The following is a 57,671-nucleotide window of genomic DNA, read 5'->3' as shown; positions in this document are numbered from 1 at the left end:
TACGGCCTCCTTGCTGAACTGCCACGCCTGACTGCGGTTGCCGGTGGCGGCCGACCAGCACGCCAACTGGCCGTAGACGCGGGCCGCGCCCGGCTTGCAGCCGCTGATCTCGGGGTGCCGTTGCATCATCCAGCGCAGTGAGCTGATCTTGGTGGCGTACTCGTACGCGTAGTGCGAGGTGCGGCCCCACAGCACCCGCACGAGCGGCTCGTCCAGGTGCACGATCGGCGTCCGGCGGGCGGCCCGCAGCAGCAGGTCCCAGTCCTCGTTCTGGCTGCCCGGGGCGTCCTCGGCGACCAGGCCGATGGCGTCGTTGTCGAGCGCCGCACGGCGGATCAGGAACGACGACGAGTGCAACATGGACATTCGCGACGCGGCCAGCTCGTCGACGGTCACGCGCGGGCGCCCGGCCAGCCGGGGGGTGCACTTGCCCTCGTACTCGACCTCGATCGCACACGTCGCGAACTCGGCATCCGGCTCGGCCATGAGCGCGGCCACCTGGCGGCGGAGCTTGTCCGGCTGCCACTGGTCGTCGTCGTCGCAGAACGCCACGAACTCGGTGTCCAGGGCCAGGATGCCGGTGTTGCGGGCGCCGGCCAGACCCGAGGTGCGCCAGTTCGTGAGCACCAGCACCGGCACGCCCTCGGTCGAGGCGAGCAGGTAGTCGGGCTCGGTCTGGTCATAGACCACCAGCACCCTGACCTCGCCCGGGTAACGCTGGTCGCGGACCGCGGCGATCGCCTTGCGGACCAGTTCGGGCCGGTTGCGGGTGGGGATGACGACGCCGACGGACGGCCAGTTCATCGTGACTCCTCTACTGAGAGCGGGTATCCGTAGGCCCGCAGCATGGGAGCGCAGACCGTGCCGACAAGGCGCCGCTGGTTGCGGGGCAGGGAACGCTTCCAGGCGTCGTCGCGGCGCAACGGCAGCCGGCCGACGGTGAAGCGCATGGGGTTGCCGGCCGCGCTGTGCCCGACCTTGAGGTCGGCGTAGCCGTCGCCCAGGAAGTTCAGGTCTTCGGGCATCAGCCGCAGCCCGGCGAAGTCGCCGACCGACAACAGGGCCGCGCGCGGGTGGGCCAGGAACTCCTCGTAGCGCAGCCGGTGCACGGCCACGCCGCGCTTGGCGAGCAGTCCGAAAGCGGCGTTGTGAGCGTTCCACAACAGTGCCGAGCGCCCGGGGGAGTAACGGGTCATCTCCTCGGCGCCGTCGGTCTCGGGCCGGGCCACCGTTTTGGTCCACGAGTACGCCACCCCGCGCGCGTCCCGCACCACGTGCACCACGCGCAGGTCGATGTCGGGGGCCCAGCGCAGCACGTGGGCCAGCGCCGAGTGCTTGGACGAGTCGACCACCACCCGGGCCCCGGCGATCTCGGCCGCGGCCGCGTAGACCCGTGCGTAGAAATGCGCGTATTCGTGCACCTCGTCGGGCGCCTCGACCGCGGTGGCCAGGCGGGGGATGTGCCGGGTCCGCTCGACGGCGTCGCGCAGCGCGTGCACCCGGTCGACGTCGACGTTCTGCCAGCCGCCGAACGCGTACTGCCCCACCCGGTGCCAGAACGTGCAGGCCGAGAAGCGGGAGCCGCAGCCGCAGCGCTCGTCGTCGCGGATGTCGCGCTGCCACAGATGGACGATCTCGCCGAGTGCGCACACCCCGGGCAGTTCGCCTAGCAGGCGTTCGACGAGCGTTGTGCCGCTTCGTCCTAATCCACCCAGAAATAGCACTCGTGCCACTTTGGCCCACCTTCGCTCGTTTCGCTCCTATAACGAGTCAACAACCAAGGAGGCGTCGCCGTGCCAGTCGAGGCATTCGACCGAGTTCAGCTCGACGGAACCGGCATCGACCGGATCACTGAAGCCGAGGTGGTGGCCGTGGTCCGGGACGCGCTCGCCCACGGCCGGGGCGGGCGCATCCTCACCCCGAACATCGACATCCTGCGCCGGGCCCAGCGCGACGACGAGTGCCGCCGCCACCTGGCCGACGCCGACCTGATCGTGGCCGACGGCATGCCGCTGGTCTGGGCCAGCAGGCTGAGCGGATCACCCCTGCCGGAACGGGTGGCGGGCAGCAGCCTGATCCACTCGCTGTCGGCCGGCCTGGGCCTGGACGGCCGCTCGATCTTCGTGCTGGGCGGCACCCCGGCCACCGACGACTCCACTCCGGACGGCGCCGCCCGGGCCGCCGCCAGGCTGCTGGAGACCTGCCCCGGCCTGCGACTGGCCGGCACCGCCTGCCCGCCGTTCGGGTTCGACGAGGACCCGCTCGTCCACGACGACCTCTGCGCGAAGGTGATCGACGCCGGCCCCGATCTGGTGTTCGTGGGGCTGGGCTATCCGAAGCAGGAACGCATGATCACCCGCCTGCGGGCCGGCCTGCCCCAGTCCTGGTTCCTGGGCTGCGGCGCCGCGGTCAACTTCGTGGCCGGTGACATCGAACGGGCGCCGCGCTGGATGCAACGCACCGGCCTCGAGTGGGCCCACCGCCTCGGCACCGAACCACGCCGCCTGGCCGGCCGCTACCTGCGCCACGACGCCCCGTACGCCCTGCGCCTGCTGGCCCAGGCCCCCGCCCAGCGCGCCCGAGTGCGGGGCTAGCTAGCAAACCGTACGTACGGTTTAATAAGGCTCATGTTCGAGCGACTGCATCACGTTCAGGTGCTGTGCCCGCCGGGCGGGGAAGAGGCGGCCCGTGCCTTCTACGGCGGGGTGCTGGGGATGGCCGAGTTGCCCAAGCCGGCCGAGCTGGCCCGGCGGGGCGGGTGCTGGTTCCGGGGTGGGGGCTGGGAGGTGCACGTCAGCCCGGTCGAGGGCTTCGTGCCACAAAGTCGCGCCCATCCCGGCGTACTGGTGAAGGGTCTTGACCTTCTGGCCGAGATGTTGGAAACCGCCGGTCGCCCGGTGCAGTGGGATCCCCACTTCCCGGGCCACCGGCGGTTCTATTCGCGGGACGACCACGGCAATCGGCTCGAGTTCCTGGAGCCGGTCACGGATTGAAGTACGGGTCCTTCACCATCGACTCGAACTCCTTGAAGGCCGGCGGGTCGCCGGTCAGCTGGAACTGCTTCTTCGGGCCGTTGCCCTCGGGGTTCGACTCGAAATAGGTGATCGCCTTGATCTGCGGGTTCACCTTGAACGTGCGTCGAGCGTCCCTGAGCCAGGCCGCCCGGCCGGCCGAACCCCAGGCCCGGGCCACCCCGAACTCGCCGATGACGATCGGTTTGGGGCGTTGCGCGGCCCAGGTCAGGAACGGGCCCATCAGGGTGCCGATGGGCTCGAAGCGTTCGCCGGCGTAGACGTCCACGCACGTCCAGTCGACCTGGTCGTCGCCGGGATAGAAGCCGGGCGCGTCGCCGCGGATGAACCCCTCGGCGGTCGGGCACCACACCCACGAGACGTTGTTCGCCCGTTCCTGGCGGAAGATTTCCCGTACGTACTTCCAGGCCGCGATGTAGTCGGGCCCCGACCACATCGTCGCGCGCAGGTTGGGCCGATCCATCTCCCAGCGCATCCGCAGCATCACCGGAACTTTGGTCTTGCGGATGGCCCGGGCCTGCTTACGAATGAGGTCGTCGTGGTTACCGTCCAGGATGGATCGGTTGTCGCCGGTGGCCCAGCTGACCATCAGGGTGGCTCCCCGGGCCAGGAACTCCTTGTCCGACGGGGTGCCCACCATCTGCTCGAACCGGCGGTACGTGTTGACGATGGTCAGTGATCGGCCGAGGTCGGCCTGCAGGCTGTCGACCGCGGCCAGCCGGCCGACGTGGGTCAGCTCGTCCGGTTTGATCCAGGCCCCGAACAGCGCCCCGCGTTTGGGCGCCTTGACCGGGCCCGCCTTGAACGGGCCCTTCTTGACGGCCACCGCCCCGGGCGCCCGGGTCAGGTCGGGCGCGGGCGGTGGCGCCGGCTTCTCGTCGTCCTTGCCGAACGAGCAGCCGGCCAGCAGCAGCACGGAGGCGACCAGCGCGGCCGCGAGGCGCTTACGCGTGGACACGACGCGCGGTGTAGAGAACGTTGACGGCGTAGGCGTCGCTGCCCGGCATCCGCCGCATGGCCGCGTCGGCCGCGCGGGCGACCGGGTTGCCGTGCAGCGACGGGGTGATCATCGAGAAGCCGCGGCGCTCGACGATCACGAAGCCGTGCCGGTCGAGCAGGGTGGCCACCTCCTCGTGGGAGAGCTCCGCGAACCAGCGCTCGCCCTTGTGCTTGCGGGCCCGCAGGTGGCGTACGGATCCGGCGTTGCCGTGGTTCTCGACGACCAGGATGCCGGAGTCGGCCGTGGGCAGCGCGCGGGCGGCGAAGGCCAGCGCCCGGTCCCGTACGGTCTCGTCCACGTTGAGCAGCAGGCGGAACATCGTCACGATGGCCGGGAAGCCGGCCGGCTCCGGGTGCGGCACCGGCCCGTCCGCGGCCACCTGGTGCCAGTTGGCCCGGGATCCGACCTCGGCCGCCTTGGCCATCATCTCGGCCGACGTGTCGTAGCCGTGGGCCTCGCGCACCAGGCCGTGCAGGGTGCGGATGGCCCGCCCGGTGCCGCAGGCGAAGTCGTGCTGCACCGGGGCCAGCGGCCCGAACTCGCGCCGGACCAGCGTCCGCAGGTAGTCCTGCTGCCGTTCGTTGATCTGCGAGGCGTAGCTGTCCGGGGCGTACGTGATGGTCTCGTACTTCTCCACGGCGTCGCTGTCCTGGAACACCTTGGTGTAGTCGGTGGTCAACTCGTCCTCCTCTTCGGTTTGAACGCGCCCAGTGCGAGCGGAACGCGCAACAGCCAGGCGCCGGCCAGAAAGGCGGGCACGGCGGCGAACATGGCGAAAGTGCGGCCGGTGACGGGCATGACAGCCCAGGGGAGTACGCCGAAACAGACGACCGACAGCAGCGCGGCGGCCCGGGTGCCGGGCCCGAACGGGTGCAGCCCGGCCGACCGCCCGACCTGGATCAGCGGCAGCAAGTTGTTGACGACCATCGAGCAGGCCAGCCCGATCGCCGCGCCGAGCGCCCCGTAGGCGGGGATGAGCAGCAGGTCGAGAACCACGGTTACGGTCAGCGCGACCAGCACGTTGACCAGGTTCCAGCTGGTGCGCCCGGCCATCGCCAGCACCATGTCGACCATGCCGCAGCCGGTGGCGACCAGCATCGCGGCGGCCAGCACGGCCACGACGGGCACGCCCTCGGCCGCGTACCGCTCGCCGAACAGCCGCAGCCAGACCGGCGCGAAGAAGATCACCAGCAGGTTGACCGGCCAGGTCACGAGCACGAGCCAGCCGGTCGCGGTCCGGTAGAGGTGGTTGGCCGCGGCCCGCTCGCCGACCGCCAGGGCCTCGGCCAGCCGCGGCTGCACCGACTGCGAGATGCCCTGGTTGGCGAACTGGATCAGGATGACGAACCGGCCCGCCACGGCATAGACGGCAGCCGGCACGAGACCGCCGAGCGCGGCCACCAGCAGCACGTCGATCCGCTGCAGGGCGAGCTGGGCGACACTGGCCAGGGCGCGCGGACCGGTGAACCGCCAGAACTCGCGTCGCATCTCGTGGCGTTCGGCCCGATGCGTCCGCACGCCGCGTGGCTTGGTCTCGCGATAGACCTTGCGCAGCGCGTACGCCGACAGCACCGTCACCGGCAGGTAGGGCACCGCCCAGGCGAACGCGAACTCGGGCAGCGAGGCGGTCGTCCACAGTGCCCCGACCACCAGCAGCACTTGCAGAGCACTGCGCAGGATCCGGTCGAACATCACTGTCGGCCGCATTGCCCGGTAGCCGCGAGTAGCGGTCAGCAGCGCGTCGGTCATCGCCTGCAACGGCAGGAAGACGGCCAGCACCCGCAACCCCGCGGTGTGGGCGTCGACCACGTGGGCCGCCTCGCGGGCGGTGACGTGGGCGATGGCCGGCGCCGCGAACCACATCACGACGGCCAGCACCACCGACAGCACGGCGACCGGGCCCAGCCCGGTCCGCAGGCAGGCGCCGAGCAGGTGTTCGCGGCCGGTGGCGCGCAGCCGGGCCGGCCAGTAGACCAGCCCGGTCTGGGTGCCCAGCTTGGCCAGCCCGCCGGCCAGCACGAAGGCCGCGGTGGCGGCGAAGAACGCGCCCGCCTGCTCGGCCCCCAGCGAGCGGGCCACGACCCAGGTGACCACCACCCCGGCCCCGCCGGCCAGGACCGACCCGGCCATGTTGGCCAGCCCGCCCCGGGCCGCGCCGCGGGTGCCGGCGACGGGCTTTTCTAGGAGCGCCATACCGGCATGCGGCTCAGCCAGGGCGCGAGCGCCTCGTCGTGCGGCAGGTAGTAATCGGTCAGGTCGCGGCGCAGGCCGGGATCCATGTCGCTCTGCCGGGGGCGGGCGTTGTGCCGCTCGAACGCGGGCCGTTCCAGATAGCTGGGCAGGCCGAGGAACTCGCAGATCTCGTCGTAGACCGGCTCGGGGTCGCTGAAGAACCGCTCACTCTCGACCACGTGGATGCGCTCGCGGCCGACGTGCTGGGCCATCACGCTCAGGTAGCGCGCGTACTCGCCACGGGCCCGGTAGGCGTGGTGCTGGTGGCTGAAGCTGTAGTACTCCGGGTTCTCGGCCAGCTTGTCCTCCTGCTTGTGCAGGCGGGCCGGTTCGAGGGCCAGCGCGGCCCCGAAGTCGCGCTCGGTCTCGAAGCCGCGGGCGACCTCGTGGTGGTGCTGCGAGTAGGCCCGCTCGACCGGGTCGCGCACGAGCACGACCAGCTTGGCCTCGGGCAGGTCGCGGGCGATCCGGGCCGCGGCCTGCGGGTGGTACATGTAGTAGGGCGCCGACTCGAACGTCTGGGGGGTCACCCCGTACCGCTCGCCGACCTTCTCGGCGCTGCGCACCAGCGGGAAGTGGCCCTTGTACCAGGCCATCCCGCGCTGGTAGTTCGTGTCGAAATAGTGCACGCCCTTGTGCAGCACGGCCTTGAGCACGACCGGATGCCCGGCCATCGCGCGGTAGAGCGACGTGGTGCCGCAGCGCTGACCGCCGCAGATCAGGAAGGCCGGCGTCATCCGGCCCGGCGCGGTCAGCCGGCCGTAGGAGCGGGAACCCAGGTGCACGACGCGTTTCATCGGCGCCGGCAGCTTGCGTACGTCCATGGTTGGTCTCCTCAGAGCTCCTCGACCCGCCGGATCAGCACCGGCAGCAGCCAGGTGCCGAGCACGCCCAGGCGGGCGCCCGCCTCGGCCTGGCGGTCGGTCAGGTATCGGGTGGCCAGATCGACCAGGTAGAGCAGGGCGGTCACCTCGCGGCCGGCCACCGGTACGCCGAACGGGGCCAGCAGCTCGGCCGCGCCCCGCACGGTCGCCTCGACCGCCTCCTTGGCGTCGGCCGTCTCCTGGATGCGCCGCTGCAGCTCGTGGTGCACGGCGTCGAAGCCCAGCGGCACCCCGCTCGAGAAGCGCTCCCAGTCCCAGACCAGCAGCGCGTCGGTCAGGTTGGCCATGTTCCAGGGGGCCCAGTCGCCGTGCCACGAGCCGTACCGGAAGACGATGTCGCCGGCCCGGCGGACCAGCAGCTCGGCCGCGGCGGCGAGCCCGGCCCCCTCGGCCCGGTCGGTGACCGCGGACAGCCGGCTCTGCAACTCTTGCCAGTACGTGCTGCCGGCCAGCGAGCCCGTGCGGTAGCCGCAGCAGCCGGCGACGTCGAGCATCGCGGCCACCAGCCGGCGCCGGTTCAGGGGCGCCCGGGGCAGCCAGACCGGCAGGGCCGACTGCACCAGCACCTCGAGCCCGCGCCACTGGCCGGAGTACAGCACCCGGGGCACGGTCAGCTTGGTCAGCCCGCTGCCGGCCAGCGAGACCAGCGCCGCCGTCTCGGCCCGCACGAGCTGGCGGGTCAGCGGCCCGGTGCCGAGCTTGCCGAAGCCGAACGTGTCCCCGTCCGGCCCGATCAGCTGCAGCACCGGCTTGCGGTTGGCCCGGGCCGGTCCGATGTGGACGCTGATCGACAGCTCGCGGCCCAGCGCCTCGCTCAGGTACCCGTCGATGCTCTGCGAGAACGGGCCGGTGACGCGGACCCGGTCGCGCAGCAGCACGCCGGCGGCGCCGGTGCGGACGGCGGCCACCACGGCCTCGCGCTTGAGCTTGGCCGACAGGGACTGGGGTTCGGCATACCGGCGGACGGCGGCCGCGGCCACCCGGCGTGAGCCCGACGGCACCAGCAGGCGGGGCCGGCGCGCGTCCGGCACCACCAGGTATTCGGCGATGGGGGTGCCGGCCGAACCGTCGGTGCGGCACGGCGCGGGATAGAGCAGCTCGAGCACCTCGGTCAGGTACCGCGTGCGCAGTTCGGCGTCCTTCGCGGTCAGTTCGGCGGGCGCTGTCCGCACCGGACTCATGTCGTTTCCCCCTCGGTTGAGTTGCGCCAGAGCAGCGCAAACGCCAGAACCATGAAGGCCAGGGGGGTGACCAGCGAGTTGTACCAGAGCATGGCCGAGAACGAGGTGACGATCGCTCCCGACGCGGCCACCCCGATGGCGCTCCGGTCACGGCGGAACCGCCACAGGCCGTACGCGAAGAAGCCCAGATATCCGGCCGTGCCCACCGTGCCGTGGGCGAAGAGCAGCTGCCACAACTGGCCGTTGCCCCCGACGGTGAAGTTGCCGCAGCGCTCGCAGCCCGCGCTCTCACCCACCGTGATCGAGTTGCGGCCGCCCAGCGTGTTGCGGGTGCCGCCGTAGCCGATCACCGGTGAGCCCTGGAAGCCGTCCAGGGCGCGCTCGATCAGGAACGAGCGCACACCGTTGGACTTGCCGTTGTCGAGCCGGGCGCCGACCACCGTGCCGAGCGGCGTGGCCACCAGCGACACGGCCAGCATGGCCCCGGCCAGCACGACCGCGCCCAGGATCCACAGCTTGCCGGCCAGCACGTAGCGGACGGCGACGTAGACGACGAGCACGCCGACGCCGATCCACAGGCCGCGGTTGAGCGAGAACACCGCGGGCGCGATCGAGACGACGAGGCAGACGACGGCCCAGAACCTGGCCTTGCCCCCGCCGTATTGCCAGGCGGCCACGACGAGCCAGCCCGCGAGCAGGCAGAAGTTGTTGCCCCAGGTGTTCGTGTAACCCCAGGGCGCGGCCGGGCGGGGCTGGCTGTCGCCGACGATGTCCATGATCTGGGCGGCGTACGGGTGGACCAGCGACTGGACGAAGCCCTTGTTCCGGATGCTGCCGGGCAGCAGCCACTCGACCGGCGAGGTGAACTCGAAGTTACCGGCCACCATGCCCAGCAGGCCGCCGAGGACGGTCACCACGAACAGCCAGCCGAGCAACTTGACCAGGCGGCGCTTGGGCAGCTCGGCCTCGGTCAGGTTGCCGGCATAGACCAGCAGCACGGTCAGGGCGGCGTACATCAGGGCCTTGTAACCGGCCGGCAGCAGGCGGCCCGTGGCGTGCCCGGCCACCGTGCCGGCCGGGTCGGCCCCGAGCGCGCCGATGCTGACCACGACGGCCACCAGGAAGATCACCCACCACGCGAAACCGGGTGGGAGGCGCAGAGGGCGACCGGCGGCGCGCCGGCGGATCAGCAGGAACAGCATCGGCACGGCCATCAGCGCGAAGATCAGCACGCCCAGGCCGAGCGCCCACCAGATCGGATAGAAGGCCAGGATGCTCGCCACCGGCCAGGCCGGCAGGCTCACGTTCCGATGGGCGCCGTGTGCCGGGCCGCCAGCCACGGGGGCTGGGGCCTGAGGCACGGCCGTCACTTCGTGTCGCCGTCCTGCGTCCGGGTCACCTCGGAGCTGTCCACGGCCGACATGTCGATCACCGCGGTGATCTCCTCGGCGCTGTCGGCGACCCGCTGGCGCACCTGCTGGGCCGACTTGTCACCGGTCGAGATGGTGTTGGTCGGGAAGCGCTGGGGCTGCATCAGGTCGCGGTCGAGCACAGCGGTCTCGTCCGGCCGCGGCCCGGGCGACGGGGTCCGGGCCGGCGCCGGCGGGCTCAGCGTCACGGCCGGGCCCATCGGTTCGGCCACGCGCAGGTTCGACAGCCGCGGCAGCACGACCGCGCCCAGCAGCGGGGTGCCGACCCGGCGCAGCTGCTCGGCCGCGTCGAGCAGGGCGGGGCGGCGGGCCCGGCGCAGCTCGACGGCGAGGATGGCCGCGTCGGCCAGGCTGGCCAGGCTCTGCGCGTCGGCGCTGCTGGCCGTGGACGGCGCCTCGATCACGACGTAGCCGCCCTGCCGGCGCAGCGCGTCGAGCGTGTCCCGCAGCCGCTGCGACTGCATCAGCCCGGCCGCGGTGGCGGCGCCGCCGGTGGTGATGACCCGCAGCGACGGGATGCGCGGGGTCCGCTGCAACGCCCGGGCCAGGCCGACCCGGCCCGCCAGCAGGTCGGACAGGCCCGGCACGGCCGACACGCCGAGCATGCGGGCCAGCGGCGCGGCGTCCACGACGCTGTCCGGCAGGTGAGCGCCGATGAGCACGACGTCGCTTCCGGTACGGGCCAGGGCCGCGGCCAGGTTGGCCGCGACCAGCGTGCTGGCCGAGCCCCGGCTGGCTCCGGTGACCACGATGACCTGATCGCCCTGGGGCAGGGTGGCCAGCACCTCGTTGCGGAGCCGGTTGAAGATCCGGCCGCCGGCGCCGTAGGGCTGCAGCACGTCGTCGAAGTGCGGGGTGGTGCGCTCGTCGAGGGCGGCCAGCACGTGCATGCGGCCGCGGTCGCGCACGTCGGCGGCCGAGCGCAGGCGGCGGTCGTACCGTTCCCGCACGAAGGCCAGGCCGAGACCGAGCAGCAGGCCGAGCATGCCGCCGGTGGCCAGGTTGATCATCGGGTTCGGGCTGACCGGCTGGTCGGGCAGGCGGGCGTCGTCGATGATGCTGCCCGCGCCGATCGTGGTCGTGGTCAGCTCGTTGAGCTTGCCGGTCATGCCGTTGAGCTGGTTCTGCGAGTTCTGCCGCAGGCTCATCAGGTTGCTCTCGTCCGAGCTGCCCCGGGTCGCGCGGGCCAGCCGGGCGTTGATCCCGCCGAGCGTCGTGGTCAGCTGGCGGATCTTGGCCGACAGCGTCCTGATCTGCTGGTTCAGGCCGTTCTGGGCGGTCTCCTCGCGGTTGCGCAGGTACGCCTCGGCGAACGCGTGCGAACCGGCCTGGGCCTCCGCGGGCACCCCGGCCTTGAACGTGACCATGAGGACCGTGGTGTTGGCCGGCACCTCGACCGATACGTCGCGGGCCAGCTCGACCGGCGAGCGCGAGCTGCGCAGCAGAGCTGCCGCCTTGGCCGCGACCGTGCCCGAGCCGACCAGCTGGGCCTCGGTGTCCAGGTTGACCATGCCCTTGGTGCGACCACCCTGGGCGTTGGTGTCCTGGTCGACGGCCGACACGAGCACGGCCGTGGAGGACTGGTAGACCTTCGGCATGGCCGAGGTCAGGCCGGCGCCCGCCCCCAGCCCGGCGCCCGTCGCGAGCAGCGCGATCCACCAGTGGCGGCGGAACACGCCGAGATAGTGCGTGACATCGGCCGGGCGAGACGCTTCCATCGGTTGGCGGCCCTTTCGGGGGTGGAGTGAGAACGTGCTTCTTATCGGGCGTTTCGCCCCCGAGGGGGTAAACGGCTCACTCCCGCCGACGTGATGGCTTACTGCATTTTCGGCTCCACCCATCCGTGCTCGATCAGATAGGCGACGACGATTTCGATGGCCTCGGGCACCGTGATGGTCGTGGTGTCGATGGCCAGTTCGGCGTCGGCCGGCTCCTCGTACGGGTCGTCGATGCCGGTCATGCCGCGCAGCTGACCGGCCCGGGCGCGGGCGTAGAGGCCCTTGCGGTCGCGCTGCTCGCACACCTCGAGCGGCGTGTTGACGTGCACCAGCACGAAGCCGGCCCCGGCCTCGACGGCCATGGCCCGGACGGCCGCCCGGGCGCTCTCGTAGGGGGCGATCGGGCAGGCCACGGCCATGCCCCGGTGCCGGCCGACCTCGGCCGCGACCCAGCCGATCCGGCGGACGTTGGCGTCCCGGTCGGCCTTGCTGAAGCCGAGCCCGGCCGAGAGCTCGCGCCGCACCACGTCGCCGTCGAGCAGCGTGATCGTGCGCTCGCCGGACTCGCGCAGGGAGTCGGCCAGCCCGCGGGCGATCGTCGACTTGCCCGAGCCCGAGAAGCCGGTGAAGAAGACGACCAGGCCGCGGTGGCGGCGCGGCGGTCGGGCCCGGACCAGCTCTTTGGCCACGGCCGGGGGAGTGTGCCACTCGGGCAGCGGGAAGCCGCGGTCGAGCAGGTCGTCGATCTCGGCCGGGGTCATGGCCAGGCGGCGGTTGCGGTGCGGGATGTCGTCGCGCCCGCGCCACTGACCGTCACGGTTGTCGTACGCGAGATCGCGCGGCACGAGCACGCGGACGTTCCCGCCCGACAGCATGTCGCCCGTGGACAGCACGTGGGTGACGCCGTAGGAGCCGGCGACCCGGGCCCGCAGCAGGGCGTCGCGCATCTCGTCGCCCCGGGTCAGCAGCGGGACGGCGACGATCGTGGCCGGGGGCATCCGGTCGCGGGCCGCGAAGACCGCCCGCACCAGCGCCTCGGGCGGCAGGCCGTCGGGGCCGGGACCGCTGACCGGAATCATGATCAGCAGGTGGGCGCCCAGGGTGCGGGCCGCGTGCGCGATCTGGGCCAGCTGCGGGCGGTGCAGCGGGCGGTCGGCGATCACCCCGAGCACCCGGCCCGGGGGCAGCAGGGCCCGGACCTCTTCGGGCGTACGGCGAAGGCGCTGGAACGGGCCGTGCCCGCCGTCGCCCATCCGGCGCACCGTGCCGCCCACGCCGTAGCGGCGCTCGGCCGTGGGCCAGGCGTCGGTGACCTCGAGCGCGGCCACCGGCGCGCCCTCGGGGTCGGTCAGGATGATCGTGCGGTGCAGCGGGTCCGCCAGGACCAGCCGCGTGGCGATGTCGTCGGGAATCTCCAAGGTGACCGCGACCGGCCACGGAGTGCCGTCGGCGAGTCGTCCCCGTCGCCGCAGCGCATGCAGATCGTCGCGGCCCAGGAATCCGGTCAGCGGCGCGTAGGCGCCGGAGAGCAGGAGTTCCAGATCCGCCAGCTCATGCGGGTGCGGGGTGTACGACGGAGCGTCGCGCAGCACGTCCTCGGGCAGCACCGAACCATTCACTTCCGTATCCCCCTGCGGCCGATTAGGGGACAGTTTCTCAGCCCCGCTGATCGTGGTCGAGACGGGTCTCCCTCGCCAATTCCCATCAGGTATTAGACAAAACGGACCTTTGTCACAATACTGGCTGATCGTGAGTCGTCGTCCCCGCCGTAACCGGCTAGTTTCCCTGGCGGCCGTCCCCACGGCCCTCGCCCTTTTTGTCGCCGCCACGCTCGCCTGGGCCTGGACCGGCGGCGTGAGTCAGATCGCTCAGCCGGTCGATACATCCGGCGACCCGACTGTCTCTCTGCCCTTCCTGACGCCGGCGGCCGAGCAGCCCGGTGTCCCCGGCGCCCTCGCCCCGGGGCAGCCGCCCTCGGCGGCCGGCTCCTCCGCGGCGCCCGGCTCGTCGGCGTCGTCCGCAGCGACCTCGGCCTCGGCCGCAGCGTCGTCGGCGGCGGCCGCTGCGCGGGCCGGCGGGGTCGCGTTGCCGCCCACGGCGACCTCGGCCGGGCCGAACGATCCGGCGGCCCTGGCCCGCCGGGCGCCGGTCGCCCAATTGCCTGACCTGGCGGTCGCGCCGCCGCACCGGGGCGGGCGGTGCCACACCGGCCACAACCTGGTGCCCACCTGCGGCATCCTGTGGGGAGTGGCCCCGGGCGCGCACACCGAGAGCCGTGGCGCCTCGGCCCTGGCCCGGTTCGAGCGCAAGACCGGCCGGCACCAGGCGATCTACCACGCGTACCACGGCGGCACGCGTCAGCTCTTCCCGACCGAGCAAGAGATCAAGATCGCGCACCAGCCCGGTCAGCGGCGCATCCTGTTCCTCAACTGGAAGCCCGAGTCGGCCTCGTGGGCCAAGATCGCCCGCGGCGACCGGCGGACCGACGCCTTCATCGACCGGCTGGCCGTGCACATCAAGAAGAACTTCCCCGAGCAGTTCTTCTTCGCCGTCCACCACGAGGGTGAGAACGACGTCCGCGAGAAGGCCGGCTCCGGCTACACCGCGCGCGACTACGCCGCCATGTACCGGCACGTCATCAAGCGGCTGCGGGCCAAGGGCGCCGACAACGTGGTGAGCGTGCTGGTGCACATGACCTACGTGCCGCACGCCCAGAAGAGCTGGTTCACCCAGATGTACCCGGGCGACGACGTGGTCGACTGGATCGGCCTCGACACGTACGCCTACAGCGACCCCGGGTACGGCCACGGCCGGTTCTCCGAGGTCTTCAACCGGCGGCTCGAGGGCAAGCGGGCCTGGCCCGGCTTCTACAACTGGGCCACCGCCCGGCACCCGCGCAAGCCGTTGATGCTGGCCGAGTGGGGCGTCTGGTCGTCCAAGCGCAACCCGAGGTACAAGGCCGAGTTCTACCGCCGGCTGGGCACCGACATCCGGCAGTTCCCGCGGATCAAGGCGATGGTGCAGTTCGAGACGCCGAGCAACCAGAAGGGGCAGGACTCGTCGGTCGACAGCACGCCGGCCGCCCTGCACGCCTACCGCCAGCTCGGCCGGCTGCCCATCTTCCAGGTGGCGGTCACGCCGCGGCGCTAGCGCACCGCGATCCGGGCGCCGGGCGAGGAGAACGACTCGTGCAGCACCACCGACACGAGACTGGTCGTCGCCGGCACGTCGAAGACCAGCGTTCCCTTGACCTGGCGGCCCGGATTGATCTGATCGAGGAAGTTCTGGGCGTCGGTGTTGACGAAGACCTCGGCCTGCATGTCCGTGCCGAACTCGGCCCCCGCCGCGTCGTACGCCTTCTGGGACGTGCTGTCGAAGTACTCGGGCGTCGTCCCGCCGTTCTTCACCAGTACGTCGACCAGGCAGTAGGAGCCCTGCGGCTCGAGGTCGACGAACTCGTCGCCGACCCGGGGCAGGCCGCAGCGCACGGCCGAGACGGTGAAGACGAACTCGCCGTCCTCGACCGCCTGGTTGAGCTGGCCGCCCGAGGTCGTCACGGTCTGCGGGACGCCGGCGTCGTCGCGCAGCACGAACCAGTAGACCCCCGCCCCGGCCAGCAGGACGACAAGAACGCCGGCCACCCACGGCCATCGACTGGGCCGTGCGGGGACCGGCGTTTCGTCGATCGGGGCCTGCGCGGGCTGCGTCATGAAGTGATCCAAGCCACCCCGGTCACTGTCCGCAGCAGGCCGATCGGCCAGAAGTGACTGGGCCCGTCAGCTGGTTTCCCCGGCCACGCTGAACGAGCCCAGCCGGTTGATCGCGTAGATCGTCCCGCCGAGGGCGAAGAGCACGCTCATGACCACGGCGACCGGCACCGAGACCTTGCCGTCGAGCATGCCGGTCGGCGCGATCTTGTCGGCGATCGTGATGACGTACTGCTCGATCGAGAGCACCCGGGTGCCGCTGACGAACCGGCCCAGCAGACCCTCCCAGACCAGGATGTACGCCAGCCCGAGCAGCACCGGGCGCCGGGAGACCAGGCTCAGCAGCAGGAACAGGGCCGAGTAGGCGATGGCGCCGGCCACCGCGCCGACCACGAGGGCCAGGCCGAAGCGTACGGAATTGGCCAGGGCCCCGACGATGAACAGCGGCACCGCGGCCGTGACCGCGCTGACCCCGGCCGCCACCAGCAGTTTGGCCAGGATGATGTCGCGGCGGGCCAGCGGCTTGGTCAGGATGTGCACGATCGTGCCGTCGTCGACCTCGGAGCCGAGCACGCCGGTGCCGACGATCAGCGAGATGACCGGCAGCACGACGGCCAGGCCGAGCCCGACGACGACCGGCTGGCCCCACTGGTCGGGACTGACGTCGTACGCCTTGCAGATCGCGGCCAGGCCGATCAGCAGCAACGGCAGCGGCAGCAGCAGGAGCACCCGCCGGCGGCCGAACAGGCCACGCGCGGTGATGTAGGCGACCGTGGACATCATGCCTCCAGCAGGTAGGAGAAGACGCTCTCCAGGGACTCGTCGGACGGCAGCAGCTTGCGCAGCCGGATGCCCTCGCCGAGGGCGATGCGCGGCAGCACACGGGTGAAACTGCCGTAGTCGGACGCGCGTACGGTCAATCCGTCGGCCTCGACCTCGATGCCGCTCACCGACTTCTCGCCGATCAGCGCGACCGCGAGCCGGCGGTCGTCCGAGCTCTGCACGGCGAACACGTGCGGCCGGTTGGTCATCAGCCGCCGAATGCGCCGGTAGTCGCCCGAGGCGGCCAGCCGACCGGCCACGATCACCTGGACCAGACCGGACAGCTGCTCGACCTCTTCGAGGATGTGCGAGCTGAACAGGATCGTGTGGCCCTCGTCGCCGAGGCGGTGCAGCAGCTCCATCATGTGCACGCGCTGTCGCGGGTCCATGCCGTTGAACGGCTCGTCGAGCAGCAGCACCTGCGGCTCGTGGACCAGCGAGGCGGCGACCCGGGTGCGCTGGCGCATGCCCTTGCTGAAGGTGTCGATCCGCCTGTCCTGCGCGCTGGTCATCTCGACCAGCTCGAGGGCCCGCTTCGTGGCGGCGGCCGGGTCGGGCAGCTTCTGCATCTTGGCGCAGGCCAGCACGAACTCTTTCGCGGTGAGGAAGCCGTGCACCGCCTCGCGTTCGGCGACCAGGCCCAGACTGCGATAGATGCCCGGGTTGCGCCAGGTCGGCGCGTTGTCGATGGTGACCGTGCCCTTGGACGGGGCCAGGAAGCCGGCCATCATGTGCAGCACCGTGGTCTTGCCGGCGCCGTTCGGGCCGAGCAGGCCGGTCACGCCCGGCTGCAGGGTCATGCTGATGTCGTTGACGGCGACGACGTTGCCGTACCAGCGGGAGACGTTCTCGAGTTGGACGACGCTCACAGCGAAGCCACCTTCCGGTAGCGGGCCAGCAACAGCAGCATGGCCGCGGCGACCAGGCAGAACAGCTCGATCCCGTAGATCACGCCGAAGTCGCCGATGTCGAGGTCCATGCTGTTCTGGCCGCGCAGCCACCCCTGCACGCCGGCCAGTAGCGACATCGGGCTGGCCAGGCCGGCCAGGTGCTGGGAGGTGGACGACGGCAGGATGCTCAGCACGCCGACGACCGGCGTGGTCATCAGGAAGACGGCCACGATGCCGCCCGCCGCGAACGCGCGCTTGCCGGTGATCGAGGCGACCAGCAGACTGATCGACGCGAACAACACCGCCCAGAGCACGCTGTAACCCCAGCCGGGGAGCAGGTCGAGGAACTCGTTCCAGACCCCCGAGGCGCCCTTCTTGGTGGTGAACGCCCCGCCCAGGAACATGATCAGCTGCGGCACGCCGAGCAGCAGAAACACCGCCGTGGCCAGCGCGGCGAACTTGGCCCCGATGTAGTCGAAGGCGCGCAACGGCCGGCTGAAGTACAGCGGCAGGACACCCGAGCGCATGTCCCGCGAGACCAGTTCCGGCGCCACGATGGCGACGAAGAAGATCACCAGCCAGCTCATCGTGTCGTCGAACGAGAAGTAGTCGAACAGTACGATGTTGGCCTGGGCCTTGACCGCGGCGTTGATCACCGCGACCAGCAGGACGATGCCCGCCACCAGCCACGGGAAGATCTTGGCCTTGGCCGAGCGGCCCAGCCCGAACGAGGCCCGCAGACCGTGCTGGTAGATCGCGCCGAACACCGCGGTGCGCCCCAGCCGGGGCCCCTCGTACCGCTGGTATCCGATGTCATGGATGACGCCGGCGTCAGACATCGGCCTTCTCCTTCGCGGTGAAGAGCTCGGCCACCCGGTGGCGTCGCTGGTCGAGGCGGTGCAGGGGCAGATCGAGCTCGGCCACGGCCCGCACGACCGCGTCGTAGTCGGACTCCGCGGACAGCGGCACCAGCAGCAGCCGGCCCTCACGGCTCACCGTGAGCTGGAGCTGGGCCAGCGCCTCGGCCAGCTCGTCCGTCCCCTCGCTGACCTCGACCGCCAGCACGTCGGAGGCAGCGGTCATGGCCGAGATCCGGTCGGCCCGCAGCAGGCGGCCGCCCTCGATCGCGATCAGCGAATCGCAGATCCGCTCGACCTCGCCGAGCAGGTGGGAGCAGACGACCACGGAGATGCCGAACTCGTTGCCGATGCGGTGCACCAGGTTGAGCATGGCGTCGCGGCCGGCCGGGTCGAGGCCGTTGGTCGGCTCGTCCAGCAGCAGCAGGTCGGGGTCGTGCACCAGGGCCTGAGCGAGCTTCACACGCTGTTTCATGCCGGTCGAGTAGCCGCCGATCTGGCGGTAGCGCTCCTCGTAGAGGCCGACGTGGCGCAGGGCCTCGGAGGCCCGCTCGCGCGCGGCCGTCCTGGGCAGCCCGCTGAGCCGGCCCAGGTGGGTCACGAACTCGGCGGCCGACACGTCCGGCGGCAGGCAGTCGTTCTCGGGCATGTAGCCCACCCGCGCCCGCACCTGGTCCGTCTCGGTCACCGGGTCGAGGCCGAACACCCGCACGTCGCCGCTGGTGGGCGCCGTCAACCCCAGCATGATCTTGATAAACGTGCTCTTGCCGGCCCCATTGGCGCCGACCAGCCCGATCACGCCCGCTTCGACGTCGACGGTGAGCTCGCTGAGAGCGGTCACCCCGCCGCCGTACGTCTTCGTGAGCGACTGTGTCGCGATGATGGTCACGGCAGTCAGCCTAGGAAACCGACGCACCTGACCGGATCCGGCAAAACCCTGAGACCCTCTCGGGCCCTCTCAGCTCTCTCTCAGATTTCTGTGTGGGAATTTCTCCAACCTCTGTTGGAAATAGCGGCGCTCTGTGGCAATCTCTGTGGGAACTGGGATCCGACAGAGGGTGGCGCGGGTGGATTCAGGCGAGCTGTCACAACTGATCGAAGCGCTTCGTGCCCACGGCGCCGACCACTTCACCTGTGAAGTGAAGAAGTCCAAGGGCGGCATGCCGGTGACCCTCTGGGAGTCGATCAGCGCCTTTTCCAACGCCGCTGGCGGCACCCTTCTTCTCGGAGTCGACGAGAAGAGCGATTTTGCGGTGACGGGTGTGGACGATCCAGCGGCGATGGAGTCGCACATCGGGGCGGTCTGCTCCGAGATGGAGCCTCCGGTGCGGGCGGAGATCCAGACCTTTTCGATCGAGGGCCAGCAAGTCGTCTGCTGTACGGTGCCGCCGGTGCCACGCGAGCAGCGACCTTGTCACCGGCGAGCGCTGGGCCCGTGGGCCGGGTCAAGAGTCCGGGTCGCTGACGGCGACCGGAAGTTGACCGACTACGAAGTGGCCGTCCTTCTGGCCAACCGGACGGAGCCGCGTTGCGATGTCTCCCCCGTGCGGGAGGCGCGATTCGAAGACCTGGATGCCGAGCTGATCAGCGCGTTCCTACGGAGAATCCGAGAGACCAGGGGCGACATCTTTCAGCGTGTCGACGATCAGCGGGCGCTCATGATGCTCAACGTGCTGACAACGCATGAGGAGCACGTGGTGCCGACCCTGGCCGGATTGCTGGTCTTCGGCATCTATCCACAGACCTTCCAGCCGCAACTCGACGTCACGATCGTCGCGTACCCCACCACCGAGGCTGGAGTGCCGGGCCGCTTCGGTGAGCGCTTCATCGAGAATCGATCGATCGACGGCCCGATTCCGCTGATCGTGGCCGAGAGCATTCGCGTGCTCAAGCGCAACATGCGACGGCGCAGCATCATTTCGGGCATCTACCGGGTAGACGAGTGGGAGTACCCCGAAGAGGTACTTCGCGAGGCCTTGGTCAACGCCCTCGTTCACCGCGACTACTCCGAATTCGCGCGAGGGACGCAGGTGCAGGTCGAGATGTACCCGGATCGACTGGTGATCCGCAATCCCGGTGGTCTGTACGGGCCGGTGGAGGTCGGCTCGCTCGGGGCGAACACGGGTTCCTCGTCTCGGAACAAGGCCTTGCTCAAAATTCTCGAGGACACACCGTTCGGCGACGGGCACATGGTCTGCGAGAACCGCGGAACCGGCATCGCGCGGATGCTCGTCGCGCTCACCGAAGCGGGCATGGAGCCGCCCCGATTCACCGACGACATAGCGCTGTTCACTGTCGAGTTCCCGAACCATGCCCTGCTGGACGAGGAGACACTGGTCTGGCTGACCTCCTTGCCGGTACCTCCGTTGTCGCGCTCTCAGATGACAGCCCTGGCGATGATGCGGAACGGCGTCGTGTTCACCAACAGCAGCTACCGGGCCGCGACGGGTGTGCTCGACAGCCGGACGGCAACCCGCGAGCTTAAGGAGCTCGTGGATGCCGGTGTCGTCGAGCAAACCGGCACCCGAGGCTCGACGGCCTACCAGGTAGTGCGGCCGGCACCCGAGGCGACGCGGGGCAACCCGCGCCTCAGCGGGAACGAGAAGAGGATTTTGGCTGCTCTGGCTGATGGACCACTTTCGCGACTCGACCTCGAGGCGGCCACCGGCTTGAACAAGGATCAGGTGCACTACGGGCTGCAGACTCTTCGGGGGAAGGGCCGGATCGAACTCCTCGGTAAGCCACAGTCCCGTCGAGCACTTTGGCGAACGATCGGCTGATGACTGGCGATGGCCGCACCCTGGATGGTGGTCGGCGCGTTCCACAGGCATGAGGCAATCGTCTATGTGGCCGGGCGGGGTCTTCCTGTCGTTCGGGCTGTGGCCGGGGCGGGAGCTGGAAGAGCCTGCCCTGGCCGCCGTCGGTGACGTTCTGGAGCAGTGCGGCGGGACGTACAGCGGGTCGATGTTCTTCGGGGCGGCCGGGCTGGCGTTCTCGCGGGTGCCGGAGGCGCCGGGCATCTCGTACGTCGGGGGACGGTCGGTCCGGGATGTCCGCCGCGGGCTGCGCGACGGGTGCGCGTACCGGGTGGCCATGGCCCTGCCCGGGGTGGGCCAGGCGGCCGTGTCGTTCGAGGCGACGCCCGGTAAGGAGCTTCCCGCCGAGCGGCACCCGGTCGACGTGACGGTCGAGGCCGGGGCGTTCGCCCTGCCGCGCTCGCTGTGGGACGAGCGCGAGCGGGCCGCGGCCGAGGTGCGCGAGGAGGCCGTGCTGCGCTACTTCGAGGCCTGCTGCGCGGCCCTCGACCCGGCGTACGCCGTCCTGCACTCCGAGGGTTCGACGCCGACACCGGCCGCGCTCGCCGCCGGCCGCCCGATCGGCACCGACGTGTACGTGTCGCGGCGGCTCGGTCTGGGCGCCCGGCTCAACCAGGTGGCCCGGCTGTCCCAGGTGCGGGAGTGGCCGACCGGCACGTTCTATTCGGGCTGGTTCCTGACCGAGTCCCCCGACCTGGACGCCCTGCGGGCCGCCTGGGCCCGCCCGTCCCTGGTCATCGGCGAGAAGCTGATGCGCGAACACGCGCACCCCGGGCCTGGTGGGAAGCCCGGGGCACGCGTGGGTATTTAGCGCCTAGGCGCGGATCCGGTTGCGCATGAAGGTGCCGGACTCGGTCAGGACCGAGGTGCCGGCGTAGGTCGGGCCGCCGCACGTGCCCGGCCGGAAGGCCGCGCTGCTCTCGTCGGCGTCGGAGTACGTCCAGTTGGCGTAACCGATCTGCAGGCGGTCGAGCAGGTCGAGCCAGGCCGCCGTGCTGGCCAGGTCGACCTGGCCGCCGCCGGTGTAGGTCACCGTGCCGAACTCGGTGACGAACAGCGGGAGCGAAGCCGCCGCCCGTTCCACCTCGGCGCGGTAGTTGTCCTTGTGCGAAGCGGCGTAGAAGTGGAACGCGTACATGATGTTGGACGCGTTGACCGGGTTGGCGGTGATTTCACTGGAGCTCGCGCCCTCGGAGACGCCCAGCGACGACCAGCCGCGGGAGCCGACGATGACCACGGCGTCCGGGTCGTTGGCCCGGATCACGGGGATGACCTGCTCGGCGTAGCTCTTGATGCCGGCCCAGCTGACGCCGTTGGGCTCGTTGGCGATCTCGTAGATGACGTTGTTCTTGGCCGCGTGGCGGGCCGACACCTCGTTGAAGAACGTCTTGGCCCGGGCCAGGTTGTAGTTCGGGTCACCGGGGGTCAGCGTGTGGAAGTCGATGATGGAGTACAGCCCGCGCTGGGTGGCCTGTTCGACCAGGTTGTTGACCTGCGCGGTGAAGCCGGCCGGGTTGGTCTCGTAGCCACCCTCCTGCACGTACATCGAGACCCGCAGCAGGTCGGCCTTCCAGTCGTCGGCCAGCGCGTCGATCGAGGCGTCGTTGTAGCAGTCGGCGAACCACTGCAGGCCGTGCGTGCTCATGCCCTGCAGCTGCACCGGCCGCCCGGCCGCGTTGCACAGCTTCACGCCGCACACCCGCAACTGCCCGTTCTGCGCGACCGGCGTGGTGCCGGTCGGCGGGGGAGTGGTGGTGGGCGGCGTGGTGGGAGGAGTGGTCGGCGTGGTCGAGAAGGTCGGCCGCCCGGTGCCGTTGGCGATGAAGCCGAACGAGGTCGACGCGCCCGCGGCCAGCGTGGCGTTCCAGCCCGCGGGCGTGAACGTGTAGTTCTGGCCCGAGGCCGACTGGGTGGCGTTCCACGAGTTGACGATCGTGGTGCCGGCGGGCAGGGACAGCTGCACCCGCCAGGTGCTGATCGGGGACGACGTGTTGTTCCGGACCTCGACCTGGCCCTGGTAACCGGTGCTCCACGAGCTGGTCACGGTGAAGGCGGTGGTCTCGGCGCCGGCGGGCAGGGCGGTGACCGTGACGGCCGTGGCGGCGGCGACCGCGACTGCGACGCCGGCGGCAAGTCTCCATCTGCGCATGGGGATCGGGGCTCCATCGGGGAAGGGACGGGGGTTTGGGAGCGCTCCCACGACGCACCATAGCCGCCCCTCGATGGCTCCGCAAACAGGAACGGGCCCGGGATCAGATCCCGGGCCCGTCCAAAATCCGGCAAATCAGCCGGTGTTGCGCATCCCCGCCGCGATGCCGTTGACCGAGGTCAGCAGGGCCCGCTCGAGCGCCGTCGAGTCGGACGGCACCCGCCGCGACCCGGGCGCGACCACGGTCTGCCGGTCGGCCTCGCCCGCCTCGCGGTACTGCCGCAGCAGCGCCACCTGCAGGTGGTGCAGCGGCTCGAGGTACGTGTCGCGCACGTCCAACGTGCGCTTGAGCTCGGGCTGGTTCTCGAGCAGCGAGGCCTCGCCGGTGATGGCCAGGATCTCGCGCACGGTCAGCTCGTACTCGGCCTCGATCGTGGCGAAGATCGGGCGCAGGTGCTCGGGCACCAGCGTCTCGACGTAGCGCCGGGCGATGGTCAGGTCGGTCTTGGTCAGCATCATCTCGACGTTGGACACGAACGTCTGGAAGAACTGCCAGTTGCCGTACATCTCTTGCAGGGTCTCGGTGTGGCCGGCCTCGCGGGCCGCCTTGAGGCCGGTGCCGACGCCGAACCAGCCGGGCACGATCTGCCGGGTCTGGGTCCAGCCGAACACCCACGGGATCGCCCGCAGCCCGCCCAGGCCGGCGTCCGCGTTGGGCCGCTTGGCCGGCCGCGAGCCGATGTTGAGCGCGCCCAGCAGTTCGGTCGGGGTGGCCGCCCAGAAGTACGCGGGCAGGTCCGGGTTCTCGACCAGCGAGCGGTAGGCCGTGAACGCCGCGTCCGACGCCGCGTCCATCGTGTCGTCCCAGCGGGCCAGCCGTTCCAGGTCGACCGAGGGCGAGGTGTGCAGCAGCGTCGCCTGCAGCACCGCGGCCACCGTGAGCTCCAGGTTCTCGCGGGCCAGGGCGGGCAGCGTGTACTTGTCGCTGATGACCTCGCCCTGCTCGGTCACCTTGATCGCGCCGTCCAGCGTGCCGTAGGGCTGGGCCAGGATCGCCTCGTGGGTGGGGCCGCCACCTCGGCCGACGGTGCCGCCGCGGCCGTGGAAGAGCCGCAGCCGTACGCCGTGCCGGGCCGCCACGTCACGCAGCGAGCGCTGCGCCTTGTGGATGCCCCACTGGCTGGTGGTGATGCCGCCCTCCTTGTTGGAGTCGGAGTAGCCCAGCATCACCTCTTGCACGTCACCTCGGGCTCGCACGATCTCGCGGTAGGCCGGCAGCGACAGCATCTCGTCGAGCAGGTCACCGCCCGCGTCGAGCTCGGCCGGCGTCTCGAGCAGGGGCACGATGTTGACCCGGGCCCGGCCGGTGTGGATGTCGACCAGGCCGGCCTCGCGGGCCAGCACGGCCGCCGCCAGCACGTCGTCGACACCCAGGGTCATCGAGATGATGTAGGTCTCGATGACGTCGGCGCCGAAGCGGTCCTGCACGTCGCGGATCGTGTTGAACACGTCGAACGTCTTGCGGGCCGAGTCCGTGAGCGGGGTGTCGGCGCTGCTCAGCGGGCGCCGCCCGGTCAGCTCGGTGGCCAGCAGCTTGGTGCGGTCGGCCCGGTCGAGCGTGGCGTAGTCGTCCACCTCGCCGACCTGCGTGTACATCTGCTGCAGCACCTCGTGGTGCTTCTCGGCGTGCTCGCGGACGTCCAGCGTGGCCAGCTGCAGACCGAAGGCCGACACCGTACGGATGGCCGTGGCCACCACGCCGACGGCCGTGAGCTGCCCCGAGTTGCGGGCCAGCGAGGCCCGGATCAGCTCGAGGTCGCTGATCAGCTCGTCGCTGCCCAGGTAGTCGCGGCCGGGCACGTGCGCGGTGCCGTTGCGCAGCCGGGAGCGGGTGTTGGCCAGCTTCGCCTTGATCGCCCGCACCTTGAGCCGGTAGGGCTCCTCGGCGTTGGTCCGGCGGAACCGGGGCGCCACCTCGGGCAGGCTGTCCAGGTCTTTGGCCAGCGAGGCCGACAGGTCGAGCGAGACCCCACGCAGCCGCCGCGACACCGACAGCATGTCGATCAGCTGGTCCATCGCGGCCTCGGTGGCCTGGATGCCGTGCTCGTGCTGGATCATCAGCACGTCGCGGGTGACGGCGGGCGTGACGAACGGGTTGCCGTCGCGGTCGCCGCCGATCCACGACCCGAAGGTCAGCGGCCGGGCCGTCGGCGCCGTCTCGACCCCGAGCTGGCGCAGCGTCTCGGCCAGGTCGGCCAGCACCTGCGGGGCGGCCTCGGCGTACAGGTCACGCAGGTAATAGACGGCGTTGCGGGCCTCGTCGGTCGGTTCCGGCCGGTCCAGCCGCAGTTCGTCGGTCTGCCACAGCAGGTCGATGAGCTCGGCGAACTTGCGCGTCGAGGCGGTGGTGTCGGTCTGCCCGTAGAGCACGGCGGCCGCGGCCTCGGCGTCGAGCGCGTCGGCCAGCTGGCGCAGCTTCGACAGGATCGAGCGGCGGGAGGCCTCGGTCGGGTGGGCCGTGAAGACCGGGCGGACGGCGAGGCGGCGGGCGGCGGCGGCGATCTCGTCGGCCGGCACCCCCCGCTCGGCGATCCGCTTGGCCGCCTGGTCGAGCCAGCCGCCGTCGTGGGCCCGGCGCCGGCGCAGGTCACGCGAGCGGTGCACCTGCTCGGTGATGTTGGCCAGCTGGAAATAGGTGGAGAACGCGCGGGCCAGCTTGGTGCCGGTCGTGACGTCCATGGCGGCCAGGCGGTCGGCCGCGGCCTGGGGATCCTGCCGGACCAGGGCGCGGATCTCCTCGACCAGGTCGAGGAGGGGGCGGCCTTCCTGGCGGGCCAGCGTCTGCCCGAGCAGCGTTCCGATTCGCCGGATATCGGCGCGGAGAGCTGCATCAGGATGGTCTTCAGTCAGGCTCAGGGCGGCGGCGGGGTGGTTGGATGGGCCGTCGGGGTCGAGCTGGCCATGCTGGTCAGTCATCGGGGGGCGCTCCTTCGCCTCAAAGGTGCTCCAGGACAGCGCTGTCCCGACTCCGCCGATCGTATCGGCGGACCCCCATCGAGGGGGGATTTGAGTTAAGTCTCACCCACCGCACTCAACGCGCTAACCCCAGGGCATACGCCGGGAACCATCGGCCCGCGGCCGGGTGCCCCGGGGCGCAGGCGCCATCGGACTCTCCGGGACGTTTCACCCACAAGTACGCGTCGACCAGTGAGAACCCCGTCGACAGCGTCGGCACCGGCCCCAGCTTGCGCCCGGGCGGGTTGCACCAGTGCCGGTCACCGGCCCCGCGCTGGGCCGGCCCGCGGCCGTTGCGGCTGGTGTCGACCACGAAGTGCTTGCCGCCGACGGTCCGCGAGACGGCCAGGCCGTACCGCACGTTGTCCCCCGTGGTCTCGAAGTTGGCCACGTTGAGCGCGAACCCGGCCGCCGCGCCGACCCCGGCCGTCCGCAGCGCGGGCCCGATCTCGGCGGCCGGGATCCAGGTCGGGTTGCCCGCGTCCAGATAGACGCGCACCCCGGGCGCCGTCCGCAGGGTCGCGATGGCGTACCGCAGCAGGGCCAGGCGCTCGGTGCGGCGGGCCGGGGTGAGGCACCCGCGCACGGCCTGGGCCACCGCGTCGGGTTCGAGCACGACGATGGCCCGGTGACCGCGCAGGGCCCCGGCCAGCGCGCTCACCCATCTCCGGTACGCCGCCGCGTCGGCCGCTCCACCGGCCGAGTGCCCCGAGCAGTCCCGGTACGGAATGAAGTAGAGCGCCATGACCGGCATCCGCCGAGCCGCCGTGCCCGCCGCGGCCAACCGGCGCGCCCGGTCGGCGTAGCCCGGCGCGGCGTCGGTGAACCAGACCGCGGCCGGCTGATCGGCGATGCGGCGGATGATCGTCGCCTCCGACCGCTTGCCCGCCCGCTCCAGGGCGCGCGCCGCCGCCACCGCCGCCCCCGACGGGTCCACGTACAGGTGCGGACTGACCGCCCGGGGCGGGGACGGGGTCAGCAGCTCGGGGTCGCGCTCGCGGGCCCCGGCGGCGACGGCGACGGTGCCCAGGCCGACCAGCGCGGCCGAGACGATCAGAGACAGCCGGACGCGACGGGCCATCACCGGACCCGGACCCAGCGGGCCACCGACGGCAGCCCCCGGTCGTCGACCAGGAAGAGCATGTACCAGCCCGAGGGGGCCACGCCCGCCTGCTTGGGCACGCGCAGCTCGACCCGGCCGTCCTTGCGGGTCAGGCCCAGCGCGACCGACCGCTGGTCGGTGTCGGTGCCGTGGGTGACCGAGCTGGGCCGCACGAGGCGGGCCGAGGCCACCCGGGCCGCGTCCGGCGTGTTCACCGGGAAGAGGCCGCCGCGCGCGATCTCGCCCGGCGCCGAGGCGATGGCCGGTCGCTGACCGCGGAACAGGTAGGGCGGGCTGTAGACCTCGATGCGCTGCTCGAACGTGCCCGGGGCCCGGCCCGTACGGTCGTACAGCGGATCGCTGCCCATCGTGATGACCCGGCCGTCGGGCAGCAGGATCGCCTCGGAGTGGTAGTTGCGCCCGACCGTCGACTCGGCCGCGGTGCGGAACGAGTTGGACGAGGGCACATAGAACTGCGCGTTGAACAGGTCGCTCTGCTTCGCCCCGCGGTACGGCCCACCGCGGTAACCGGACGAGCCGCCACTGGTGAAGACAGTGTCGTCGGGCAGCACGACGGTCGACAGGTAGCGGGCCGGCTTGGGCAGGTCGGGCCCGGGGCGATAGACCGGCTTCCGGTCGCGCAGGTCGACGATGTCGGTGCGAGCGGTCGAGACGGGCGAGTCACCGACCCCACCGCCCCCGAAGATCATCACCTGCTGGTTCTGCACCGGCGGCAGCATGACCGAACTGGCCGTCTCGTTGAGTTCCGGCTGTCGCAGCCCCGGCACGGGCTGGAAGCGGTTGCCGTTCAAGTTCCAGACCCCGGGCGTACGGCCCTCCTGGTCGGAGCCGTAGCCGCTGTTCGCGCCCGAGTAGAACAGCCGGCCGTCGGCCATCCCGTGCAGGCTCGGATAGGTCGGGAAGTACCGCTGGAACTGGGGCGCGGCCGACCAGGTGCGCTTCTTGGCGTCGTACACCTCGTTGCGGCCCGGGATGATCCGGCCGAACTCGTCCAGACCCGAGACCGCGAGCACGTCACCGTCGGTCATCGTGACCAGCGTCGGGTACCAGCGGTGCTCGGTCAGGTCGCCGGTCTTGTGGTAGCGCTCGGTCCGCGGGTCGAACTCGTACGACGTCTTGTCCCCGCCGTACTCCTGCTTCTCCCGGGTGATCTTGTCGGCCACGCCGTAGACGTTATTGGCGTCGGGGCCGGTCAGACCGGTGATTCGATATTGCGCACCCTCGCGGACGACGGCCTGGTCGCCCGGCCGCGCGGCGTCGACCCAGACCTCGACCTCGCCCGCCGTGACCGCGACGTGCGGACCATGCACGACCTTGCGGGCGGGCGGAACCGTGAACGCGGTCCGGCTGGTGTACTCGTGCCCGGCCGCCGAGCGGAACCTGGTGCCCTTGGCGAACACGCGCGGGCCGTGGTCGGGCGACTCGTTCTTGACCTTCATGACGCCGCCGGCCCGCTTGACGTCCTTCTCGAGCACCTCGTACGACTTGGTGCCGCCCGCGATCAGCAGGTTGCCGTTGGGCAGGAAGCTGTGCCCGGCGCAGAACACGTCGGTCGGCGTCGGCACCTCACTGAACTTTTCCGTACGCGGGTCGTAGAGCACGGTCCGGAACGTGCCCGCCTCGAACTGGTCGCGGTTGTTGCCGCTGCCCGCCACGATCAGCACCTTGCCCGTGCTGAGCAGGGCGGCGTGAATGGCGTTGACCTTGAATCCGGACGGCACCGGCAGCCCGGCCCAGTGGCCGAACTTCTCCTTGTACGACTGCCGGTTGATCGAGTAGTTGTGCAGCGCCTCGGATCCGGCCGCGAGGACCGGGCGGTTCGCGAATGCGACCACGGCGAGCACCACCACCGCGACTGTTCCGCTGGCCATCCGGCGCGCGAGACTGGGGCGGGGGCGGGGCTTCATACAGTGAGCTCCTTGGTGGATTGTCGGCGGCGCAGGAAGTACCAGAGCGCCGGTGGCGTCAGGCAGATGAGCAGGTTGAGCGCGGGCCACACGAACATCGCGTTGTCCACGTGCCCGGTGACCTCGGCGACGATCAGCAGCGCGACGAAGAAGACGGCCCAGCGCAGCCCCGGCGCGAACGTCGCCAGCCGGTCCGGGCTGGTCGAGTCGCCCTTGGGCGTGACCACGAAGCCGGCCTTGCGCCGCAACACCGCCCCCACGAACGACGAGACGTAGATCGGCGTCGAGAGCGTCGAGGCGACCATGCCGGTCAGCCCGGACGAGCCGGCCTCCTCGTGCGGGCTGGTGTTGTGCCGCCGGTTGAACACGTACAGCCCGACCTGGAACAGCGCGGCGTCGATGTAGAGCATCAGCCACACCTCTTGCGGCACGTGCACGCCCTGGGCCCCCAGCGCGAGATAGCAGAACGCGTTCAGGGCGCCGAGCAACCAGGCCAGCGCGGTCAGCGGGTAATACGACATCAACAGGCCATAGTGGAGGGCGCGACCCGGCCCGAGCTTGCGGATCAGCCCGGCGAACTTCTTCAGCATCACCTCGTCGGTGCCGCGCGACCAGCGGTGCTGCTGCGTGAAGTAATCGGTCCAGGACGACGGGCCCTCGCCCACGGCCAGCACGTCCGGGGTGTAGACCGACCGCCAGTTCGCCGCGTGCAGGGCCAGGCTGGTCGCCATGTCCTCGGTGATCGAATCCTGCAGGCCGCCGATCTCCCGCAGGGCCGAGATGCGTACGGCGTTGTTGGTTCCCACCAGCATCGCGATCCCGCGCCGGTTGCCGGCCCGCTGCAGCAGCGAGTGGAAGAGGTACTGCTGCGACTCGGCCCAGCGCGTGACCAGGTTGTCGTAGTTGCCATAGATCTGCGGGCCCACCACAAATCCGACTGACGGATCGCGGAAGTAGCCCAGCAGACGCTCGCAGAAGTTCGGCAGCGGCACGTGATCCGGATCGACCGACACGAACACGTCGTAGTCGTCGCCGTGCACGTCGACCCACGAGTTGTAGTTGCCGTGCTTGGTCTTCGCCTTGAACTGACCGGTGCGGGTGTTGAACTTCTCGATGCCGCGCCGGCTGAAGTGGCGCACGCCGATCCGTTCACACATGGCCTTGACCTCGGGGTCGTCCCCCTCGTCGAGCAACCAAACGGCGTACGGGCCGCCGTAGCGCACGTTGCGGGCCGCGCGCAGCGTCCGTTCCACCATGGCCACCGGCTCCTTGCCGGGCACGATCGTGGTCAGGAAGGCCACCCGCAGCGTGGTGTCCGGCACGACCGGCACCGGATCGCGCGCCCACAACGTGGCGAGGCAGAGCGTGACCACGTTGACCAGGCGGAACAGCTCGATCGCGGCGGTCGCGCCGATCATCACGATGGCCCCGCCGTAGAGCACCGGGTTGAGCCGGCGGTCCGGGATCTCGATCGAGAGGATCAGCCAGCCGAAGAACGTGCTCTCGAAGGCGAACGCGAACAGCGTGATCAGGACGGCGAGCACGGGCCGGCGCCGGGCCAGGCGCTTCATGCGTACGGAATAGGCCTCACCCGCCGCCGGCGGTGGATCAGCCGGACCGGCGAGCACGCTGTACGCGCTGTAGTTGTAGCGCGCCGGCAGCAGCATCGTGGCTGCCTGAAGTGCGGCGCTGACCCGGACGCGACCGGTGGGGACCTTCTTCTCGATCGTGCCCATCAGGCGGAAAGGGGCACAGCGGGGCGCACCTTCGGCGGCCGTTGTTCCTTGCGCGTGATCCGGCTGACGTTGGCCGGGGTCAACCGCAGGCGCTCGGGCGTGGCGGCCGGTTGCGCCTTGGTGACGAAGGCGTGGCGCGCGGCGGCGAACCCGTTGCGGTCGCCGAACATGTCCCGGCTCATCTCGGCCAGCTCGCGGGCCTCGTACACCTCGAGTGGAAGGCGCTCGCCGGCCAGCCGCCGGGCCTTGTCCTGACGGCGGCCCCGGGCCGTCCGCGGGTCGCTCTCGCGCTCGGCCAGGGCGGTCAGCCACTGCGCGTACGCCTCGGGGTGCCGCGGCCCGACCGCGTCGACCAGCCCGATCGAGGCCGCCTGCTCGGCGCTCACCGGCAACTTGTCGTCGACCAGACGCTGCGCCTCGTCCGCGCCGACCCGCCGGGGCAGCGTGAACGTGTGCAACTCGGAGCCGTACAGACCCATCTCGTAGTACGGGTTGAGCACGATGCCCGCGCGCGCCGCCACCAGGTCGGCACCCAGACCGAGCATCACGCCACCCGCGCCCGCACTACCGGCGTACGCCGCCACGACCACCTGCTTCGTGCAGGTGATGATCTCGCGGCAGACGTCGTTGATGGCCCGGATGTTGGCCCAGGCGCTGCCGGCCGGGTCGCTCGACGCCTCGATCACGTTGAGGTGGATCCCGTTGCTGAACGTGTCGGTGCCCCCGCGCAGCACCAGCACCTCGGTGTCCTGGCCGGTCGCGTGGCGCAGCCCGGCCAGCAGCCGCCGGCAGTGTCCCGGGGCCATCGCGCCGTTGTGGAAGTCGAAGGTCAGCCAGCCGATCCGGCCCGTCCGGCGGTAGCGCACCTGGCGATAGGCCGACGGCCACTCGGGTTCGGTGCCGACGGGCAAGGGAGAATTAGGTACGCCGCGCAGGCGCGCGCCCAGCAACGTGGTCGCGGGCAGCTTGATCCCGGCGTCCGCGGCCCGCAGATGCCCGATCCACAGGCTGCCGTCGCCCGTGCCGACCAGCACCGCGCCCTGCCGCCGGCTCACCACCGTGCCCGGGCGCACCTTGCGGGTCAGGCCGGGCGTGGCGTCGTACGCGAAGACCGGGAGCCCGGCGATCTCGGTGCGGACCCCGGGCGCGCCGTCGGCCGCCCGGATCTTCCGCAGGATCAGCTCGGTCGGATCGGCCCAGTCGAAGGCGCGGTCGGCCTGCTTCATCAGCGGACGCGGGCCGGCCCCGGGCGCCGCGGTCGGGGCCTGTTCGGCCGGCACCGGCTTGAACTTCTTGTCGGCCGCCTTGGCCACCGTCTCGAAGATGCACTCCATCGCGGCGTCGGCGACCGGCCCGTTGTACAGCGACGACTTGCGCGGGGGAGACGCGGGCAGCGGGAACGTGCGGGTGGCCCAGATCGGACCCGCATCCATCTCTTCGACCGCCTGCAGCGCCGTGACACCCCACGTGCGCGCACCGTCGGCGATGGCCCAGTCCAGTGAGGACGGACCGCGGTCGCCGACCGGACCGGGGTGGATGATCACCGTGCGCCACTTCTGCCAGACCTCGGACGGCACCCGGTGCTTCAGGAACGGGCACAGGATGAGGTCGGGGTTCGTGGCCCGCACCGCCTCGACCAGGTCATCGGAGGCCACCTGCACTCCGACGTCGTGCCCGGCCTCGCGCAACGCGCACCAGGCGCGCTGGCTCAGACCGTTGAACGCCGTAACGAGCAGCAGGATTCGCACGTTGCCTCCCCAGGGAATGCTTTCTGCTGCTGCCCACTATTGCCCCGGTATCGACGCATATGTCGGACGATTTGTGCGTCGCCGCTAAATGTCGGTGGGTCGGACTAAACTCGAACTCGTACCCCCGCCCCCTCAGGGCGACTGGGGCTTTTTGACGTGTTCGGGGTGTTTCATGCAGCTGTCCGGCCTCATTCCCGCCGCTCTTCGCGACCGTGGTCTCGCGCGGGCCCGCGACCTGGCCCGTCAGGGCTTCGTCGAGTCCGACGCGCTCGACCTCACCGCGCCCGCCTCGCTGCGGCCGTTCATCGTGGCCTCCGTGGCCGGGGCGGCCGAGGTCGGCGGGGCCGGCAAGCCGGTGCTCGCCGTCACCGCCACCAGCCGCGAGGCCGACGACCTGGCCGACGCGCTGGGCTGCCTGGTCAGCCCGTCCCGGGTGGCCGTCTTCCCGTCGTGGGAGACGCTGCCCCACGAGCGCCTGTCGCCGCGCTCCGACACGGTCGGCCGCCGGCTGGCCGTGCTGCGCCGGCTGGCCCACCCCGCGGCCGGCGACGAGATCCAGGTCGTCGTCGCGCCCGTCCGTTCTCTGCTGCAGCCGCAGCTCAAGGGTCTCGGCGACCTCGAGCCGGTCGAGCTCACCACGGGTGGCTCGGCCGAGCTGGAAGAGGTGTCGCGACGGCTCACCGACATGGCCTACGCCCGGGTCGACCTCGTGACCAAGCGGGGCGAGTTCGCGGTGCGCGGCGGCATCCTCGACGTCTTCCCGCCGACCGACGAGCACCCGTCGCGCGTCGAGTTCTGGGGCGACGAGGTCGAAGAGATCCGCACCTTCGCCGTGGCCGACCAGCGCACGATCGACCCGGTGTCTTCCCTGTGGGCGCCGCCCTGCCGCGAGTTGCTGCTGACCCCGTCCGTACGTGCTCGCGCTGCCTCGCTTGCGCAAGAGCACCCGGAAATTGCCGAAATCCTGGACAAATTGGCCGAGGGTATTCCGGTCGAGGGCATGGAATCGCTGGCCCCCGCGCTGCTCGACGGCACCGACAGCATGGAACTGCTGATCGACACCATGCCGGCCGGCACTCACGTGCTGCTGTGCGACCCCGAGCGCATCCGCACCCGGGCCCACGACCTCACCCGCACCTCCGACGAGTTCCTCGAGGCGTCGTGGGCGGCGGCCGCGGTCGGTGGTCAAGCCCCGATCGATGTCGGCGCCGCCGCGTTCAAGACCCTGGCCGACGTACGGGCCCACGCCGCCACCCTGAAGCAGCCGTGGTGGACGGTGTCGCCGTTCGGCCTCGCCGCCACCGATGCGCCGGCGGAAGATGATCAACCGTGGCTCGAGAAGCCAGAGGTCGAGGTGTCGCCTGACCTCGGTGACGCCGTGGCGCTGGCGGCCCAGCCCGTGCCGCTCTACCACGGCGACACGGCCAAGCTCGCCGCCGACCTGCACGACTGGGCCGCCGCCGGCTGGGCCATCGCGCTGGTCTTCGAGGGCCACGGCACCGCCCAGCGGGCGACCGAGGTGCTGCGCGACGCCGGTCTCGGCATCACCCCGGCCGACTCCATCGAGACCGCCCCCGAATCGGGCCAGCTGCTGGTCACCTGTGGCGGGCTCAACCACGGCTTCATCGACGCCGGCTCGCGGCTCGCCGTGATCACCGGTAACGACATCACCGGCGGCCGGGGCGCGTCCACCAAGGACATGCGCAAGATGCCGTCGCGGCGGCGCAACACGATCGACCCGCTCGAGCTCAAGCCGGGCGACTTCGTGGTGCACGAGCAGCACGGCATCGGCCGCTACGTCGAGCTCGTGCAGCGCACGGTCAACGGCGCCGACCGCGAATACATCGTGCTCGAGTACGCCGCGTCCAAGCGGGGCCAGCCCGGCGACCGGCTCTACGTCCCCACCGACCAGCTCGACCAGCTCTCCCGCTACGTCGGCGGCGAGTCGCCCACGCTGCACAAGATGGGCGGCGCCGACTGGCAGAAGAGCAAGGCCCGGGCCCGCAAGGCCGTGCGCGAGATCGCGGCCCAGCTCATCCAGCTGTACGCGGCCCGCCAGGCCAGCAAGGGCCACTCGTTCGGCCCCGACACGCCGTGGCAGCGCGAACTCGAAGACGCGTTCCCCTACCAGGAGACGCCCGACCAGCTGTCCGCCATCTCCGAGGTCAAGCACGACATGGAGCTGCAGGTCCCGATGGACCGCCTGATCTGCGGCGACGTCGGCTACGGCAAGACCGAGATCGCCGTCCGGGCCGCGTTCAAGGCGGTGCAGGACGGCAAGCAGGTCGCCGTGCTCGTGCCGACCACGCTGCTGGCCCAGCAGCACTTCAACACGTTCACCGACCGGATGGGCCAGTTCCCCATCACGATCAAGCAGCTGTCCCGCTTCCAGACCCCGTCCGAGGCTAAGCAGACGCTCGAAGAGGCGGCCAACGGCACGGCCGACATCGTGATCGGCACCCACCGGCTGCTGTCCAATTCGACCAAGTTCAAGAACGTCGGCCTGATCATCGTCGACGAGGAGCAGCGGTTCGGCGTCGAGCACAAGGAGCAGCTCAAGGCCCTGCGCGCCTCGGTCGACGTGCTGACCATGTCGGCCACCCCGATTCCTCGTACGCTCGAAATGGCTATCACCGGCATCCGCGAGATGTCGACCATCGCCACCCCGCCCGAGGAACGGCACCCCGTGCTCACGTTCGTCGGCGCCCAGGACGACAAGCAGGTGGCCGCGGCCATCCACCGCGAGCTGCTGCGCGACGGACAGGTGTTCTACCTGCACAACCGGGTCGAGTCGATCGACAAGGCGGCCCGCAAGCTGCGCGAGCTGGTGCCCGAGGCGCGGGTCGCGGTGGCCCACGGCCAGATGAGCGAGGAACAGCTCGAGAAGGTGATGGTCGGCTTCTGGGAGAAGGAGTTCGACGTCCTGGTCTGCACCACGATCGTCGAGTCCGGCATCGACATCCCCAACGCCAACACGCTGATCGTCGAGCGGGCCGACCTGCTCGGCCTGGCCCAGCTGCACCAGATCCGGGGCCGGGTCGGCCGGGGGCGCGAGCGGGCGTACGCGTACTTCCTGTACCCCCGCGAGAAGCCGCTGACCGAGCAGGCCCACGAGCGGCTGGCCACCATCGCCCAGCACACCGAACTGGGCGCCGGCATGTACGTGGCCATGAAAGACCTCGAGATCCGCGGCGCCGGCAACCTGCTCGGCGGCGAGCAGTCCGGCCACATCGAGGGCGTGGGCTTCGATTTGTACGTGCGGATGGTCGGCGAGGCCGTCCAGGCGTTCAAGGGCGAACGCCCCGAGGAGGAGCCCGAGGTCAAGATCGACCTGCCGGTCGACGCGCACCTGCCGGTCGACTACATCTCGGTCGAACGCCTGCGCCTCGAGATGTACCGCAAACTGGCCGAGTCCCGCGACAACGCGAAACTCGACGAGGTCGTGGCCGAGATGACCGACCGCTACGGCGAGCCCCCGGCCCAGGTGGCCAACCTGATCGCGGTGGCCCGGTTCCGCCAGGTGGCCCGGGCCTACGGCCTCACCGACGTGTCGATGCAGGGCAAGCACATCCGGTTCAGTCCGCTGCCGCTGCCCGACTCGAAGCAAATGCGGCTCAAGCGCTACCACCCCGACTCGGTCTACAAGCACGCCACCGACCAGGTCAGCGTGCCCCGCCCCAGCACTCGCCGGGTCGGCGGCGAGGCGCTGCGCGACCAGGCCCTGCTCGAGTGGTGCGCCCAGCTGCTCAAGGACGTTCTGGGCGAGGTTCCGGCCCCCGCTTCGACCGGGGTCGGGTGATCTCGCTCATATGCCACGTGAGAGAGTCAACGTCATGCAGCGTGCCCGCCGTCTCGCATCCATCGCCGTCGTTGCGTCCCTCGGCCTGGCCGGCCTCACCGCCTGCCGCTCCGAGCCGTCCGTGGCCGCCTACGTCGGCAACGACACCCGCATCACCGAGAAGCGGGTGCAAGAGGTCTGGGACGACGCCTTCGCCGCGCTGCAGAAGACGAACGCCGAGGCCGAGGCCAGCGCGCCGCCCGCGGCCCTGTCCATCACCAGGTCCGACGTCGTCCGCACCCTGGTCAGCAACAACGTCCTGACCGAGGTGGCCAAGCGCGAATCCGTGACGGCCCCCACCGAGCTGCCGCTGGGCGACTACGCAACCCAGCTGCGCCTGCCCCAGGACGCCGAGTACGTGCGCCTCTACGCCGAGTCGGACGCGCTGATCCGCGCCCTGCGCACCAAGGTCCAGGCGGCCGCGGCCGACGTCACCGACGACGACCTGCGCGAGGTCTTCGACGTGCTGATCGAGGCCAAAGAGGTCCCCGAGGGCACAACGTTCGAACAGTTCAAGACCCAGCTCCCCGCCGAAAACCTGGCCCTGGTGAAAACGGCCGCGGCGGTACGCAAAGAGGTCGCCGAGACCACCGACTCCATGAAGATCACGGTGAACCCGCGCTACCAGCCCCTGGTGATCCCGGTCCTGGAGTTCCAGACCCAGGACGGCGCCCTGAAGCCCCTGGTCAACGTCCCCCTCGGCGGGTCCCCGGAAAGCAACCTGGTGACCGACGTCTCATAGCGTCGACTCACCTTCCGAAGCCACCGGCCGCCGCACCTGGCAGCCGGTGGCTTTTGCTCGGGGCATGACCGCCGCTTCTTGACGGCTCTGAACGAGGCGGCAGAGGCGGGGGATGCCTGTTTGAGCCCGGTCGCTGTTGCTGATGCCGACGCTGTGGCGTGGCCGCCGCCTGTCAGGTGTGCCGCTACCTTCGTGACCGCCGACGTGCTTCGTGGAGCCCCTGCCTGTGGATAACGCGACGTTCTCCGCTTGACAAGCGATAGCCTCCTTTCCTGTTTCCCGGGCGGGCGGGGGAGGCGGTGGCTGGCGGCCTGCTTGAAGATTTCGGACGTCGCCTCGTTGCTCCCGCGGCCGGCTGGACCCTCGTCCCGGTCAGTTCAGAACTGAGAGCGCGGCCGGCGCGAGGTCCTGCTCGCGGCGAGCGGGTGTGCTGGAGTCGTCTTCGTGACGGTCCTCGCGGGTTCGCGGGAAGCGGGTGTGCTGGAGTCGTCTTCGTGACGGTCCTCGCGGGTTCGCGGGAAGCGGGTGTGCTGGAATCGTTCTCGCGGCGGTCTCGCCTGCTCATGGGAAGCGGCCGGTGGGTCTCGATCTGCGAAAGTCGCGGGGACCGGGTGGGTCGGTCCAGCTCACGGTGGTCAGCCGGAGCCGTAGGGATGGGTCTGGCTCGACCCGATCAGAGCAGGGTGGCGAGGAGCGGGCGGATCAGGCGGGCGCGTTCTCGTTGCCAGGGGCGCAGCGTGGGGTGGCCGGGCGGGGCGGCCAGGGTCGAGCGGTAGCGCCACATGCCGCCCAGCGCGGCCACGAAGCGCGCGGCGTCGCCGGGCAGCGCGTCGAGTATTTTCGTGGCGGCTCGCAGCGCGGCGGCCGGCCCGTCACGGTGACCGGCACCGACGATGTCGGCGGCGAGCCGGGCCCGGTCGAGCCAGGGCGCGCCGGCGCAGCCGAAGCTCCAGTCGACGAGCACAGCGCGCCGGGCGACCAGATCCACGATCGCGTTGTCGGCTCGGACGTCCTGGTGAACGAGGGCGGTACCAGCCGTCCACCCCTGCCACCTCGCGGCGAGTTCGGCCAGGGCCGCGACGTTCTGCCGCTCCCACCCGTCGAGCAATGCGGGATCGCCCGCAGCCAGCAACTCCCACCCGTCGAGGTCGGTGAGGATCTGCCCGATCGGCGGCACCACATCCGGCGCCGGCAACGCCCCGATCACCTCGCAGGCGTCCCTGACCAGCCCGACCCCGTCACCAGTCCACGGCGGCCCGGCCGGAACCCCCTCGGCCACCGACATCACCAGCGCAAACCAACCGTCAGCCCCGCACGCGATATCAGCCGCGCCCGCACCTTCGCCCCCGGTCTCGGGTCTGGCCGCGCCCGCAGCTTCGCGGGCGCCCTTGGCGGCGGCCGCGATCCTGATCACGCCCTCGGTCGTGACCTCGATCGAGCCCAGCAGCACCGGTGCCGGCGTCTCCACCGGCAGTGCTGCCAGGGCGACCGCCTCGCGCTGATAGAACCGGTGCGAGGGCTCGCTGACCGCCCGCGACACGGCCTTGACGAAGACCCGCCGCCCGTCCGCCAGTCGCAGAACTGCAGCCGGCCCCGGTGACATCCCGCCGTGCACGTCCCGGCTGCCGACAATCGAAGCTCCACACACCCGCTGCACGCCGGCCGCCAGCTCAGCCGGCGCATCCCGCCATGAGGGCCGCGTCGCGAACAACGCCTACCTCCTCCCGCCCCGCCGGCAGCGACTCCACAACCCGCCGCGCAGCGAACGTGCCACCGCGGACGGGGCGAAATCGGGGCGGCGAGCGTCAATACCGCCGCGCCCTGCCTGGCGGCCCGCCGCCAAACCGCCCGGTGCCACGAAGTGGACACCACCAAGCTGCGCCCCGCCAGCTGGCGGGAACCACCAAGCTGCGCCTCGCTACCTGGCGGGAACCACCAAGCTGCGCGCCGCCACGTAGCGGGAACCACCAAGCTGCGCGCCGCCAAGCCGCCCGGGCCGCCAGGTCGAGCGCCACGAAACGGACGCTATGAAGCTGCGCTCCCGAACGGCGTCAAATGAAGCGGTGTGCCGCCGGGCGGCACTCTGCGGCGCGGGGGCGACCCCTCAGACGCCGAGGAGGGTGCGGAGGTGGCGTGGGGGCGGGGAGCCGTGGGCGAGCATCGCGTCGTGCCAGGCCTTCGGGGTGGCGCCGAAGGGGCGGGCGGCGGCGATGGCGGCGACCTCGGTGTAGCCGACGAAATACGTGGAGAGCTGGGTCGACGTCAGCAGGGCCCGGCGCCACTTGCCGGCGGCCTCGCCCTCCTCTTGGAAGCCGGGGCCGGTCATCAGGGCCATGGCCTCGTGTTCCGGCAGGTCTTCGCAGTGGACCAGTTGGTCGATGATGGCGTTCAGGCTCATGCGCAGCTGCATCTTGAGCTGCTGCAGCCGCACCGGAAGGCCGCCGAAGCCCAGGTCGGCCATCGCCTCTTCGGTGTAGACGGCCCAGCCCTCGACGAACGGGCCCGACCAGCCCAGCGCGCGCACCCGGGTCGCGGCGCGGAAGCGGCGGCTGTGGGCCAGCTGCAGGAAGTGGCCAGGCATCGCCTCGTGGATGGTGAGGTCGCGCAGCATGTGGTTGTTGTATTCGCGGTAGAACGACTCGACGCGCTCGGGCGACCAGTCGCCCGGAGTGGGCGCGATGCAATAGAACGTGGGCAGGTCGGCCGTCTCGAGCGGGCCCGGCGGGTCGCAGTAGGCCACGGCCACGCCGCGGGCGAACTCCGGCATCTCTTCGATGACGCACGGGTCGTCGAGCAGGGTGACCAGGTCGTGTTTGCGGACGAACTCGGTTGCCTCGTCCATGGTGGTGCGGGCCAGCTCGACGATGGTGTCGTCGGTGGGATGCTGCGCGCCCAGCGTGTCGAGGGCGCGGCGGACCGTTTCGTCGGTGGCGGGCCCCTCGATGAGCTCGGCCGCGGCCTGGCGCAGGCGTTCGCCGACGCTTTCCAGGTTGGCCCGGGCCCGGGAGAGCACCTCGGCCGCCGGCAGTTCCGTGTCGAGCGTGTGCCAGAGGCGGGCCTCCCACAGGCGGCGGCCCAGACGCGGGTCGCGACCGGGTTCGCCGCTGTCGACCCGGGCGCGCAGCCAGCCGTCGAACTCGGTGAGCGCGCTCAGCGCGGCGGCCGAGGCCGGCTCGACCGTGGCGCGCAGGCCGGGCTCGTGCGCGAGCAACGCGGGCACCTCGTCGCGGATCAGCGCGGCCGTGCCGGCGAACTGGCCGATCGCCGTCTCGGCGTGGATGCGGGGCACGTCGCGCAGCACCGCCCGGGCCGTGGCCAGCGCGTCGGGGATGGCCGCGAGACGACCGGCCAGGCTGGTCAGGCGTTCGGCGGCGGGGGCGAACGGGCGGGCCATCAACGCGTGCAGCAGCGGGCCGGGGTTGTGGTCGAGCGGGTTCCACTCGTGTTCGCGGACGTCGCTCAGCTCGAACAGGCCGCGCTCGGCCAGGGCGCTGAGGATGGCGTGGTCGACCTGATCCTCGGGTGGCAGCGCCTCGGCGTCGACACCGGCCAAGGCGTCGGTCGCGTCGCGCAGCATGGCCAGACGGGCCTGGGTCGCGGCGGGCGACAGGTCGGGCAGGCGGTCGTCGAACCGGTGGTCACCGGTGTAGGTGGCCAGCCCGGGCGAGCTCTCGAGGACGGCGTCGACGATGCTCTCGGCGAGGGGTACGAACTCCGGCATGCCGTGAAAGTTACTCGTCCCCACCGACATTTTTCGGCTCCGCCGCTCGCACGTCGTCGGCGTACCGCAGCGCCGCCCGGCGAAGCTCCTGCTCGGGGTCGCCGCCCTCGGCCACGATCCGCAGCAGGCGGGCCCCCAGCCCGTCGTCCGTGGGCAGGGCCACGTCGAGACCGGCCCGGTGCGTACGCTGAAGGATCTTGGCGGCCAGGGCCAGGGCGGGCTGGCTCAGGGCGATGCCGTCGAGCGCCGAGTCGCGAGACTTCTCGGCCTTCTTGATGCGGTCCCAGTTCTCGGTGATCTCTTCGAGGTCGGTCACCCGGGCCCCCGCGAACACGTGCGGGTTGCGGCGCACCATCTTGTCGACGAGCCCGGCCGCCACGTCGTCGACGTTCCACGCCTCGTCCTCGGGCAGCTCCTCGGCCAGCCGCGAGTGCAGCACGATCTGCAGCAGCACGTCGCCCAGCTCCTCGCGCAGCGCGTCGGTGTCGCCGGCCTCGATCGCGTCGTACGCCTCGTAGCTCTCCTCGAGCAGGTAGGGCGCGAGGCTACGGTGGCTCTGGGCCCTCTTCCAAGGGTCGCCGCCGGGTGAGACCAGCTGGTCCATCACCGCGACGGCGTCGAGCAGGCGGGCGCCGGGCGGATCCCACGAGCCGTACATCAGCTCGAGCTCGGCCAGCGCGGGTTCGCGGGCCAGCCGCAGGCCGAGCGTGCGGGCGAAGCCCTCGTCGCCGGTCGGCCCGGCCAGCCAGATCACGGCCTCGCCGTTTCCGGCCAGCTCGGCCAGCAGCAGCTCGGGGTCGCTCGCGATGACCGTGACCGGCACGCCGCTGCGGCGCAACGCCTCCGCCTGCTCCGAATCACCGGCGGCGAAGACCGGGTACGCCCGCAGAGCGTCCCAGGCTGCGGCCGTGAGCAGCCCCGCGGGCAGCCGCGGCGAGGTGACGAGCAGAACGATGCGCGCGGTCACGCGAGGAACCCCCCGGCCCAGGCGGCGAACTGTTCGGCGGACAGGCCCGACTTGTCGTCGTAGTCGTCCAGGCCGACGCCGTCGGAGTGCTGGCCGTAGCCGGCCTCGTCCTGGAACGCCTTCAGCAGGTTGAGCTCGGGCACCGGGGAGTACGTCACGGTCGCCGAGCCTACCCACCCAGTTCGGCCCGGCGCCGCAGCAGAGCAGCCCGCGCCCGCAGCGCCACACCCAGGTTGGCGGCTGCCACCACGCCCAGCGCGCCGACCACGACGATCAGCCAGGTCGGCACGACGGGCGCGATCACCACGGCTCCCACGGCAAAGATCGTCCACGCGATCAGGCCGAGCCAGCCGGCCACCACCCGGTCGCGGGCGAACAGCGGCATCCGGCGTGTGACCACCCAGCCGCCGAACGTCGCCCAGGCCAGCCCGATGAGCACCAGCACCCCGAACGCCGCCTGGGTGCGCGCGGGCAGGCCGGGTTCGGTCGCCCACAGCACCCCGATCAGCGCGCTGCCGGCCAGCCCGGTCAGACCCACTCCGGCGTACGTCATTCGCCTGCGCAACGACAGCCGGGTTCCCAGCCGGCCGAGCAGATCCTCCGGCGTCATGCCTCGTACCCCTTCCGCAGCAACTCGTCGCGCAGCAGTCGACGGCCCCGGTTGAGCCGCGATTTGACCGTCCCCACCGGCACCGCGCAGATCTGGGCGCACACGTCGAGCGACAGGTCCTCGAGATGAAACAGGAGCAGGACCTCCCGCTCCCGGGCCGGCAGGGCGGCCAGAGCCCCGGCCACCAGCTCCCGGTCGACAACGGCCGACGCCTCGTCCGGCAGCTCATCGACCGGCGGCGGTTCGGGGATCGCGTACGCGTCGCGCAGCCGGTTCATCACGGCCCGCCGGGCGATCGCGTACAGCCACGGCCCGAAGCGATCCGGCTGTCGCAGTTTCGGCAGGCCCCGCACGACCGCCAGCCACACTTCCTGCACCACGTCGTCGTCGCGGCGCCCGAGCATCCGCGCGACGTACCGCTCGACCCGCCCGTGCCAGGCCCGCACCAGCTCGGCGAAGGCATCCCGCTCACCCAACTGGCACCGGACGACCATCAGCTCGTCACTCATCCGCCCTCCTCCGCACTGTTCAGTCGGGCGGGGCGGGGAAAAGGTTCGCTACTTGGCGGACTTGTCGATCAGTTCGGCGCCGGTGGGGACCAGGAAGGCGTCCGGAGGCACGGTTTCTGAGTACGACGTCAGGGCCTGATCGATGCGTTGGCCGTCGATGGTGGCGGTGAAGCTGGCCAGGATGCCCTCATTGGTCACGCACACGTCGAACGTGCGGGCCGGGCTGCTGAGCACCTTCAGACAGGTGGCGTGGCGGCCTGTGATCGTCGTGTCGTGCTGTTCTGTTTCGACGGCTGGGTCGAGCGCGGCTGTGGCCAGCATCGCCTGGGCCGCCTCGGGGGAGACGAGCGGTGCTTCGTCCAAGCCGGCCGCGGCGGCCGGGTCGACGGTCGCTGACGTGCAGGAGTTGCCTTCGCAGCGGATCGTCACCGTGGTTGTCGTGATCAGGCGGCCGCCGGGGTAGACGTACGCGGCCCGGCCCGGGCGCTGGGCCCGGCTCACCGTCGCCGTCTCGCCGCCGGCCACCTGGTATTTCGCGCTGTAGGTGAGGGCCGAGCCCGCGGCCAGCTGGTCGGCCGTCTCGGTGATCAAGTTTTCCCTGGTCAGCGGGGCCGCGCTGGCCTCGTCGAGGTCGCCGCAGCCGGAGGTGCCGAGCAGCACCGCACCCGCGACGGCCAGGCCGGCGAGTGTCAGGCGCGAAACAGAAGGCACGCCTGACACCTAAGCCCATGGGCGCAACCCTGAGCAAACCAGATTCCGGCTCAGGTACTGCGGGACGCGGCCCGGGACCGCAGCTGCTGCGCGAAGATGTAGCGCCGGATGATCCGGGCCTGGTGCTCGTCGGCCGCCGTGAACACGGCCACCAGCTCGACGATCAGCGGGCCGCGGCGGGGGATCTGCTGGCGCACCGAACTCACCTTGACCGCACGGGCCGGGAATTCGACGATTACGTCGCCCACCTGCATACGCAGAGTGATCTCGTCGCCGGAGGACACCTCGACGTCGGTGAAGTGGGCCCGCACCGCGCCCTCGCTGAGGTCGTGGATCGTGCCCTCGGCGGCGGCCTGACCGGGCAGGATCAGCACGATCGCCTCGCCGCCGCCTCCGCGTACGTAGTCCCGGCTCTGCTCGACGGCCGGCTCCGCGGTCAGCGTCACCTTCACCCGATTCTCGTCGATCACGGCCACGTTGCCCTTCACGGCGTACCGGCCGCGGGGCGCGGCGGCCCAGCGCAGTGTCACCTCGGCGTCGGACGGAGGCCGGTCGTCCAGGGCCAGCGACAGCGTGATCATCTCGGCCGTGGCCTGCACGACTCGCACGTCTGGCAGCGTTTGGCCGTACGCGGTCATCTCGATGTACGACCCGTCGGCGGGAAGCATGGGTGTGCTCATAGTGACGAGGAGATCGGCCGCCGGCGGGGCGGGTTGAGGGAAAGTTCACCGGCCGCGCGTACGACCGACATCGCGGGTCGATACGCTCAGTGCCGTGGTCGGCCGCAGGGTCGCGGTCGGTGAACTGCAGCCTCAAGAGAGTGAACTGCAGCCTTAACAGAGGGAGCGACACGACACATGGCCACCATCGAAGCGATCGTCGCCCGCGAGATTCTCGACTCCCGGGGCAACCCGACCGTCGAGGTCGAGGTCGGGCTCGACGACGGCACGGTCGGCCGCGCCGCGGTACCGTCGGGCGCCTCCACCGGTGCTTTCGAGGCGATCGAGCTGCGTGACGGCGACAAGGGCCGCTACCTGGGCAAGGGCGTCGAGAACGCCGTCGCCAACGTCGAAGACAAGATCGCCGACGAGCTCGTCGGTTACGAGGCGAGCGAGCAGCGCCTGATCGACCAGAAGATGCTCGACCTGGACGGCACGGCCGACAAGAGCGTGCTGGGCGCCAACGCCATCCTCGGCGTCTCGCTGGCGGTGGCCAAGGCGGCCGCGCTGAGCGCCGAGCTGCCGCTGTTCCGCTACGTCGGTGGCCCCAACGCCGCCGTGCTGCCGGTGCCGATGATGAACATCCTCAACGGTGGCGCCCACGCCGACTCGAACGTCGACGTGCAGGAATTCATGATCGCGCCGATCGGCGCCCCGTCGTTCCGCGAGGCCCTGCGCACCGGCGCCGAGGTCTACCACGCGCTGAAGTCGGTGCTCAAGAAGAAGGGCCTGTCGACCGGCCTGGGCGACGAGGGCGGCTTCGCGCCGAGCCTGCCGTCCAACGCGTCGGCCCTCGACCTGATCGCCGAGGCCGTGCAGGCCGCCGGCTTCACCCTGGGCAGCGACATCGTGCTGGCCATGGACGTGGCGGCGACCGAGTTCCACAAGGACGGCGCGTACGTCTTCGAGGGCGCCCCGAAGTCGACCGACGAGATGATCGCGTACTACGCCAAGCTCGCCGCCGAATACCCGATCGTCTCGATCGAGGACCCGCTGGACGAGGAGGACTGGGCCGGCTGGAGCGCGATGACGGCCGAGCTCGGCAACAAGATCCAGATCGTCGGCGACGACCTGTTCGTCACCAACCCGACCCGCATCGGCCGGGGCATCGCCGAGAGCGCGGCCAACGCCGTGCTGGTCAAGGTGAATCAGATCGGCTCGCTGACCGAGACGCTGGACGCCGTCGACCTGGCCCACCGGGCCGGCTTCAAGACGATGATGAGCCACCGTTCCGGCGAGACCGAGGACACCACGATCGCCGACCTGGCCGTCGCGGTGGGCAGCGGCCAGATCAAGACCGGCGCCCCGGCCCGGTCCGACCGGGTCGCGAAGTACAACCAGCTGCTGCGCATCGAGGAGCAGCTCGAGAGCGCGGCCCGGTACGCCGGTGCGGGCGCTTTCCCGCGTTACCGCACGGCGTGACGAACGCCCGCTAATCATGGAGTTGTGGCGCCCGCCGGAACGGGCATAGGTTTCGAGCGGGCGCCACGGCACATGGAGGGGTAGAAGTGACACAGCGACGAGCACCGAGCGGTCAGGGCCCGGCCCGCCGCCCCGGTTCGTCGCGCACCCGCACCACGGGCGCCGTCCGCACCCGGGCCGTGCGCAACACCGGCTCGGTGCCCAAGAAGACCAGCCGCAACCGGCGGACGACCACCGGCGGCCGATCGACCGCCAAGCGCACCCCGGCCCCACGGCCCCGGGCCCTGACCGGCCGCGCGATGGTGCTGATCGTCGTCTTCGTCGCGCTGGCCCTGGCCTACACCTACCCGCTGCGGGTCTATCTCGCGCAGGAGTCGCAGCTGGCCCAGCTCGAGGCCGAGCAGGCCGAGGAACGCCAGCTCATCGCCCAGAAGTCGCAAGAGCTGCAGAAGTGGAAAGACCCGGAATACCTGCGGGCCCAGGCCCGCGAGCGGCTCTTCTACGTCCGGGAGGACGAGATCCCGCTGCTCGTGCGCAACGACCCGGCCGGCGCGGCAGCCGAGGCCGGTCAGAACAAGCCGGCGGCCGCACCCGACCGCTGGTACGACACGCTGTGGAGCAGCGTCCGAGCCGCCGACGCGGAGTCCCCGAACTAGTGAGTGAGAAACCCACAGAGGCCGACCTCGACATCGTGGAGGCCCAACTGGGTCGCCGTCCGCGTGGCACCCGTGCGGTCGCGCACCGCTGCCCCTGCGGCAACCCGGACGTGGTGGAGACGTCGCCCCGCCTCGACGACGGCACCCCGTTCCCCACGCTGTACTACCTGACCTGCCCGCATGCCACCGCCGCGTGCAGCCGCCTCGAGTCGGCGGGCGTCATGCGCGACATGCAGGAGCGCCTCTCGACCGACCCCGAGCTGGCCGCGCAGTACGAAAAGGCCACCGAGGACTACCTGTCCCGGCGCAAGGCGATCGACGACGTGCCCGAGATCGCCCACGTGGCGGCGGGCGGCATGCCCGATCGAGTGAAATGTCTGCATGTCCACCTCGGGCACGCGCTGGCTGTGGGCCGGGGCGTGAATCCTTTCGGGGACGAGGTCCGCGACGCGGTCGAACCGTGGTGGGCCGATGGCCCCTGCGTGGGAAGAGCCGAATAAGTGGAGATCCGCCGCGCGCGCACCACCGACATCCGGGCGATCCGGTCCCTGGTCGACGAGTACACGGCCGACCGCCGGCTGCTCAGCAAGGCGACCGTCACCCTGTACGAGTCGGTGCAGGAATTCTGGGTGGCCGTCGACGAGCGGGACCGGGTGGTCGGCTGCGGCGCCCTGCACGTGATGTGGGAAGACCTGGCCGAGATCCGCACGGTCGCGGTCGACCCGGCCTGCCGCGGGCAGAAGATCGGGCACCGGATCGTCGACCGCCTGCTCGACGTGGCCCGCGAGCTGGGGGTGGCCCGGGTCTTCTGCCTGACCTTCGAGACCCGGTTCTTCGGCTCGTTCGGGTTCACCGAGATCGACGGCGCGCCCGTGCCGCACGCGGTCTACGAGCAACTGCTGCGGTCGTACGACGAAGGTGTAGCCGAATTCCTCGACCTGGAACGGGTCAAGCCCAACACCCTGGGGAACACGAGAATGCTGCTGCACCTATGACGCGGGTGGCCGGGATCGACTGCGGCACCAACTCGATCCGCCTGTTGATCGCCGAGGTCGGCGACGGGAAGTTGACCGACGTCGCGCGGCGCATGCAGATCGTGCGCCTGGGGGAGGGGGTCGACCGCACGGGCCGCCTCTCCGAGGGAGCTATGGCGCGTACGAAAAAAGCTCTTGTGGGTTATGCCGCCGAGATCGCCGAGCTGGGCGTGACCCGGGTGCGCATGTGTGCCACCTCGGCCTCGCGCGACGCCGAGAACGCGCAGGAGTTCCGCGACATGGTCCGCGGGGTGCTGGGCATCGACCCCGAGGTGATCAGCGGCACCGAGGAGGCGGCGCTCTCGTTCACCGGCGCGCTGGCCGGCTTGAGCGCCGAGCCGCCGCACCTGGTGGTCGACATCGGCGGCGGCTCGACCGAGTTCGTCACCGGCACGACCGCGGTCGACCACGCGATCTCGATGGACATCGGCTGCGTGCGGATGACCGAGCGGCACTTCCACAGCGACCCGCCGAGTCCGGCCGAGATCCACAATGCGGAACGGGACATCACGGCCGCCGTCGACATCGCTCTGACCGCGGTGCCCGGCCGTGACGCCAAGACGTTGGTCGGTCTGGCCGGCTCGGTCACCACGGTCACGGCATTGGCGAAAGAACTGACCGAGTACGACGCCACGCGCATCCACCACGCCCGGGTCACCCGGGCCGACGTGTCGCGGGTGACCGCCGAGCTGCTGGCCATGACGGTCGAGCAGCGGCGGGCCCTCCCGGTGATGCACCCGGGCCGGGCCGACGTCATCGGGGCCGGCGCCTTGATCCTGCGCATCATCATGGAGCGGTCGGGTCACGACGAGGTGGTCGCCTCGGAGCACGACATCCTCGACGGCATCGCCTACAGCCTCGCCTGATTCCGGAAAAGGCAGGCGGCAGTACCGCGCTCTTGACGGTATTTCGCATTGCGCAGTACTGTCCCATCCGTGGATACCACCCAGCTGCTCAAGGGTGTCCTGGACCTGGCCGTGCTCGCCGCCCTGCGCGACGGGGACGGCTACGGCTACGACATCCTGCGCCGACTGCGGGCCGCCGGGCTCGACGAGGTCGGCGACGCCTCGGTCTACGGCACCCTGCGGCGCCTGTTCGCCGGCGGCTTCCTGAACACCTATGTGGTACCCAGCGACGAGGGCCCCCACCGCAAGTACTACGGCCTCAACGCCGCCGGCCATGCCGAGTTGCAGCGGTCGGGCAAAGTGTGGCAGGGCTTCGCATCCACCATGGACGATCTGCTTCGCGAGCGGGAGACGGCGTGAACTCCACGGCACAAGACGAGATCACCGAGTACGTCGAGCGCGTGCGCGCGGCGCTGGCCGACCTGCCCGAGGCGACCCGGGCCGAGTTGCTCGAGGATCTGCCGGAACACCTGGCCGAGATCCGGGCCGAGGACACGGTCACCCTGACCGACCGGTTGGGCACCCCCGAGGCGTACGCGGCCGAGCTGCGGGCTACCGCGGCCGGGTTCGTCGGGGGCTTCCCCGACCCGCCCAAGCGCCGGTTCGAACCGCTGCAGGCGGCCCGGGCCGACGTGATGAAGGTGCTCGGCACCGCCGACGTCAAGGTCGGCCCGGTGCTCGGCTACCCCAAGGCCAGCGACTTCCTGCGGCTGCTGCGCCCGGCGTGGTGGGTGCTGCGCGGCTACCTGGCCGCCATGGCTGTGGCCTACTTCCTCGACGCCCAGTCGACCGTCGGCCTGCTGCCCCGCATCGGCAACAGCACGCTGATCGCGCTGGTGCTGCTGGCCGGCTGCATCGTCGCCTCGATCGCGCTCGGCCGGCGCCGCTTCGAGCTGAACCAGTGGAAGCGGGTGGCGCTGTACGGCGGCACGACCGTGCTGATCTTCTTCGCGATCGGCGGCTTCTTCAGCGCCGACAGCGACGTACGCGACCCCGGCTACAACGACGTCGGCTACTCGGGCGGCGGTAACCCGTACGACTACATCCAGGACGTCTTCGTCTACGACAACCAGGGCCGGCTCGTGCCGGGGGCGCGGCTGTTCGACCAGGACGGCCAGCCGATCCAGATGGGCAACGCGTACTGCAGCGACGAATCGACCGGCGAGGTCTCGCACACTCGCAGCATGGGTTATCCGTACTGCCCCGAGGCCGCGCCCTTCGCGTCACCGGCCCCGGACGCGACGGTCACCGCCGATCCGAGCGAGCCGGCCGAGGAGCCGAAGCCCGACCCGGCCCCGACGAGCGCGTCCCCCTCGAAGTAGGCGCAGACAGAATCGTTACTGTTCCTCCGGCGACCGGCCCCACCCCCCCCGGCCGGCACTCGAGAGGAACACCTGCTGTGACCAACCCGGTTGACCGTCCCGGCTTCCCGCTCGCCACCGACGTCCGGCCGCCCGAACTGCCGTCGAAGAAGACCAACGTGCTCAAGGTGGTCGGGGCGGTCGTCGTCGCGATCATCGTGGCGCTCGGGGTCTACGCGCTGTCGTCCCTGCTGCTCGGCGGCGACGGCGCGAGCGACGCCAAGGCCGGTGACTGCATCGCCTCGGACCAGGAAGTGAAGAACGAGGGCACGACCGAGACGGGGGCCGAGGTCGTCGACTGCTCCTCGGACGAGGCGAAGTTCGCCGTCGTGGCCCGGGTCGACGGCGAGGGCTCGACCCAGAGCAAGGCCTGCGACAAGTTCTTCAAGGCCGAGGAAGTGTTCTACGTCTTCGCCAACAGCAAGGACGACGGCTACGTGCTGTGCCTGCGCCCCAAGGCCTGACCGGGGTGGGCCTTTCCCGTACGCCCGAAGAGGTCTCGGCCGCCGCGGCCGGGGCCGCCTCGCTCAGCGTGCTGGACGCCGGCATAGCGGACTGTTTCGCCTGCCCGCGCCTGGTCGCCTGGCGTGAGGAGGTCGCCGTCACCAAGCGGGCCGCCTTCCGCGACCAGGACTACTGGGGCCGCCCGGTGCCCGGCTTCGGCCCGGCCGACGCCCGGATCGCCATCCTCGGGCTGGCCCCGGCCGCGCACGGCGGCAACCGCACCGGCCGCATCTTCACCGGCGACCGCTCGGGCGACGTGCTCTTCGCCGCGCTGCACCGGGCCGGGCTGGCCAACCAGCCCACCAGCGTGTCGGCCGACGACGGGCTGGCGCTGACCGACCTGCGGATCTTCGCCGCCGTCCGGTGCGCCCCGCCCGACAACAAACCGCTGCCGATCGAGCGCGACACCTGCGCCCCGTGGGTGCACCGCGAGCTGGAACTGATCCGCCCGACCGTGCGGGTGGTGGTCGCGCTGGGCGCTTTCGCCTGGCAGGCGTGGTGGCCGGCGATGACCCACGTGTACGGCGTGAAGCCGCCCGTACCCCGGCCGAAGTTCGGCCACGGGCGGCTGGTCAGCCAACCGGGTGTGCCCGATCTGCTCGGCTGCTTCCATGTCAGCCAGCAGAACACCTTCACCGGTAAGCTCACCCCGGCCATGCTCGACGACGTCTTCACCGAAGCGAAGCAGCGGGCCGGAATCTAGGGAAAGAAGCGGATGGCGCTCGCACTGGTGCGACGGTGGTGGCCCTTGGCCGCCGTCCTCGTGCTGCTCTCGGGCACCGCGCTGGCCGCCACCCGCTCCGAGCCCCAGCTCGACCAGATCGCCCGGGACGAGCCGGCCTCGCAGGCGCCGCTGCTGCCCACCGCCCGGCCCTCGTTCCAGTCGCCGCCCCCGCCGCCCGAGGCCGCGCAGGGCCTGCCCGACTGGATCGACAAGGTGGCCCTGGCCGTCGTCGGCCTGATCGTGCTGGTCGTGGTCGGCCTGCTCATCTATTCGCTGGTGCGCGATCGGCGGCGGCGCTCGGGCCGGAACGACCGCCGCAAGCGCCGCGACAACCAGCCCCGCACGGCCGAAGAGCTGGTGGCCGCGCTCGACGCCGGCCTCGAGGAGCTCTCCGACACCGACCGCGACCCGCGCCGGGCCGTGATCGCCTGCTGGGTCCGGCTCGAACAGGCGGCCGCCGCGGCCGGAACCCCGCGCCACCCCGGCGACAGCCCGACCGACCTGGTCGGCCGCCTGCTGCGCGAGCAACAGGTCGACGCGCGGGTGCTGGCCGCGCTGCTCGAGGTCTACCGCCAGGCCCGCTACGCCACCCACACGGTCGACGACCAGATGCGCAGCCAGGCCCGGTCGGCCCTGGAACGGCTGCGGGCCGACCTCGGCGCGGGGGTGAGCGCGTGACCACCGGCGGTCTCGACGACCTGTTCGGCGGCGGCCGTGAGCAGGTCGTGGTGGCCGACGAGCCCGCACCGCCGCCGCGGCGGCGCTCGTGGGTGGCCTGGGTGCTGCGCAACCTGCTGCTGATCGGCTTGTCCACCGCGGTCGTGGTGGCGGCGCTGCGGGTGGCCGACACCGAGATCTCGATCCTGTTCGTGGTGGCCGCGCTGACCGGGCTGCGGCTGGTGCTGCTGGCCGTGGCCGAGGTCCGCCCGCCACCGGCGCCGAAACGGTCCGACCGGCGCGGCAGCTCCGACAACACGGCCGGCACCGACTCGATGCGCGCCGCCGTCCGCCGGTGGGAGCGCAGCCTCGAACGGGCCCAGGCCGACGACGAATCGTATGCGCGTAACGTTCTGCCGGTGCTGGCCGAGATGGCCGACGAACGGCTGCGGCTGCGCCACGGCATCACCCGCGAGACCGACCCCCGCCGGGCCCGTGAACTGCTCGGTGACCCGCTCTGGGCCGCGCTGCACGACCGGGGGCGACCCCGGCTGAAGACGCGTGACCTGGAGTCCTACGTGGACGTCCTGGAACGACTGTGAGAAGGGTGCAATGGTGACGGAGTCAGGCGTGCAGGCCCTACCCCCGTACGAGGTGGGCCGGCTGGCCGGTGCGGTGCTCGATACGGTGGGCAGCGTCGTGGTCGGCAAGCGCGACTCGCTCGAGCTGGTGCTGGCCGGCATCCTCGCGGGCGGTCACGTGCTGCTCGAAGACCTGCCGGGCCTGGGCAAGACGCTGACCGCCCGCTCGTTCGCGCAGGCGCTCGGTCTCGACTTCCGCCGCCTGCAGTTCACCCCCGACCTGCTTCCGGCCGACGTGACCGGCTCTTTCCTGTACGACCAGCGCAAGGGCGACTTCGCCTTCCGGGCCGGCCCGGTCTTCACCAACATGCTGCTGGCCGACGAGATCAACCGGACGCCGCCCAAGACCCAGTCCGCGCTGCTCGAGGCCATGCAGGAGAAGCAGGTGTCGGTCGAGGGCGTCACCTACCGTCTCGACCCGCCCTTCCACGTCCTGGCCACCGCCAACCCCATCGAGTACGAGGGCACGTACCCCCTGCCCGAGGCCCAGCTCGACCGGTTCATGCTGCGCGTCTCGTTCGGCTATCCGACCGCCGAGGAGGAGTGGGAGGTCCTGCAGCGCCGCATGAGCCGCCGCCAGGAAGAGACGTTCCTGACCCCGGTGGTCGACGCCCGCACGCTGCAGTCGATGCAGGCCGCGCTCGAAGAGGTCACTGTCGAGGACTCGATCGGCCGCTACATCGTGGCGCTGACCGCGGCCACCCGCGAGCACCCGTCGGTGCTGGTGGGCTCGTCCCCGCGCGGCTCGCTGGCCCTGCTGCTGCTGGCCCGGGCCCGGGCCGCGATGGCCGGGCGCGACTTCGTGGTCCCCGAGGACGTGAAGGACGTGGCCGGTCCCGCGCTGGCCCACCGCATCACGCTGCGCCCCGAGATGTGGCTGCGCCGCGTCGACCCGTCGTTCGTGGTCGACGAGGTGCTGCAGGCCACGCCGGCGCCGGCCAGCGGGGCCCTGCCCACGTACGCCACCGGCCACACCACGGCGTGACCGTGCCCGAGCCGCTGCTGCGCCGAGCCGTGCCCCCGGCCGTGGCCGAGGCCGGCGGCGGTCCGGCCTGGGCGCCGACCCGGGCCCTGGGCCGGGCCGTGCTGCTCACCGGCCTGCTGCTGGTGCTCGGCGTCGCGCTGGGCCGGGTCGACCTCGTGCTGCTGGCCGCGCCGTTCGCGATCGGCGCCGCCGTCCACCTGCGCCGGATGCCCCGGGCCACCCCCGAGCTCACGATCGACGCCGACGAGGAGCTGCTGGTCGAGGGGGGCCAGGTCAGCGCCTCGGTGACCGTCACCAACCCCGACCGCATCCCGTACGACCTGGTGGTCGTGCGGGCCCGCACCTCGCGCTGGCTCAAGCTGGAGCAGGCCGACCGGCCCTTCGCGGTGGCCGTGGCGGCCGACGGGTGGGCCGCGGTCGACCTGGCCGGCGACGCGCTGCGCTGGGGCCGGCAGGACGTCGGCCCGGCCGCGGCCCGGGTCGCCGCCTGCGGTGGACTGCTGGCCTGCCGTCCGGTGCTCACCCCGGCCCACGGCGTGCGGGTCTATCCGGTCACCGACCCGTTCAACGCGATCGAGGCCATGCCGGCCGCGGCGGGCCTGGTCGGCGCCCACCGGTCCCGCCGCATGGGCGAGGGCGGCGAGCTGGCCGGGGTGCGGCCCTTCGCCCCCGGGGACCGGTTGCGCCGCATCGACTGGCGGGTTTCCCTGCGTACGCGGGATCTGCACGTCGCTTCGACCCTGTCCGACCGGGACGCCGAGGTCGTGCTGCTGCTCGACGTGCTGGGCGAGGTCGGCCTGTCGGGCGGGGTCGGCGGCAGCGCCTCGGTGCTCGACACGACCGTCCGGGCCGCGGCCGCCATCGCCGAGCACTACCTGCAGCGCGGCGACCGGGTCTCGCTGCTCGAGTTCGGCGCCTCGGCCCGCCGCCTGCGCCCGGCCACCGGCCGCCGGCAATACCTCACCGTCCTGGAATGGCTGCTCGACGTGCGGGCCGACCCGCTCGAGCACGAGCACGACTTCGGCGCCCACCACGTGTCGTCGGACGCGCTGGTCATGGTGCTGACCCCGCTGATCGACCCACGGTCGGCCGACATGCTGGCCTCGCTGGCCCAGTTCGGCCGGTACGTGGTCGCCGTCGACACGTTGCCGGCCGGTGCGGCGCCCGAGGTGCGTGGCCCGTGGACACCGGTCGCGACCCGGCTGTGGCAGCTCGAGCGGGGCAACGTGCTGGGCCGGCTGCAGGAACACGGTGTGCCGGTCGTCGACTGGGCCGGGGCCGGCAGCCTCGACCTGGTGCTGCGCGACGTGTCCCGGCTCGCCTCGGCGCCGAGGGGGCGCTGATGCTGGCGATGATCACCCGACGGGCCGGGAACGCGCGGCGGGTCTTCTCCCGGGCCACCGTGCTGCCGTTCCTGGTGCGCTGCGCCATCGGCGTGAGCGGCATCATCGCCATGTCGGTGGCCTGGCCGATCGAGCTGTTCGGCACGCAATACTCCGTGCCGCTGGTGGCGGTCGCCCTTTATCCGGCGTTCGCGCCGCGCGGGCGGGGCGCCACCTTCGCCGCGCTGACCGTGATCACCGGGTGGGTGCTCGACACCGCCTTCCAGGACGCCTCGATCGAGCTGTGGCGGGTGCTGACCATCGCGTCGGCTCTCTACCTGGGTCATTCGCTCACGGCCCTGGCCGCCGTTCTGCCGTACGACTCGGTGGTCAACATCGACGTGCCGGGGCTCTGGGTGGCCCGGGCGCTGGCCGTGATCCTTGTCTCGGCCGTGCTCACGGTGCTCGTTCTGGCCCTCAGCGCCCAGTTGGCCGGGGGCCCGTTCCTGCTCGCCACCGTGGTCGGACTGGCCGGTGCCGCAGCCGCCACGCTGCTGATAGCACGGCTCATTCATAGACCGTGAAATATCCCGGTAATTTGTGTGTCATAGCACTTGACAAATCGCTTTGACGAGGATCACACCAGGAGGCGCTGGAGGGTCGTCACGCGCGAGAATGGCTCATGTGAATCCGCAGCGCATCGTCGTCGTCGGTGCAGGGCACGTCGGTCTATACGCCGCCCTGCGCCTGTCGAAGAAGCTCAACCGGCGCCGGGCCGAGGTCGTTGTCATCGACCCGCAGCCGCACATGACGTACCAGCCGTTCCTCCCCGAGGCGGCGGCCGGCAACATCTCCCCGCGGCACAGCGTCGTGCCGCTCCGCCGCGAGCTCAAGAAGTGTCGCGTGGTGGCCGGTGAGGTCACCAAGGTGGAGCACGCACGCAAGACGGTGACCATCCAGCCCATCGAGGGCCCGGCCACCGAGATGAGCTACGACCACATCATCGTGGCCCCGGGCTCGGTCTCGCGGACGCTGCCGATCCCCGGCCTGAGCGAGCGCGGCATCGGCCTCAAGACCATCGGTGAGGCCATCTACCTGCGTAACCACATCCTCGACCAGCTCGACGTCGCGGCCGTCACGCCCGACCCCGAGGTCCGCAAGGCCGCGCTGACCTTCGTCTTCGTCGGCGGTGGCTTCGCCGGCATCGAGGCCCTGGCCGAGATGGAGGACGTCGTCCGCGACGCCATGCAGTACTACCCGGAACTCGACAAGAACGAGATCAAGTTCGTCCTGGTCGAGGCCACCAACCGGATCCTGCCCGAGGTCGGCCCCAAGATGGGCGCGTACGCGGCCCGCGAGCTCGACAAGCGCGGCATCTCGCTGCGTCTGGACACCTTCCTCAACTCGTGCGTCGACGGCGAGATCGAGCTCTCCGACGGCGACAAGTTCCGGGCCGAGACCCTGGTCTGGACGGCCGGCGTCAAGCCGTCGCCCATGCTCGACCACACCGACCTGCCCCGCGGCCCCAAGGGTCACGTCAACTGCCTGCCCACGCTGCAGGTGGCCGACAGCGACGGCAACGTGCTCGAGGGCGCGTGGAGCGCCGGCGACAGCGCCCAGGTGCCCGACCTGACCAACCCCGGCGGCTGGTGCTCGCCGAGCGCCCAGCACGCCGTGCGGCAGGCCCGGGTGCTGGCCGACAACATCCGGCAGGTCGTCCTCGGCGGCGAGCCCAAGGAGTACAAGCACAAGTACATCGGCAGTGTCGCCGGTCTGGGCCTGGGCAAGGGTGTCGCGCACGTCTACGGCATCAAGGTCAAGGGCTGGCCCGCGTGGTTCATGCACCGCTCGTACCACGTGAGCCACATCCCGTCGTTCCACCGCAAAGCGCGGGTGGTCGCCGACTGGACGCTGGCCATGCTGTTCAAGCGCGAGACGGTGGCCCTCAACCAGCTGCACGCCCCGCGCGAGGAGTTCACCGAAGTGACCCCGCCGGTGGCCGGGAAAGCCGACCGCGACAAGGTCGGTGCCGGGTCACGCTGAGACGGCCCCGGGCTTATAAGGTGTCCTGGGAGCGTTGCCGCGCACGGTAGCGCGCCCAGGCCCGCCCGGGTGGTGGAACGGCAGACACGGCCGCCTTAAAAGCGGCTGCCTCACGCAGGCGTGCGGGTTCGAGACCCGCCCCGGGCACCTGTCCTGTCGCGGCCTCCGTTTCGCTTAGACGGGCTTACATTCAGCCTGTTCACAGCATTCCGAGGCTTTCTTGATCAGCCGGACCCCGTACGCTGGTAGGGCACGCCAGACGTGCCTCAACCTCAAAGGGAGGCTGGACACAGTGAAGACTTCCAACCCGGTGCTCTCGCGCCTCGGCCAGGCGGCCGAGCGGGAGCGTACGGCCGGGTACGGGGCGTACGGCCCTGCCGGTGCCGCCCCGGGTTACGGTCAGCCGTATCCCGGTGCGTCGGACTACCCTGCCGCCCCTCCCGCCGTCCGTCCCATGACGGTCGACGACGTGGTCGTCAAGACGGTCACCCTGCTCGGCATCACCGGCGTCTCGGCCGTCGTGGCGTGGAACGTGATCCCCGACTCGATGACCGGCGCCGCCTGGATCGGCGCGGCCGTGATCGGCCTCGTCCTGGGCCTGGTCATCTCGTTCATGCGGATCGCCAACCCCGCGCTCATCGTGGGCTACGCGGTCGTCGAGGGCGTCTTCGTCGGCATGGCCTCCAAGGTCTTCTCGGTGATCGCCGGCTATCAGGGCGTCGTGCTGCAGGCGGTGGTCGCCACCTTCGGCGTCTTCTTCCTGACGGCCTTCCTCTACAAGGCCAAGGTCATCCGGGCCACGCCGAAGTTCCAGCGCGGCATGATCATCGTGATGGGCGGCCTGTTCGCGGTCATCCTGATCAACCTGGTGCTCTCGCTGTTCGGCTTCAACACCGGCCTGCGCGACAACGGCCCGCTCGGCTACATCTTCAGCATCGTCTGCATCGTGGTGGCCGCGCTCAGCTTCATCCTCAGCTTCAACGAGGTCGAAGAGGGCGTCCGCATGGGCCTGCCGCAGCGCTACTCCTGGGTGGCCGCGTTCGGCATCCTGGTCAGCCTGGTCTGGCTCTACATCGAGATCCTGCGCCTGCTGAGCTTCCTCCAAGGCGGCGACGACTAGTAACGCACGATCACTCGAAGCGCCCGCCCCGTCCTCCGACGGGGCGGGCGCTTTTCTGCGGTCGCGCTGTCGCTCACACCGGCCGCCCGCGGTCGCGCCGCTGTCGTCCGCGCGTTGTGCGGCGCCGGTCAACCGCCCTGCGCGCCGCTCGGCCTTCTGCGCGCCGCTCGGCCTTCTGCGCGCCGCTCGGCCTTCTGCGCGCCGCTCGGCCTTCTGCGCGCCGCTCGGCCTTC

General features: G+C 71.1%; 52 protein-coding genes and 1 tRNA gene (1 of these 53 running past the window's edge). 24 read left to right on the top strand and 29 right to left on the bottom strand.

Translation table 11 applies throughout. The features are described 5' to 3' along the window. A protein-coding gene (locus tag M1L60_RS41940; protein WP_253243172.1) for a glycosyltransferase family 2 protein crosses the window boundary here: on the bottom strand, positions 1–804 show its 5' portion. The gene continues 111 nt to the left of window position 1, outside the view; the window shows 804 of its 915 coding nt (coding positions 1–804); it begins with the start codon at positions 802–804; its stop codon lies off the left edge, out of view. Then, positions 801–1,733, bottom strand: coding sequence for a sulfotransferase (locus tag M1L60_RS41935; protein ID WP_438862213.1), 933 nt, complete (start codon positions 1,731–1,733; stop codon positions 801–803). The genes M1L60_RS41940 and M1L60_RS41935 overlap by 4 nt, the downstream gene beginning before the upstream one ends. Positions 1,734–1,793: 60 nt before the next feature. On the opposite strand from M1L60_RS41935, the gene M1L60_RS41930 reads away from it, so the two are divergent. Next, positions 1,794–2,594 carry a WecB/TagA/CpsF family glycosyltransferase gene (locus M1L60_RS41930; RefSeq protein ID WP_253243171.1) on the top strand — a complete coding sequence of 267 codons (801 nt, stop codon included), beginning with the start codon at positions 1,794–1,796 and terminating at the stop codon, positions 2,592–2,594. Positions 2,595–2,627: 33 nt separating this feature from the next. After that, positions 2,628–2,993 (top strand): VOC family protein, encoded by a 366-nt coding sequence (locus tag M1L60_RS41925; RefSeq protein ID WP_253243170.1) that lies wholly within the window; start codon positions 2,628–2,630, stop codon positions 2,991–2,993. Here M1L60_RS41925 and M1L60_RS41920 read toward each other — a convergent pair. From M1L60_RS41920 to cysC, 8 genes are all read right to left on the bottom strand, one after another. Further along, positions 2,983–3,990 (bottom strand): glycoside hydrolase family 26 protein, encoded by a 1,008-nt coding sequence (locus tag M1L60_RS41920; protein ID WP_253243169.1) that lies wholly within the window; start codon positions 3,988–3,990, stop codon positions 2,983–2,985. The two genes, M1L60_RS41925 and M1L60_RS41920, sit on opposite strands and share 11 nt — an antisense overlap. Beyond that, positions 3,977–4,711: a methyltransferase domain-containing protein gene (locus tag M1L60_RS41915; protein WP_253243168.1), complete on the bottom strand. Its 735-nt coding sequence runs from the start codon at positions 4,709–4,711 to the stop codon at positions 3,977–3,979. Before M1L60_RS41915 ends, M1L60_RS41920 begins: the two co-directional genes overlap by 14 nt. Beyond that, the gene (locus tag M1L60_RS41910) at positions 4,708–6,225 is read right to left on the bottom strand and encodes an MATE family efflux transporter (protein WP_253243167.1); all 1,518 of its coding nucleotides are present in this window, start codon (positions 6,223–6,225) and stop codon (positions 4,708–4,710) included. Before M1L60_RS41910 ends, M1L60_RS41915 begins: the two co-directional genes overlap by 4 nt. After that, on the bottom strand, positions 6,213–7,088 hold the full coding sequence (locus M1L60_RS41905; RefSeq protein ID WP_253243166.1) for a sulfotransferase family protein: 876 nt from the start codon (positions 7,086–7,088) through the stop codon (positions 6,213–6,215). The genes M1L60_RS41910 and M1L60_RS41905 overlap by 13 nt, the downstream gene beginning before the upstream one ends. Before the next feature lie 11 nt (positions 7,089–7,099). Beyond that, positions 7,100–8,329: a hypothetical protein gene (locus M1L60_RS41900; protein ID WP_253243165.1), complete on the bottom strand. Its 1,230-nt coding sequence runs from the start codon at positions 8,327–8,329 to the stop codon at positions 7,100–7,102. After that, complete coding sequence (locus M1L60_RS41895) at positions 8,326–9,633, bottom strand: hypothetical protein (protein ID WP_253243164.1); 1,308 nt, start codon at positions 9,631–9,633, stop codon at positions 8,326–8,328. Before M1L60_RS41895 ends, M1L60_RS41900 begins: the two co-directional genes overlap by 4 nt. Positions 9,634–9,695: 62 nt before the next feature. Then, complete coding sequence (locus tag M1L60_RS41890; RefSeq protein WP_253243163.1) at positions 9,696–11,477, bottom strand: GNVR domain-containing protein; 1,782 nt, start codon at positions 11,475–11,477, stop codon at positions 9,696–9,698. Positions 11,478–11,575: 98 nt separating this feature from the next. After that, on the bottom strand, positions 11,576–13,096 hold the full coding sequence (gene cysC / locus M1L60_RS41885) for an adenylyl-sulfate kinase (protein WP_253243162.1): 1,521 nt from the start codon (positions 13,094–13,096) through the stop codon (positions 11,576–11,578). Positions 13,097–13,226: 130 nt separating this feature from the next. Between cysC and M1L60_RS41880 the strand changes: the two genes are divergently transcribed. Then, positions 13,227–14,627: a glycosyl hydrolase gene (locus tag M1L60_RS41880; protein ID WP_253243161.1), complete on the top strand. Its 1,401-nt coding sequence runs from the start codon at positions 13,227–13,229 to the stop codon at positions 14,625–14,627. Here the strand turns inward: M1L60_RS41880 and M1L60_RS41875 are convergent. The 5 genes from M1L60_RS41875 to M1L60_RS41855 form a co-directional block, all read right to left on the bottom strand. Further along, positions 14,624–15,187 carry a DUF4352 domain-containing protein gene (locus M1L60_RS41875; RefSeq protein WP_253243160.1) on the bottom strand — a complete coding sequence of 188 codons (564 nt, stop codon included), beginning with the start codon at positions 15,185–15,187 and terminating at the stop codon, positions 14,624–14,626. The genes M1L60_RS41880 and M1L60_RS41875 overlap by 4 nt on opposite strands. 66 nt (positions 15,188–15,253) lie before the next feature. Beyond that, a complete protein-coding gene (locus M1L60_RS41870; RefSeq protein WP_253243198.1) occupies positions 15,254–15,964 on the bottom strand; it encodes an ABC transporter permease in 711 nt (236 codons plus the stop codon). Further along, on the bottom strand, positions 15,964–16,875 hold the full coding sequence (locus tag M1L60_RS41865) for an ABC transporter ATP-binding protein (RefSeq protein WP_253243159.1): 912 nt from the start codon (positions 16,873–16,875) through the stop codon (positions 15,964–15,966). Before M1L60_RS41865 ends, M1L60_RS41870 begins: the two co-directional genes overlap by 1 nt. Further along, on the bottom strand, positions 16,872–17,735 hold the full coding sequence (locus M1L60_RS41860) for an ABC transporter permease (RefSeq protein ID WP_253243158.1): 864 nt from the start codon (positions 17,733–17,735) through the stop codon (positions 16,872–16,874). The genes M1L60_RS41865 and M1L60_RS41860 overlap by 4 nt, the downstream gene beginning before the upstream one ends. Beyond that, a complete protein-coding gene (locus M1L60_RS41855; RefSeq protein ID WP_253243157.1) occupies positions 17,728–18,642 on the bottom strand; it encodes an ABC transporter ATP-binding protein in 915 nt (304 codons plus the stop codon). Before M1L60_RS41855 ends, M1L60_RS41860 begins: the two co-directional genes overlap by 8 nt. 178 nt (positions 18,643–18,820) lie before the next feature. Between M1L60_RS41855 and M1L60_RS41850 the strand changes: the two genes are divergently transcribed. Both M1L60_RS41850 and M1L60_RS41845 read left to right on the top strand, forming a co-directional pair. Beyond that, entirely contained in the window at positions 18,821–20,533 is a 1,713-nt protein-coding gene (locus tag M1L60_RS41850) for an ATP-binding protein (RefSeq protein ID WP_253243156.1), read from the top strand. Positions 20,534–20,582: 49 nt separating this feature from the next. Further along, positions 20,583–21,380: a hypothetical protein gene (locus M1L60_RS41845; protein WP_253243155.1), complete on the top strand. Its 798-nt coding sequence runs from the start codon at positions 20,583–20,585 to the stop codon at positions 21,378–21,380. Positions 21,381–21,383: 3 nt separating this feature from the next. Here the strand turns inward: M1L60_RS41845 and M1L60_RS41840 are convergent, their stop codons facing one another. The 6 genes from M1L60_RS41840 to M1L60_RS41815 form a co-directional block, all read right to left on the bottom strand. After that, a complete protein-coding gene (locus M1L60_RS41840) occupies positions 21,384–22,718 on the bottom strand; it encodes a cellulase family glycosylhydrolase (protein ID WP_253243154.1) in 1,335 nt (444 codons plus the stop codon). Between the two features lie 135 nt (positions 22,719–22,853). Then, a complete protein-coding gene (gene ppc, locus M1L60_RS41835; RefSeq protein ID WP_253243153.1) occupies positions 22,854–25,694 on the bottom strand; it encodes a phosphoenolpyruvate carboxylase in 2,841 nt (946 codons plus the stop codon). 115 nt (positions 25,695–25,809) lie between these two features. Next, positions 25,810–26,814, bottom strand: coding sequence for a glycoside hydrolase family 6 protein (locus tag M1L60_RS41830; RefSeq protein WP_253243152.1), 1,005 nt, complete (start codon positions 26,812–26,814; stop codon positions 25,810–25,812). Continuing rightward, positions 26,814–28,763, bottom strand: coding sequence for a radical copper oxidase GlxA (gene glxA, locus M1L60_RS41825; RefSeq protein WP_253243151.1), 1,950 nt, complete (start codon positions 28,761–28,763; stop codon positions 26,814–26,816). The genes M1L60_RS41830 and glxA overlap by 1 nt, the downstream gene beginning before the upstream one ends. Continuing rightward, positions 28,760–30,499, bottom strand: a complete 1,740-nt coding sequence (locus M1L60_RS41820; RefSeq protein ID WP_253243150.1) for a glycosyltransferase family 2 protein — start codon at positions 30,497–30,499, stop codon at positions 28,760–28,762. Before M1L60_RS41820 ends, glxA begins: the two co-directional genes overlap by 4 nt. After that, a complete protein-coding gene (locus M1L60_RS41815) occupies positions 30,499–32,247 on the bottom strand; it encodes a hydrogenase maturation protein (protein WP_253243149.1) in 1,749 nt (582 codons plus the stop codon). Before M1L60_RS41815 ends, M1L60_RS41820 begins: the two co-directional genes overlap by 1 nt. 172 nt (positions 32,248–32,419) lie before the next feature. On the opposite strand from M1L60_RS41815, the gene mfd reads away from it, so the two are divergent. Both mfd and M1L60_RS41805 read left to right on the top strand, forming a co-directional pair. After that, a complete protein-coding gene (gene mfd, locus M1L60_RS41810; protein ID WP_253243148.1) occupies positions 32,420–36,046 on the top strand; it encodes a transcription-repair coupling factor in 3,627 nt (1,208 codons plus the stop codon). A gap of 34 nt (positions 36,047–36,080) precedes the next feature. Continuing rightward, on the top strand, positions 36,081–36,827 hold the full coding sequence (locus M1L60_RS41805) for a hypothetical protein (RefSeq protein WP_253243147.1): 747 nt from the start codon (positions 36,081–36,083) through the stop codon (positions 36,825–36,827). Between the two features lie 673 nt (positions 36,828–37,500). Here the strand turns inward: M1L60_RS41805 and M1L60_RS41800 are convergent. The 8 genes from M1L60_RS41800 to M1L60_RS41765 form a co-directional block, all read right to left on the bottom strand. Continuing rightward, complete coding sequence (locus M1L60_RS41800) at positions 37,501–38,538, bottom strand: phosphotransferase (RefSeq protein ID WP_253243146.1); 1,038 nt, start codon at positions 38,536–38,538, stop codon at positions 37,501–37,503. A gap of 393 nt (positions 38,539–38,931) precedes the next feature. Next, complete coding sequence (locus tag M1L60_RS41795) at positions 38,932–40,548, bottom strand: DUF885 domain-containing protein (RefSeq protein ID WP_253243145.1); 1,617 nt, start codon at positions 40,546–40,548, stop codon at positions 38,932–38,934. Between the two features lie 10 nt (positions 40,549–40,558). Beyond that, a complete protein-coding gene (locus M1L60_RS41790; protein WP_253243144.1) occupies positions 40,559–41,515 on the bottom strand; it encodes a nucleoside triphosphate pyrophosphohydrolase in 957 nt (318 codons plus the stop codon). Then, positions 41,512–41,673, bottom strand: a complete 162-nt coding sequence (locus M1L60_RS41785; protein WP_253243143.1) for a hypothetical protein — start codon at positions 41,671–41,673, stop codon at positions 41,512–41,514. Before M1L60_RS41785 ends, M1L60_RS41790 begins: the two co-directional genes overlap by 4 nt. A gap of 11 nt (positions 41,674–41,684) precedes the next feature. After that, positions 41,685–42,125: a hypothetical protein gene (locus tag M1L60_RS41780; protein ID WP_253243142.1), complete on the bottom strand. Its 441-nt coding sequence runs from the start codon at positions 42,123–42,125 to the stop codon at positions 41,685–41,687. Then, complete coding sequence (locus M1L60_RS41775; protein ID WP_253243141.1) at positions 42,122–42,634, bottom strand: RNA polymerase sigma factor; 513 nt, start codon at positions 42,632–42,634, stop codon at positions 42,122–42,124. The genes M1L60_RS41780 and M1L60_RS41775 overlap by 4 nt, the downstream gene beginning before the upstream one ends. Before the next feature lie 48 nt (positions 42,635–42,682). Next, positions 42,683–43,345 (bottom strand): hypothetical protein, encoded by a 663-nt coding sequence (locus tag M1L60_RS41770; protein WP_253243140.1) that lies wholly within the window; start codon positions 43,343–43,345, stop codon positions 42,683–42,685. A 50-nt stretch (positions 43,346–43,395) separates the two neighbouring features. Then, on the bottom strand, positions 43,396–44,025 hold the full coding sequence (locus M1L60_RS41765; RefSeq protein ID WP_253243139.1) for a PilZ domain-containing protein: 630 nt from the start codon (positions 44,023–44,025) through the stop codon (positions 43,396–43,398). 177 nt (positions 44,026–44,202) lie between these two features. On the opposite strand from M1L60_RS41765, the gene eno reads away from it, so the two are divergent. The 17 genes from eno to M1L60_RS41680 all read left to right on the top strand — a co-directional run bounded on the left by eno (position 44,203) and on the right by M1L60_RS41680 (position 57,438). Next, the gene (eno, locus tag M1L60_RS41760; protein ID WP_253243138.1) at positions 44,203–45,486 is read left to right on the top strand and encodes a phosphopyruvate hydratase; all 1,284 of its coding nucleotides are present in this window, start codon (positions 44,203–44,205) and stop codon (positions 45,484–45,486) included. A gap of 86 nt (positions 45,487–45,572) precedes the next feature. Then, the gene (locus M1L60_RS41755; RefSeq protein ID WP_253243137.1) at positions 45,573–46,142 is read left to right on the top strand and encodes an FtsB family cell division protein; all 570 of its coding nucleotides are present in this window, start codon (positions 45,573–45,575) and stop codon (positions 46,140–46,142) included. Next, on the top strand, positions 46,142–46,642 hold the full coding sequence (locus M1L60_RS41750) for a DUF501 domain-containing protein (RefSeq protein ID WP_253243136.1): 501 nt from the start codon (positions 46,142–46,144) through the stop codon (positions 46,640–46,642). Before M1L60_RS41755 ends, M1L60_RS41750 begins: the two co-directional genes overlap by 1 nt. Further along, positions 46,643–47,137: an amino-acid N-acetyltransferase gene (locus tag M1L60_RS41745; RefSeq protein WP_253243135.1), complete on the top strand. Its 495-nt coding sequence runs from the start codon at positions 46,643–46,645 to the stop codon at positions 47,135–47,137. Positions 47,138–47,142: 5 nt separating this feature from the next. After that, positions 47,143–48,042, top strand: a complete 900-nt coding sequence (locus tag M1L60_RS41740; protein WP_308208625.1) for a Ppx/GppA phosphatase family protein — start codon at positions 47,143–47,145, stop codon at positions 48,040–48,042. 69 nt (positions 48,043–48,111) lie between these two features. Next, positions 48,112–48,441 (top strand): PadR family transcriptional regulator, encoded by a 330-nt coding sequence (locus M1L60_RS41735; RefSeq protein WP_221376724.1) that lies wholly within the window; start codon positions 48,112–48,114, stop codon positions 48,439–48,441. Then, on the top strand, positions 48,438–49,403 hold the full coding sequence (locus M1L60_RS41730) for an HAAS signaling domain-containing protein (RefSeq protein WP_253243133.1): 966 nt from the start codon (positions 48,438–48,440) through the stop codon (positions 49,401–49,403). The genes M1L60_RS41735 and M1L60_RS41730 overlap by 4 nt, the downstream gene beginning before the upstream one ends. Positions 49,404–49,480: 77 nt before the next feature. Continuing rightward, positions 49,481–49,906, top strand: a complete 426-nt coding sequence (locus tag M1L60_RS41725) for an LppU/SCO3897 family protein (protein ID WP_253243132.1) — start codon at positions 49,481–49,483, stop codon at positions 49,904–49,906. Then, positions 49,885–50,649: a uracil-DNA glycosylase gene (locus M1L60_RS41720; RefSeq protein WP_438862212.1), complete on the top strand. Its 765-nt coding sequence runs from the start codon at positions 49,885–49,887 to the stop codon at positions 50,647–50,649. The genes M1L60_RS41725 and M1L60_RS41720 overlap by 22 nt, the downstream gene beginning before the upstream one ends. 12 nt (positions 50,650–50,661) lie before the next feature. After that, complete coding sequence (locus M1L60_RS41715; RefSeq protein WP_253243131.1) at positions 50,662–51,348, top strand: DUF4129 domain-containing protein; 687 nt, start codon at positions 50,662–50,664, stop codon at positions 51,346–51,348. Continuing rightward, the gene (locus M1L60_RS41710) at positions 51,345–51,929 is read left to right on the top strand and encodes a hypothetical protein (RefSeq protein ID WP_253243130.1); all 585 of its coding nucleotides are present in this window, start codon (positions 51,345–51,347) and stop codon (positions 51,927–51,929) included. The genes M1L60_RS41715 and M1L60_RS41710 overlap by 4 nt, the downstream gene beginning before the upstream one ends. A 10-nt stretch (positions 51,930–51,939) precedes the next feature. After that, a complete protein-coding gene (locus M1L60_RS41705) occupies positions 51,940–52,953 on the top strand; it encodes an AAA family ATPase (protein WP_253243129.1) in 1,014 nt (337 codons plus the stop codon). A gap of 2 nt (positions 52,954–52,955) precedes the next feature. Then, positions 52,956–54,296, top strand: coding sequence for a DUF58 domain-containing protein (locus tag M1L60_RS41700; protein ID WP_438862214.1), 1,341 nt, complete (start codon positions 52,956–52,958; stop codon positions 54,294–54,296). Next, positions 54,296–54,859 carry a hypothetical protein gene (locus M1L60_RS41695; RefSeq protein WP_253243128.1) on the top strand — a complete coding sequence of 188 codons (564 nt, stop codon included), beginning with the start codon at positions 54,296–54,298 and terminating at the stop codon, positions 54,857–54,859. The genes M1L60_RS41700 and M1L60_RS41695 overlap by 1 nt, the downstream gene beginning before the upstream one ends. Before the next feature lie 100 nt (positions 54,860–54,959). Beyond that, a complete protein-coding gene (locus M1L60_RS41690; RefSeq protein WP_253243127.1) occupies positions 54,960–56,318 on the top strand; it encodes an NAD(P)/FAD-dependent oxidoreductase in 1,359 nt (452 codons plus the stop codon). 63 nt (positions 56,319–56,381) lie between these two features. Next, positions 56,382–56,465, top strand: a tRNA-Leu gene (locus M1L60_RS41685). A gap of 145 nt (positions 56,466–56,610) precedes the next feature. Then, the gene (locus tag M1L60_RS41680) at positions 56,611–57,438 is read left to right on the top strand and encodes a Bax inhibitor-1/YccA family protein (protein ID WP_253243126.1); all 828 of its coding nucleotides are present in this window, start codon (positions 56,611–56,613) and stop codon (positions 57,436–57,438) included. The last annotated feature ends 233 nt before the right edge of the window (positions 57,439–57,671 follow it).

This window comes from Paractinoplanes aksuensis, assembly GCF_024137025.1.
GTDB lineage: Bacteria > Actinomycetota > Actinomycetes > Mycobacteriales > Micromonosporaceae > Actinoplanes > Actinoplanes aksuensis.
The sequence above is the reverse complement of the archived record's forward strand: the minus strand, read 5'-3'. Positions and strand labels throughout refer to the sequence as shown.

What these genes read in the sequence shown, in the direction of transcription:
- M1L60_RS41925 (WP_253243170.1), top strand. Translation starts at nt 2,628, where the DNA reads ATGTTCGAGCGACTGCATCACGTTCAGGTGCTGTGCCCGCCGGGCGGG.
- M1L60_RS41910 (WP_253243167.1), bottom strand. Translation starts at nt 6,225, where the DNA reads ATGGCGCTCCTAGAAAAGCCCGTCGCCGGCACCCGCGGCGCGGCCCGG.
- M1L60_RS41905 (WP_253243166.1), bottom strand. Translation starts at nt 7,088, where the DNA reads ATGGACGTACGCAAGCTGCCGGCGCCGATGAAACGCGTCGTGCACCTG.
- M1L60_RS41900 (WP_253243165.1), bottom strand. Translation starts at nt 8,329, where the DNA reads ATGAGTCCGGTGCGGACAGCGCCCGCCGAACTGACCGCGAAGGACGCC.
- M1L60_RS41890 (WP_253243163.1), bottom strand. Translation starts at nt 11,477, where the DNA reads ATGGAAGCGTCTCGCCCGGCCGATGTCACGCACTATCTCGGCGTGTTC.
- M1L60_RS41875 (WP_253243160.1), bottom strand. Translation starts at nt 15,187, where the DNA reads ATGACGCAGCCCGCGCAGGCCCCGATCGACGAAACGCCGGTCCCCGCA.
- M1L60_RS41870 (WP_253243198.1), bottom strand. Translation starts at nt 15,964, where the DNA reads ATGTCCACGGTCGCCTACATCACCGCGCGTGGCCTGTTCGGCCGCCGG.
- M1L60_RS41860 (WP_253243158.1), bottom strand. Translation starts at nt 17,735, where the DNA reads ATGTCTGACGCCGGCGTCATCCATGACATCGGATACCAGCGGTACGAG.
- M1L60_RS41845 (WP_253243155.1), top strand. Translation starts at nt 20,583, where the DNA reads ATGAGGCAATCGTCTATGTGGCCGGGCGGGGTCTTCCTGTCGTTCGGG.
- M1L60_RS41840 (WP_253243154.1), bottom strand. Translation starts at nt 22,718, where the DNA reads ATGCGCAGATGGAGACTTGCCGCCGGCGTCGCAGTCGCGGTCGCCGCC.
- ppc (WP_253243153.1), bottom strand. Translation starts at nt 25,694, where the DNA reads ATGACTGACCAGCATGGCCAGCTCGACCCCGACGGCCCATCCAACCAC.
- M1L60_RS41830 (WP_253243152.1), bottom strand. Translation starts at nt 26,814, where the DNA reads ATGGCCCGTCGCGTCCGGCTGTCTCTGATCGTCTCGGCCGCGCTGGTC.
- glxA (WP_253243151.1), bottom strand. Translation starts at nt 28,763, where the DNA reads ATGAAGCCCCGCCCCCGCCCCAGTCTCGCGCGCCGGATGGCCAGCGGA.
- M1L60_RS41820 (WP_253243150.1), bottom strand. Translation starts at nt 30,499, where the DNA reads ATGGGCACGATCGAGAAGAAGGTCCCCACCGGTCGCGTCCGGGTCAGC.
- mfd (WP_253243148.1), top strand. Translation starts at nt 32,420, where the DNA reads ATGCAGCTGTCCGGCCTCATTCCCGCCGCTCTTCGCGACCGTGGTCTC.
- M1L60_RS41805 (WP_253243147.1), top strand. Translation starts at nt 36,081, where the DNA reads ATGCAGCGTGCCCGCCGTCTCGCATCCATCGCCGTCGTTGCGTCCCTC.
- M1L60_RS41795 (WP_253243145.1), bottom strand. Translation starts at nt 40,548, where the DNA reads ATGCCGGAGTTCGTACCCCTCGCCGAGAGCATCGTCGACGCCGTCCTC.
- M1L60_RS41780 (WP_253243142.1), bottom strand. Translation starts at nt 42,125, where the DNA reads ATGACGCCGGAGGATCTGCTCGGCCGGCTGGGAACCCGGCTGTCGTTG.
- M1L60_RS41775 (WP_253243141.1), bottom strand. Translation starts at nt 42,634, where the DNA reads ATGAGTGACGAGCTGATGGTCGTCCGGTGCCAGTTGGGTGAGCGGGAT.
- M1L60_RS41765 (WP_253243139.1), bottom strand. Translation starts at nt 44,025, where the DNA reads ATGAGCACACCCATGCTTCCCGCCGACGGGTCGTACATCGAGATGACC.
- eno (WP_253243138.1), top strand. Translation starts at nt 44,203, where the DNA reads ATGGCCACCATCGAAGCGATCGTCGCCCGCGAGATTCTCGACTCCCGG.
- M1L60_RS41715 (WP_253243131.1), top strand. Translation starts at nt 50,662, where the DNA reads ATGGCGCTCGCACTGGTGCGACGGTGGTGGCCCTTGGCCGCCGTCCTC.
- M1L60_RS41705 (WP_253243129.1), top strand. Translation starts at nt 51,940, where the DNA reads ATGGTGACGGAGTCAGGCGTGCAGGCCCTACCCCCGTACGAGGTGGGC.
- M1L60_RS41695 (WP_253243128.1), top strand. Translation starts at nt 54,296, where the DNA reads ATGCTGGCGATGATCACCCGACGGGCCGGGAACGCGCGGCGGGTCTTC.